This is a genomic window from Aminobacter sp. LjRoot7, assembly GCF_964252895.1.
In the GTDB taxonomy this organism is placed as follows: domain Bacteria; phylum Pseudomonadota; class Alphaproteobacteria; order Rhizobiales; family Rhizobiaceae; genus Aminobacter; species Aminobacter aminovorans_B.
In genome coordinates, this window is the sequence record NZ_CAXUPX020000010.1 from 163,258 (window position 1) to 219,643 (window position 56,386).

The window sequence follows — 56,386 nt, forward strand, 5'->3', positions numbered from 1 at the left end:
CGCCCGGGGCGACGCGCCGCCGCGCATGGAGCTTTGCTACGATTCGCTGATGGTGCGGGCGATCGACGAGCCCGACGCGATCTACGGCCTGCTCGCCAAGTCGGTAACGATTTCCGACGACCGCAACAGCTTCGACTTCGCGCTGCGGCCCGAGGCACGCTTCAACGACGGCACGCCATTTACCGCCGACGACGCCGTCTTCGCTTTCGACTTGTTCAAGAAGGACGGCCACCCCAACCTGCTTCTGCCGCTCAGCCATCTCAAGGAGGCCAAGGCGCTCGACCCGCACACGCTGCGGCTGACCTTCGACGGCAAGCAGTCAGATCTCACGATCCTCGACATCGCGACCTATGCCATTCCGGCCAAGGCCTTCTTCGAGACCCATCCGTTCGACGCTTCGGAGCTCAAGGCGCCGATAGGCTCCGGCCCCTACAAGGTCGGCCGCGTCTCGCCCGGCCAGTCCATCGAATATGAGCGCGTCGCCGACTACTGGGGCCGCGACCTGCCGGTCAGCCGAGGGCTCTACAATTTCGACCGCATCCGCGTCGAGTTCTACCAGGACCGGCAGGCTGCGTTCGAAGCCTTCAAGAAGGGCGACATCCATTTCCGCCAGGAGGCCACGGCGCGCATCTGGGCGACCGGCTACGACTTCCCCTCCTTCACCGCCGGCAAGGTGATCAAGCGCGAATTTCCCAGCGAAAAGCGCCCAACGATGCAGGCGATGGCGCTGAACCAGCGGCGCGCGCGTTTCCGCGACCCGCGCGTGCGCCAAGCGGTTGCCCTCTGCTTCGATTTCGAATGGACCAAGCGCAACCTGTTCTACGGCTCCTACGAGCGCTCGCAGTCGACATTCGAGAAGTCGGCCTACAAGGCCGAGGGCCTGCCCTCGCCCGCCGAATTGGCGCTGCTCGAACCGTTCCGCGGCCGCATCCCTGACGAGACCTTCGGCGAAGCCGTGCTGCAGCCGCCTTCGGACGGGTCGGGCCGCGACCGCAAGCTGCTCGGCCAGGCCTCGAAACTGCTCACCGATGCCGGCTGGGTCCGCAAAGACGGCAGGCTGCGCAACGACAAGGGTGAGCCACTGACGCTCGAAATCCTCGTCGACGACGACGCTTTCGTGCGGGTCTACTCGCCCTGGACAGAGAACATGAAGGCGATCGGCATCGAGGCCACGCTGCGCTTGGTCGATTCGACCCAATACCAGGCCAGGCAGACGAGCTTCGACTACGATGCCATATCGGCGGCGGCCGGGTTTTCGGCGACACCCAGCCGCGACGAGATCGACGGGCTGTTTCATTCGCGCTCGGCCACCATGGAGGGCTCGACCAACCTGCCCGGCACTGCCGATCCCGCCGTCGACGCGCTGATCGACGCCGTGGGTGCGGCCAAGGATCGCGAATCGCTGACGGTTGCGATGCGCGCACTCGACCGACTCTTGCGCGCCCGGCAAGACTGGATTCCAAATTGGTTTTCGGCGAATCACCGCGCCGCCTTCTGGGACATGTTCGGCTTCAAGGAGCCGAAGCCGGACTTCGGCTTTCCCGTCGAGGCGATGTGGTGGTTCGACAAGGACAAGGCTGCACGTATTGGCAAGACCTGAGATTTCTAGGACTGAACCCGCGCTCCGTTCGAGGGGCCTCGCCTGATGGGCGCCTATATCCTCCGCCGCGTGTTGCTGATGATCCCGACCCTGTTCGGCATCATGGCGATCTCGTTCGCCGTCATCCAGTTCGCGCCCGGCGGTCCTGTCGAGCAGGTCATCGCCAAGCTGACCGGCCAGGGCGGCGACGCCGCTGACCGCCTGTCAGGCGCCAGCAGTGACCTCGGCGGTAACACCAGTTTCGACCCGGCGGGTGGCGAAGTCTCGTCCAAATACCGCGGCGCGCAAGGCCTCGACCCCGAGTTCATCGCCAAGCTCGAAAAGCAGTTCGGCTTCGACAAGCCGCCGCTCGAGCGTTTTTTCATGATGCTGTGGAACTATATCCGCTTCGACTTCGGCGAGAGCTACTTCCGCGACGTCTCGGTGCTCGACCTGATCCTCGAGAAGATGCCGGTGTCGATCTCGCTCGGCATCTGGATCACGTTCCTCTCCTACATGATCTCGATCCCGCTCGGCATCCGCAAGGCGGTCAAGGACGGCTCCAGCTTCGACATCTGGACCAGCGGCATCATCATCATCGGCTACGCCATCCCGGCCTTCCTGTTCGCCATCCTTTTGATGGTGGTGTTTGCCGGCGGTTCGTTCTTCGACTGGTTCCCGCTGCGCGGCCTGACCTCGGAGAATTTCGACCAGCTGTCGCTCGGCGGCAAGGTGCTCGATTATCTCTGGCACCTCGCGCTGCCGCTGACGGCACTCGTGCTGTCGGCCTTCGCCACCACCACGCTGCTGACCAAGAACTCGTTCCTCGACGAGATCCGCAAGCAGTACGTCGTCACCGCCCGCGCCAAGGGCCTGTCCGAGCACCGGGTGCTCTACGGCCATGTCTTCCGCAATGCCATGCTGATCGTCATCGCCGGCTTCCCCGGCGCCTTCATCTCGGCCTTCTTCACCGGTTCGCTGCTGATCGAGAACATCTTCTCGCTCGACGGGCTCGGCCTGCTTGGCTTCCGCTCGGTGCTCGACCGCGACTACCCCGTGGTGTTCGCCAATCTCTACATCTTCTCGCTGATGGGGCTGTTCGTCAGCCTGATCTCCGACCTGCTCTACACGTGGATCGACCCTCGCATCGATTTCGAACGGAGGGACGTCTGATGTCGGCGGTCGACACCGTATCCGTGCCGGTCAAGCGGCCCTGGCTCTCGCCGATCAACAAGCGGCGCTGGCTGAGTTTCAAGGCCAACCGCCGTGGCTACTGGTCGCTGTGGATCTTCCTCGTGCTGTTCGTGCTGTCGCTGTTCTCCGAACTGATCGCCAACGACAGGCCCCTTCTGATCCGCTTCAAGGGCGAGTTCTACTCACCGATCATCAGCGACTATGGCGAAGAGACCTTCCTCGGCGACGAAGGCTTCCTGCCGGTCACCGACTACCGCATCTCGGTGGTGCAGGAGGCGATCGCGGCCAATGGCTGGGCGATCTGGCCGCCGGTGCGCTATTCTTACCGCACCACCAACAACGAGATCCCCGAGGCGGCACCCGCCAAGCCGTCCTGGATGTATGCCAAGGACGTGCGCTGCCAGCGCTATCCGCTCGGGGTCGACGACCCCAACTGCACTGTCGGCAACTGGAACTGGCTCGGCACCGACGACCAGGCCCGCGACGTGCTTGCGCGCGTCATCTACGGCTTCCGCATCTCGGTGCTGTTCGGCCTGATCCTGACCGCCGGCTCGGCGCTGATCGGCGTGACCGCCGGCGCCATGCAGGGCTATTTCGGCGGCTGGACCGACCTTCTGCTCCAGCGCTTCATCGAAATCTGGTCGGCGATCCCGGTGCTCTATTTGCTGCTGATCGTCGCCGCCATCCTGCCGCCGGGCTTCTTCATCCTGCTTGGGCTGATGCTCTTGTTCTCCTGGGTGGCGCTCGTCGGCGTGGTGCGGGCCGAGTTCCTGCGCGCCCGCAACTTCGAATACGTCAACGCCGCCCGCGCGCTCGGCGTGCCTAACCGCACCATCATCTTCCGCCACCTTTTGCCCAACGCCATGGTGGCGACGCTGACTTTCCTGCCGTTCATCCTCAACAGCTCGATCTCGACGCTGACCTCGCTCGACTTCCTCGGCTTCGGCCTGCCACCCGGCTCGGCCTCTCTCGGCGAATTGCTGAAGCAAGGCCAGCGCAACCTCAACGCACCGTGGCTCGGTCTGTCCGGCTTCGTCGTCATTTCGGTGATGCTGTCGCTGCTGATCTTCATCGGCGAGGCGACCCGCGACGCCTTCGATCCAAGGAAGACGTTCAAGTGAGCGGCGCCCCTCTCCTCTCCGTCCAGGACCTGTCGGTCGCCTTCAGCCAGGGCGGCAAGACGACAATCGCCGTCGACCACATCTCCTTCGACATCGCCAAGGGCGAGACGGTGGCGCTGGTCGGCGAATCAGGCTCAGGCAAGTCGGTATCGGCCTTGTCGGTGCTCAAGCTCCTGCCCTATCCGCCGGCAAGCCATCCCTCAGGCAAGATGATGTTCGGCGGCCAGGATCTGCTCTCCCTGAACGAGAACGCATTGCGCAAGGTGCGCGGCAACAAGATCACAATGATCTTCCAGGAGCCGATGACCTCGCTCAACCCGCTGCACACGATCGAGCAGCAGATCGTCGAGGTGCTGTCGCTGCATCAGGGCATGGGCGAGCGGCAGGCCAAGGCGCGCACGCTCGAACTGCTCGAAGAGGTCGGTATCCGCGACCCCAAGAAGCGCCTCGACGCCTATCCACACCAGCTCTCCGGCGGCCAGCGCCAGCGCGTGATGATCGCCATGGCGCTCGCCAACGAGCCCGAGCTTCTGATCGCCGACGAGCCGACGACCGCGCTCGACGTGACCGTGCAGGCGCAGATCCTCGAGTTGCTCGCCAAGTTGAAGGCCCGTAAGGGCATGTCGATGCTGTTCATCACCCACGATCTCGGCATCGTCCGGCGCATCGCCGACCGGGTCTGCGTGATGACCAAGGGCCAGATCGTCGAGACCGGCCCGACGAAGGAGATCTTCGACAATCCACAGCACAGCTACACGCGCCACCTGCTGGCCGCCGAGCCCAAGGGCAAGCCGCCGGCGGTGGATGCGTCGGCCAAGACGGTGATGCAGGGCTCCGATGTCAAGGTCTGGTTCCCGATCAAGCAAGGCTTCTTCCGCAAGACCGTCGACCATGTGAAGGCGGTCGACGGCATCGACGTTTCGGTGCGCGCCGGCCAGACCGTCGGCGTCGTCGGCGAATCCGGCTCGGGCAAGACGACGCTGGGGCTCGCCTTGACGCGCATGATCTCGTCGCAGGGCCGGATCGATTTCGAAGGCCGCGAGATAGACAAGTTCAGCTTCAGTGCCATGCGCCCGCTGCGCCGCGAGATGCAGATCGTGTTCCAGGACCCGTTCGGCTCGCTCAGCCCGCGCATGTCGGTGGCCGACATCATCGAGGAAGGGCTCAAGATCCACGAACCCCGGCTCAAGGTGGCAGAACGCGACCAGAAGGTCGTCGACGTGCTGCGCGAAGTCGGCCTCGATCCCGAGACGCGCTTCCGCTATCCGCACGAGTTCTCAGGCGGGCAGCGCCAGCGTATCGCCATTGCCCGCGCCATGGTGCTCAAGCCTCGCTTCGTCATGCTCGACGAGCCGACCTCGGCGCTCGACATGAGCGTCCAGGCTCAGGTGGTCGACCTTTTGCGCAACCTGCAGGCCAAGCACGACCTCGCCTATCTGTTCATCAGTCACGATCTCAAGGTGGTGCGGGCGCTGGCCAACGAGGTCATCGTCATGCGCAACGGCAAGGTGGTCGAGACAGGGCCCTCCGAACAGATTTTCGAGCGCCCGCAAACCGACTACACTCGGGCGCTGATCTCGGCGGCTTTCCGGATTGAGACGGCGCCGACCGGGGTGGTGAGCGAATAGCAGGCGCAAGGGAAGAGCATGTCGACCAAGGCCAAGGGCAAGATCCTTCTTTCGATCACCGGGTTCAATCCGCAGCGCTGGTACGAGCTGCTGTCGGCGGAACGTGAGGTCGTACTCGAACCCGATGGCGCGGCCGACCCTTCGATCGACTACGCGGTTGTGTGGAAGCAAAAGCCGGGCACGCTCGCCAAGCTGCCGAACCTCAAGGCGATCTTTTCGATTGGCGCCGGCGTCGACCATGTCTTTGCCGATCCCGGCCTGCCGGACGTTCCGATCGTACGTGTCGTCGCCGACAATCTCAGCCAGCATATGAGCGAATATGTGCTGTGGCGGGTGCTCGACCATCATCGCCAGGGCCAGCTCTACCGCGCCCAGCAGACCAAGAAGGCCTGGCACGAGCCGCCGCAGCGGCCGGCCGAAGACATTTCCGTCGGCATCATGGGCATGGGCAATCTCGGCCGCGCCGCGGCCGACGTGCTCAAGGCCGTCGGCTTCCGCATCAATGGCTGGAGCCGCCGGCCGCAGGAGGTTACGGGCGTCACCACCTTCAGCGGCGATTCAGGCCTGGTGCCGTTCCTTAATGCCACCGACATCCTCGTCGTGCTGCTGCCGCTGACGGACACCACCAAGGGCATCATAAATTACGGCCTGCTCAAGGAACTGCGCCGGCGCAACGGCCTCGGCGGCGCCGTGCTGATCAATGCCGGCCGCGGCAAGCTGCAGCGCGACGCCGACATCCTGCGCGCGCTCGACGACGGCACGCTGAAGGAAGCCAGCCTCGACGTCTTCGAGGTCGAGCCGCTGCCCAAGACCAGCCCGCTGTGGAACCACCCAAAGGTGTTCGTCACCCCGCATGCGGCGGCAACGTCTGATCCGGCGCATCTGGTTGCCCCGATGCTTAGCCAGATGGACGCCTTCGAACGCGGCGCACCGCTGGAGAACGTCGTCGACCGCAACGCCGGGTATTGAGGCGCGTTGCCTTCTCCCGGCAAGCGGGGAGAAGGTGGCCCGAAGCTCGCGCTGCCTCTCACCTGCCTGCGGGCATCCTCTCCCGTGAACGGGGAGAGGTAAGCAGCTACGGCCGCCTGAAGCTTGTCGGTCCGCCGTAGAGATAACCAATGCGGTCGATGGCTTGGCGCAGGCCTTCGCGGGCGACGGTCATGGTGTGGCCGTTGGCGTGGATCATGTTTTCGGTGTCGGTCATGATCGCGACATGGCCCTTCCAGAAGACAAGGTCGCCGCGCTGGAGCCCGGAAAAGTCCGCGCCCGCATCGACCGGCATGCCGAGCGAGGCTTCCTGCATGTCGGAATCGCGCAGCACGTTGCGTCCGGTCATGCGCATCGACAGCTGGACGAGGCCCGAGCAATCAATGCCGAAGGCGCTGAGGCCGCCCCAGAGATAGGGCGTGTCGATCAGCCGTTCGGCAACCGCGACGAAATCGTCTGTCGTGGTGCCGAGCGGCGCGAGGTGCTGCAGGACGATTGCTTCCCCCGACGGCAGCAGCCCGTAGCGCGTCCCGCGCGTTTCGGCGAAGCCGGTGACCGCGACCTGCGAACCGATGGACAATTGGCCGCTGCGCGGAAACTTCATGTCGGGGCCAGGATAGACGAAGGTGCGCAAGGCGGTGACGACATGGGTCGGGTCCGCGCCACGCGCGGCGAGGTCGCCTGACGAGGCGTAACCGACATAGCCATCGCGCTCTGCCTGGAGCCAGGCAAAACCTTCAGCTTCCTCGAAGACAACGACCTCGTCGCCAAAAAGCAGCTGGGTGTTGAGGCCGGCATCGGGGCGCGGCGCTTTGCGGACGTCGGCCACTGATGCGGAAATGCGCGCCGGGCGGCCGGCAACGAAGCGTTCGGCCGCGACCTCGCCTTGCAGGCGGGCATCGGCAAGATCGGGACGGAAGGCGTGAAGGCGGCTGTCGCGGGCGGTCAAATCGGAAGCTCCATGGCTTTGGCAATGATAGCATCGCCCAATCGCTCGACATAGAGCGCGCCTTCGACGGTGCGCCGGATGAGCACGTTGCGCTTGTCGCTCTCGTCGCGGTGGCGCGACACCAGCTTGAGCGCGCCCATCGTGTCGAGCGCACGGGTGATGACCGGCTTGCTGACGCCGAGGCGCGCCGCCAGCCCGCGCACCGTGTGCGGCGGCGGGTCGAGATAGATGGTGAGCAGGATCGCCATCTGGCGCAGCGTCAGGTCGGGCGCGTCGTCACGCACCTCGGACAGGGAAAACTGCTGCAGCAGTCTCAGTGATTGGCTCGGACGCAATGCGATCGGCATGACGCCAGCATCCACTGTATTTGTTTCGGTTCCGTTTCATTCAATGGGGATTTTGCGGCGGGTGTGAGGCGCGCTCGCACTATCTGCCTAGCTCACGCCGCCCCTCATCCGCCTGCCGGCACCTTCTCCCCGTAATGACGGGGAGAAGGAACACTGCCGCAACGCTGACGCCCCCTCTCCCAGTTCGTCGCGGGGAGAGGGTAGGGGTGAGGGGCATTTTTACCCGAACCGGGCCGAAATGACCTTTTCCAGCGCGCGGATGGCCTGGGCCTCGCCGCCGGTCGGGCCGTGCGGACGATCGCTCGGGTTCCAGGCGAAGATATCGAAATGCGCCCAGCCTGATGTCTTTTCGACGAAGCGCTTGAGGAACAGGGCGGCGGTGATGGAGCCGGCGAAGCCGTCCGTGGTGACATTGTTCATGTCGGCGATCTTGGACGACAGTTTCGAATCGTAAGGCTTCCACAAGGGCATGCGCCAGATCGGGTCCTCGACGGCCAGCGACGCGGCAGTGAGATCGGCGGCGAGCGCTTCGTCGTCGGTGTAGAAAGGCGGCAGGTCGGGACCGAGCGCGACGCGCGCGGCGCCCGTCAGCGTCGCCATGTCGATCAGCAGTTCCGGCTGCTCGTCGTCGGCAAGGGCGAGCGCGTCGGCCAGCACCAGCCGGCCCTCGGCATCGGTGTTGCCGATCTCGACAGTGATACCTTTGCGGCTCTGCAGCACGTCGCCGGGGCGGAAGGCGTTGGCTGAGATCGAGTTCTCGACCGCCGGGATGAGCACGCGCAGCCTGACGTTGAGTTTGGCCGCCATGATCATCGAGGCGAGGCCGAGAACGTTGGCGGCACCGCCCATGTCCTTCTTCATCAGCAGCATGCTCGATGCCGGCTTGATGTCGAGGCCGCCGGTGTCAAAGCAGACGCCCTTGCCGACCAGCGTGACCTTGGGCGCGTCCTGGGGCCCCCAGCTCAAGTCAATCAGGCGCGGCGCATCGTCGGAGGCGCGGCCGACGGCATGGATCATCGGGAAATTGTGCTTCAGAAGGTCATCGCCGAGTGTGACGCGAACCTCTGCGCCGTGGACGCCGGCGAGTTTGCGCACCGCAGCCTCCAGCGCCGACGGGCCCATGTCGTTGGTCGGTGTGTTGACTAGGTCGCGGACGAGGAACACCGAATCGACGATGCGGCTGAGCCTGGCGGCGTCGACGCCCGTGGGCACTTCGAGGCCGATCGCCCTGCCCGGCTTCTTGCCGTAGCGGGTGAAGACATAGCCACCAAGGGCAGCACCCAGGGTTGCAAGTTCGGGCTGCGCCGGGGTGCCCTGGAAATGCCAGTTGCCCTCGGGCAGGTTGCGCGCAAGGGCGCCGAAGGCAAGCCCGCTGTCGCCCTGGCCCGTGCCGAACAGCGCGCCAGCAAGCCTGCCGTCAGCGCCTGGGATTGCCAGCACCTTGCCGGCCTCGCCGGCAAAGCCGTTGGCATTGGCCCAGGCGAGCACATCGGCAGTGAGCCCGGCATTTTCGAGACCGCCCTTGGCGACGAGGTGGATCGGCAGTGCGTCGGAGGGCTTTTGCTCGAACAGTTCGACCGGCATTTCGGCTTCCTTCAGTCTCGGATGGCTGTGCCGTCAGGCGTTCTTAACCATCCGTTAGGGTTAACAGAATATTTCTCCAAAGCGGGGAAATGGCCTGCGAACGGCCACGCGAACGAATGGAGACCCGTCGCCGATGTTGACCAATCGCTCGATGAACGCAACGGGAAAACGCCTCGCCAGAATGGCCTTGCTGACGCTGCTGATGGCGAGCGTCGCCGGCTGTGGCACCGCCAAGATGGTCACCGGCTCGATCGGCCGTGGCAAATCGGTCGACGCCATGTCGACCGGCGCGATCGGCGGCTCTGTCGACCAGATCGGCCGCGCCTATGCTAACGATCCCAACAACAAGCCGGTGGCGCTGCAATACGCTTCGGCGCTGCAGGTCAAGGGTCAGACCGACCAGTCACTGGCGGTGATGCGCAAGCTCGCCATCGGCTATCCCAAGGATCGCGACGTGCTCGCCGCCTATGGCAAGGCGCTCGCCGCCTCGGGACAATTCCAGCCGGCACTCGACGCCGTGCGCCGCGCCCAGACGCCTGAGTATCCCGACTGGAGGCTGGTGTCTGCCGAAGCAGCGATCCTCGACCAGCTCGGCCAAACACAGGATGCGCGCGGCCTTTACCGCAAGGCGCTCGATCTCAAGCCGAACGAACCGACGATCCTATCAAATCTGGGCATGTCCTATGTGCTCGAAGGCGACCTGAAATCGGCCGAGACCTATCTCCGCTCGGCCGCCTCGCAGCCCGGCGCCGACAGCCGCGTGCGCCAGAATCTCGCGCTGGCAGTCGGCCTCCAGGGCCGCTTCGACGAGGCCGAGCAGATCGCCAGCCAGGAGCTTTCGCCCGAACAGGCGCAGGCCAATGTCAGCTATCTCAGGAGCATGCTGTCCCAGCAGAACGCCTGGAACCAGATCAAGGCCGACGGCAAGCCGAAGAAGAATTGACGGGCCGTCTGCCCGAAATGAAAAAAGCCGCGTTATCACGCGGCTTTTTTGCGTTTGATGATGGCTTGTCGTTACTCGCTGCTCGACTGCTGACTGTTGCCCATGATGCCGCGCTCGCTGATCTGCATGCCGGCCGGGCCGAGGATGACGGCGAACAGCACCGGCAGGAAGAACAGGATCATCGGCACGGTGAGCTTCGGCGGCAATGCGGCCGCCTTCTTTTCGGCAGCGTTCATGCGCATGTCGCGGCTTTCGGCCGCCAGCACGCGCAGTGCATGGGCAACGGGCGTACCATAACGCTCGGCCTGGATCAGGGCCTGGGTGACTGATTTGACCGAGTCGAGGCCGGTGCGGCCGGCCAGGTTTTCATAGGCCTGGCGGCGCTCGGTGAGATAGGAAAGCTCGGCATTGGTGAGCACGAACTCTTCGGCCAAGTCGACGGACTGGGCGCCGATTTCGTCGGCAACCTTGCGCAAGGCAGCTTCAACCGACATGCCCGATTCGACGCAGATCAGCATCAGGTCGAGCGCATCCGGCCAGGCGGCCTGGATCGACTGCTTGCGTTTGGTGGCGCGATTGGAGACGTAAAGCACCGGCGCGTAAAAGCCGGCATATGCCAGTGCGATGCAGATAAAGATCTTCATCACAAACGGCTTGTCGGCAAACACGCCGAGCACGAAGACATAGAAGATGCCTAGCACCAGGCCGACGAATGGCAGGACGAGGCGAAAAAACAGGAAGCGGGTCAGCGGATTCTGGCCCCGGAAACCGGCGACCTTCAGCTTGTTGAGCGTCGCTTCGTCGACCAGCGCGCGGCGCAGGTCGAGCCGCTCGACGATGTTGCGCATGCCGATCGACTGCTGTTCGCGCAGGCCCTTGTGGCGACGGTCGGCTTCGGCGGCAAGGCGCATGCGCTGCTTGGCGCGCAGCTCGTCGCGCTCCAGCGCCACGGCCTTCATGCGCCCCTTGAGCGGGTTTCCACTCAGGGACGGCAGGACGGTGAAAACGGTCGCGAATACGGCGATAGCAACGAGCAACGCGATGAGGAAGGAGGGATCGGTAAGCGATTTGACAACCTGGTCCGTCATCGGCCTAGACCTCGAAGTTCATCATCTTGCGCATCACGAAGATGCCGATCGCCATCCAAACACCTGAGATGCCGAGGATGAGGTGGCCTGTGCTGGTGACAAACAGCGGCATGATATAGTTCGGACTTGAGAAGTAGACGAGCACGGCGACGACAACCGGCAACGAGCCGATGATTGCGGCCGACGCCTTGGCTTCCATCGACAGAGCCTGGATCTTGGCCTTCATCTTCTTGCGGTCACGCAGCACCCGCGACAGGTTTCCCAACGCTTCGGAGAGATTGCCGCCTGCTTGGCTCTGGATCTGGATGACGATGCCGAAGAAGCCCGCTTCTGGGCACGGCATGGTCTCGGTCATGCGGAGTGCGGCATCGGGGATGGAAACACCGACCTGTTGCGCCTCAACCAGACGACGGAATTCGCTACGAACGGGTTCAGGAGATTCCGAGGCGATAAGGCGTATGCCATCGTTGAGCGGAAGGCCTGACTTCACCGCGCGCACGATGATGTCGAGCGCATTAGGGAACTCTTCCAAGAACTGCTTGACGCGGCGGCCGCGTCTGAAAGCAACGAACCATCTGGGCAAGCCGATACCGCCGGCAAGTAATGCGCCAGGCAACAGGATCAGCGGCGCGCCGGCCAGGTAGATCAGCAGCGTGACGACGAGACCGCAGACCGCCGAATAGACGTAGAAACGTTCGATTGTGACCAGCATGCCAGCCTGGCGTATCTGGACACGCAGCGGCGGCTTCTTGATGTTGCGGTCCTTGGCCTTCTGCTTTTCCTCGAGTTCCTTGAGCGTGTCCTGCACGGACTTGCGCCTTTTGGCGACTTCGGCGACCCGGTCGCGCGAAGCCTTCACCACCGTTTTGTCCGACTCGGTCTGCCTCACCAGAGCCATGCGGCGGTCTGTATTGGCCTGGGTCTCGATGCGATTGAACAGAAAGGCATAGGCGACGGCGCCAGCACTCAGGCCGGCGAGTGCGACGAAGATCAGCATCATGGCGTCGAGGCCGAACATGGCGCGTCAGATCCTCATCCTGTGCATGTCAATCCGAGGCCTTTTCCATGGCTTCGAGTGCCGTCGCGAGGCGGGCTTCCTCGCCGTAGTAGCGGGCACGATCCCAGAAATGCGGCCGGCCGATGCCGGTCGAAACGTGGCTGCCTATCAGCCTGCCGTTCTGGTCCTCACCCTTGATGTTGTAGAGCACCAGGTCCTGGGTGATGATGACGTCACCTTCCATGCCGATCACCTCGGTGATGTGGGTGATGCGGCGCGAACCGTCGCGCAGTCGGGCAGCCTGGATGATGATGTCGACGGAGCCGACGACGATCTCGCGCACGGTCTTCTGCGGCAGCGAGTAGCCACCCATCGCGATCATCGCCTCGATACGGTTGAGGCATTCACGCGGGCTGTTGGAGTGGATCGTGCCCATCGAGCCGTCATGGCCGGTGTTCATCGCCTGCAGCAGGTCGAACACCTCCGGTCCGCGCACTTCGCCGACGATGATGCGCTCTGGGCGCATGCGCAGGCAGTTCTTGACGAGGTCGCGCATCGTCACCTCGCCCTCGCCCTCCAGGTTGGGTGGGCGGGTTTCGAGACGGACGACATGCGGCTGCTGCAGCTGCAATTCCGCCGAGTCCTCGCAGGTGATGACGCGTTCGTCGCGGTCGATGTAGTTGGTCAGGCAGTTGAGCAGCGTCGTCTTGCCCGAACCGGTACCACCGGAGATGATGATGTTGCAGCGGACGCGGCCGATGATCTTCAGCACCTCGGCGCCGTGCTGCGAGATGGCGCCGAACTTGACGAGCTGATCGAGCGTCAGCTTGTCCTTCTTGAACTTGCGGATGGTGAGGGCGGCGCCGTCGATCGACAGCGGCGGTGCAATGACGTTGACGCGGGAGCCATCGGGCAGGCGCGCGTCGCAGATCGGCGAGGATTCGTCGACGCGGCGGCCGACCTGGCTGACGATGCGCTGGCAGATGTTGAGCAGCTGCTGGTTGTCGCGGAAGCGGATGGAGGTCTGTTCGACCTTGCCGTTGACCTCAATGTAGACGTTCTTGGCGCCGTTGACCATGATGTCGGCGATTTCGTCGCGCGCCAGCAGCGGCTCGAGCGGTCCGTAACCGAGCACGTCGTTGCAGATGTCTTCGAGCAGCTCTTCCTGCTCGGAAATCGACATCGCGAAGTTCTTGATCGCGATAATGTCGTTGACGATGTCGCGGATTTCCTCGCGCGCACTGTCGGAGTCGAGCTTGGCAAGCTGCGACAGGTCGATAGTGTCGATCAGCGCCGAAAACACCTGGCTCTTGGTATCGTAATAGCTTTCGCTGCGCTCGCGCTGCGCCTTGCGTGGTTCGGGCGCGAAGGAAGGCGTCGGCTCGAAGTTGCGCCGCGGTGCGGCTGCCGCTGCCGGTGCCGGCGTTGCCGGACGCGGGGCCACCAGTGTGTCACCGACCTGTGGCGCCGCGGGCGGCGGCGTCGTTGCGAGCGGACGGAACCCAGGCGTCGGGCGATTGCCGTCGTCGTTGCCTCTCCTGCCAAACATGATCGACTAGCACCTCCGCCGCACTGGCATCACTTCTTGCGGGCTTTCAGCCGACTGAGAATTCCACCGAGCCCAGACACCTTCTTGGCCTTGGCCTCGGACCTTCCGGTCAGGACATGGGCGATCTCGTTGATCGTCTGGACGACGGCGTTCTTGGCATCCATCTCGCCCAGCATGCGTCCGTTGTTGGCGGCATTGCCGAACAGCAGCGGGTCGAACGGGATGACAGCCAACGGCGTGATGCCGAGCGGCTCCGCGAAATCCTTGGCGGATATTTCCGGGCGTTTCGGCACGCCAGCCTGGTTGAGGATCAGCCTGGGCGGCGGATCATTGGGCCGCAGCCGCTTCAGCATGTCGACCATGTTCTTGGTGTTGCGCAGGTTTGCCAGCTCAGGCGTCGCCGTGATGACAACCTCGTCGGCACGGAGTAGCGTGTTCTTGCTCCAGCCGCTCCAGATATGGGGAACGTCGAGCACGAGCATCGGCGAACTGCGCTGCGCCGTGTCGATTATCGAGGTGAAGGCCTCGGCGTCGAAATCGTAGACGCGCTCAAGGGTCGACGGCGCGGCAAGCAGCGACAGATGCTCGGCGCACTGCGCCAGCAAACGGTCGAGATAGACCTCGTCGACACGTTCTGGCGCAAACACCGCTTCAGCGATGCCTTGAGCAGGGTCCTGGTCGAAGTTGATGTTGGCTGTGCCAAAGGCCAGGTCGAGGTCGGCAACGACGACCTCCGACTTGAACAGGCTCGACATCGCCCAAGCGACATTGTGGGCGATGGTCGACGAACCAACGCCGCCCTTGGCGCCGACGAAGGCTATCGCGCGGCCGATCGGCTCCGCGTCGGGGTCGACGAAGATCGACGAGATGACGCTGACGACGTCAGCCGTGGAAACGGGCGCCACGACATATTCAGAAATGCCCGAGCGGATCAGTTCGCGATAGAGTGCTACGTCGTTGTAGTGGCCAATGACCACCACCTTGGAACTCGGATCGCAATACTCCGACAGCCGATGCAGCGCCTCGAGCAGGCTCTTGGGTTCGCTGCGCGACTCCAGGATGATCAGGTTTGGTGTCGGCGCACCGCTGTAAACTTCGATTGCGGTTTCAATGCCGCCCATATGGACCTGAAGATGGGCCTTGGCCATGCGGCGGTCCTCGCCGGCGCGACCGATCGGCCCGGCGACGCTGTCGGTCTCGCAGAAGGCCTGGATCGAGATCCGCGGCACGGGCCTCAATGTCTGCATGACATCAAGGTCATGCTGCGACAGCTCGGCACCCTCGGGCGGGGAATCGTAGGCGAGATTGCTCATATCGGACTGCCCCTACCCATCAATAGAACGTTTCCGGATCCCAAGGGGCCGGCGGCTTTCGATACTGATCGATCACAACGTTACGATTCTCGGCATCAATCTCGCTCTGCTTGCGCGGCCCGAGCAGGTCGGCCGGGTTGGCAATCTGCGCGGCAAGATTGTTCTGATAAGAACAGCCGAAATTGGCGTAATGCTTGTTGTCGGTGGTTTCGGCGACGTCTGCCGGCCAGCGGCCGCAGCGGCCCGTTTGCGCTCGCATCGCCGAGTAGACGGCGCGGATGGGCGACGAGGCCTCCGGATATTCAGCCTGATAGCTGGTGATGGCGATACGGTTCTTCGGCACGCCCGCCTTCATTGCGATGTTCATCAGACCTCGAGCGGCCCTTGAAGCAGCAGCGTCATTGGCGCCGCCCGCGGGGGTCATGATCGTCAGCGTGGGCGCAGCATGGCGATCATAGTTCTGCAGGAACCCCTCGAAGGTGACCTTTTGCCCCCTGGTGATGCCGCGATCGCCGACGCCGATCGGAATGTCGATGGTCTGGTTCTTCTCGGCAATAACGATCGGATGATTGGTGCGATAGTCGTCCGGGATCGAGCCGACGACGACGCTGTCGCGATTGGCGCAGCCTGCCAGCAGCGCCACAGTGACAGCTGCCAGCAGCGAACCAAAGAGACGCCCGTTGGTTGACATGTGGCGACCTGCGGTGCGTGAGAAGATTGCCTGAGCCATGCCCCTATCCCCGCTCATTTGTAGATGAAGCCGACGACGCCGTGGTAACGGCCGGCGGGCTTATCGGTTTTCATGGTGCCGTAGACACGGTTAACGCGGCCGAGGAACATTCCGGCGCCATCGCTAGCGGCGTTGAAATTGTCATCGGGCTTGGCGAGTTCGTTCCGCGCGGTCGGGCGAGCAAGATAGGGGGTCACGATGATGACCAACTCGGTTTCGTTGCGGATGAAGTCGCGGCTGCGAAACAGCGTGCCAAGGATCGGCACCTTCGACAGGCCGGGTACGCCGCCCATGACCTGCTTGACGTCGTCGCGAACAAGGCCGGCAATCATCATCGAGCCACCAGACGGAAGTTCGACAGTCGTGTCGGCGAGACGCTTGCGTAGGGACGGCAGCGTCGGACCGCCGCCAGCAAGGCCTGACGACTCGTTTGTCGGTTCGGAAACCGCCGTGCGGATCTTCAAGCTGATGCGCCCCGCCGAAAGAACAACCGGCTTGAAATCAAGACTGATGCCGTATTCGACGCGCTCATAACGGAGGCCGCCGGGATCGGTTACGCCGTCCTTGTCGCGCTTCTCGGCTTCAACTTCTTGCAGCATGTTGAATTCGCCGCCAACGCGGAAAGACGCCTGCTCGCCCGAGACGGCTGTCAAGGTTGGCTCGGCCAGTGTCTTCATCACACCGGCTTGCTCCATTGCGCTGACCGACGCGCCAAGACTACTGTTACCCAGCAGAAAGTTGCCGGCGTTGCCCACCAAGGGAGCGCCAAGGCCACCCGGAATGGCGTTCTGTATGCCCCAGTTGATGCCGTCTGAGTTGCCCTGCGCCAGCATGTTCACGCCAAGCTGCTTCATCACGTTGCGGCTGACTTCGGCGACCGTCACCTTCAGCATGACCTGGTCATCACCAACAATCTGGAGCAGATTGACGATCTTGCTCTTCTGGCGCGTCTGGTCGGGGTTATTGATGTCGACTCCGCCATTGTCGGATCCACCCGTGGCGGTTTGCGAATACTGACCCGTTGTCGCTTCGCCACCGGTAACGAAGATCGTCGCCAGATCGACCGCACGCTTGGCATCGAGAGGCGTGTCGACAGTACCGGTCAGCACGACGTTGTCATTCAGCAGCTCGACCTTGATGTCGGCGCCTGGAATGAAGCGCTTGATGTAGTCCTCAAGGCCGGCGACATCACGCTCGACAGCAAGATCGAGGCTGACGATCTGCTCGCCATTGGGCCCGAAGACGAAGATGTTGGTTTCGCCCACTGCCTTACCGAACAAGTAAATGCGCCGCGCCGTACGGGTGACGGCATCGGCGACGGTCGGGTTGGCGACAAGGATGTCGTAGGCGTCGCTCGGCAGGTCGATGACAACCGACTTGTTAAGCCCCAGCTTGACGCGCTGGATGTTGGTGGTGCTTGAGCCGACCTTGGCCTGTGCCGCAAAAGCCGGAGTAAGATCGGCAATGACAGCGCCTGTGGCAACAATGCCGAAGGCTGCGGTGGCAGTGGCCAAAAATCTGATGCAGGATCTCATTTCCTTGCTCCCGATTCAGAAATCTCGCCAGATTTGATCAGCCTCACGGTATCGCGCTTGCCTGAGCCAGAAACAAGGTAGTCGGCCTCGGCGAGGTTTTTCTGCTGCGTATCGGCGACAGAGCGTAGTGCCAGCGTCAGCCGGTCGGCCATCTGCTGCGCCACGGTAATGATCTCGGCCTGCTGCGGCGTGAGTTCGAGCGTCGCCGTCTCGCCGACCTTGACCTTCTTGCCCTCTTCGTCCTCCTGGATGGCCTGGTCGATTGCCAACACGCGGATGTTGCTGAGGATGGTTTCGGTGGTGAAGCCGCTACCCGACTTTGCCGCATCGGAGCGACGCGTCATGATGACATCGACATAGTCGTTGGGCAGGATGAAACCGCCAGCTGACGTGTCGGCGGAGATGGTGGTGGCAACCGCGCGCATGCCAGACGGCAGGACGGCCGACATGAAGCTCTGGCCTTCACCGATCAGCTTGGACTTGCGCAGCGGCTCGCCGCTGTACATGGCCAGACGCGCCACGGAGGTCTTGAACTTGTCGAGGGCTTCGGGCTCGGCGTCGCGTGTGATAAAGTTGGGATTGACGCCATCGCTCGGCCAGGGCTGCCAGGCGAGGTTGTTTTCAACGGTGCCACCCATCGGCACGTCGCCGGTCAGCACCAGAACGTCAGTGAGGGCAATCTGTGGCTGCTGCGGGCCGGATTCGACAATGACCGCGGCCGGTGGTGGTGCCGACATGTTTTTGGCGACAAAACCGGCACCGCCTGCGGCAGCGACCGCTACGCCAAGTATCATCAGTCGCGATGCAGCCATTTGTCCGAAACCTCGCCCTGGCACCCCATCAAGCCAAGCCGGACTTTGCATAGGCAATCGTCAACTTATGGTTAATGCAGTCCTTACAAGCGTGATTAATTGTTTCTTACGCAGGGGACAGTTGCAGCTATTGTGCCGCGAGGCGTTCGACGGCCCAAACCACCAGAGGTGACGCGGGATATGTCATGAGTCCGCCGAGACCAAGCGCGATGCCATAGGGTACTCCGCCCGCATCCTTGGAGAAATTCCTCAGGAACATATTCTGCCCGGTAATGTGAGACAGGGCGGAACTGCGAAAAGTCAGGATCGCAAGCGTTAGCAGGCCACCCAGGATCGTCGCGGTCAGGAGATATTGCATCAACGGCATGCCGAGCCCCATCCAGATGCCGGTCGCGGCGATCAACTTGGCGTCGCCGCCGCCCATGCCGCCAAGCGCGAACAGGCCAAAGGTAATGGTCAAAAGCAGAGCGCCGGCAGCCAGGTGCATACCGATATCGGCCCAGGCCATGCCGGTCAGCGGAGCGACAACGAGGAATACGCCGAGCAGCAACAACGGCACACGATTGGCGATGGTCATCGACAAGGTGTCGGAGACGGCCGAAAACACCATGCAAAAGGGAAAAACCACAAAGATCAGAGCTTCAAGCATGGCCCCGCATTCACCAAGGTTAAATCTCGACCAGCCTACGACAACGGAATTAAGCTTGAATGAAGTTCTGTTCTAGGCGCCGCTCCAAATGCAGAAAGGCCACTCGTAAGTGGCCTTTCGCTTGTCCCGCCGAAGCTAAATCGACGTGAGCATCAATTCGCCAGCGCGTCCCGGACTTCGTTAAAGCGGGCCTCGAGGTTGGTGCCGACGCTGCCGGCTGCGGTGATGATTGCAAGCGCGATAAGAGTGGCGATCAGACCGTATTCGATGGCGGTCGCGCCGGATTCGTCCTTAACAAAACGTGCGATGAGGTTCGACATTGTAAGCTCCTTGCTCCGTGTTACAGCACTTCCGCCAACATTTCTTTGTCGTCGATCGGATGACTGCAACCTAGCGGGGAGCTCTTTCGATCGGCTTAAGAAATAGCCTTACCGAAACCTTTCGCCGTGACTTGGCGTCATGTGGTTAACCACGGACTAAGCAGAACCGGACAATTGTGGGCGATGCAACAGCGCCAAGCCGTGGCTTTTTGCGACCTACTGCATAAGCATTCGAACAAGCCAGCATGGCGCCGTCTTCGCCCTATGGTTGTCTCGACCCGACGCTTAACCGTTGGTTCACCAAAGTCGTTCATGTTCCATTGAACCGTTGACCGACACCGACAGCCGCCGAGGGGGCGCCTATCATGGCCAAGCCAAACCTTTATGTCCTGGGAGCCTGCGCTTGGCTGGCATCGTTTGCCGCAACACACGCATACGCGGGCGCGGGCATTGAAGTGACGATGAACCAGGCCAAGATCGTACGGCTGACGCGCCCGGCCGACACGATCGTGGTCGGCAACTCGGCCATCGCCGACGCTTCGATACAGGATGCTTCGACCATCGTGCTCACCGGCAAGGGTTTTGGTGTCACCAACCTTGTCGTGCTTGATGCCGATGGGAGCCCTATCGTCGACGAGCAGGTGACGGTCATCCGGCACGACGCCTCATCGGTCCGGATCTACCGCCGTTCGGAGGTCCAGACGCTTTCATGCACGCCCTTTTGCGAGAGTTCCTACAAGAGCGACGCCGAGCGGATGTCCGAGAGCGAGATGAACGCCAGCCAATAAGGTGGCTGCCAGCTATGGTTAGCGATCAGTAAGCCCGGCACTGGCAATTTTCCGGACCATTCAAACCAGACCTCAACAGCTTTCCCTTATACATCGACCCAACCATGAGAGGCGGTCGGGACATGACCAAAGCAGCGGCTGCAGAACGCAACAGCGTGAACGGGTCCAGGCAAGGCTTCGTTGTTCGTTTCGTGCGCGATCAGAACGCAAGTACGGCGATCGAATTCGCAGTACTCGCGATCCCGTTCTCATTGCTGGTGTTTGCCATCCTGGAAAGCTGCATCGCCTTCGCCGGTCAGCAGATACTGTCGAATGCCGCCGACGAAGTCGCCCGACAACTGCGCACCGGTCAGATAAGGGCTGCGAATGTCACCGAAGTCTCATTGAAAGACGAGATCTGCACCAAGCTGGCAGTCCTAGTCTCGAAGGACTGCCAGAAAGAGCTACTGGTCGACCTGCGCAGCTATCCGACATTTGCCGACGCGGCAAAGGTAAAGCTAAAGCTGATCGGTAGTGGCGATCAAAAAGATATAGACACCACTGGCTTCGCAGTCACTCCGGGACCGTCGATGTCCAAGAACATGCTTCGTGTTTTTTATAGATGGCCAGTCATTACCGACTTCATGCGGGCATCTATGTCGAACATCAAGGGCGGCAAGACGCTGCAGTTCGCCGCCGTCGTCTGGCAGAACGAACCGTTTAACGATTGAAGACGCCGCGAGCAGTAACCAAGGGAACAAGCCTTATGTCTTTCTGCCCGGGGACACGGTCAAATCTGAAACGACTACGGTCAGCCGCGTGCGCTCTGATCGGCGACAGCAGGGGCATCGCAGCCGTAGAGTTCGCTTTAATCGCACCGCTACTGCTGTCGCTCTATTTCGTGACCATGGAAGTCTCCCAAGGGATCGAGACCAACAAGAAGGTCAGCCGCGTTGCCTCGATGGTCGCTGACCTGATCACCCAGCAACAGACAATCACCAGTGCTGAGGTGGACGCCGTGATGAGGATCGGCGAATCGATCCTACAGCCTTACAGCCGCAGCACCGGTAAGATCATCATCACAGCGATTGAAATCACTAACGAAGCGGCGCCCAAAGTCCTAGTCGTGTGGTCGCGCAAGCTCGTCAACGGCGTCACCAGCATCGATGCGATCAAGGGTACCGCGACGAATGTGCCGCCGACACTGAAGATCAAAGGCACCTTCCTGATACGGGTAGAGAGCGACCTCGCATACAAGCCTGTCATCACCTGGGCGGCAGAATCCAAGCCGGCTCTCGGCCTTGCCGCCGCATTCGACGGAATCGCAATGTCCGAGAAATATTATTTGCGTCCGCGCATGAGCCAAACGGTTCCCTGTCCCGACTGCTGAACTGCGCCCGCCTGCACGCCCCATGTCAGCTGCCTTTGCGCCGGATAATTGCCATTGCCGGCGACTGATCTTATGTCTGGCGGATTGGCAATCGAGAGCCCCTTGTAGATGGCGCGTGCATTCCTGTTTGTCCTGGATTCCTTCGGCATTGGCGGGGCGGCGGACGCCGAACGCTTTGGCGACGTCGGCTCGGACACCTTCGGACACATTGCGAATGCCTGCGCCGAAGGCCGCGGCGACCGCCAAGGCCTGCGCAGCGGTCCGCTCGACGTACCCAACATGGCATCGCTTGGCCTCGGCCTTGCGGCGAAAAGGGCAACGGGATTCGAATTCGCCGGCGACATGCCGCTGCGCGCCGGAGCCTTTCATGGCGCTGCCCAGGAAATCTCGAGCGGCAAGGACACGCCGTCGGGCCATTGGGAAATCGCCGCCCTGCCCGTCACCTTCGACTGGGGCTACTTTCCGCAGACAGTGCCGGCTTTCCCCGCCGCGCTGACCGACGCGATATCAAGGGAAGGCAAGGTTCCGGGCATTCTGGGCGACTGCCACGCCGGCGGTGTCGAGATCATCGAGCGCTTCGGCGAGGAGCACATCAGGACGGGCAAGCCGATCTGCTACACATCGGTGGACTCGGTGCTGCAGATCGCAGCGCATGAGGCGCATTTCGGGCTGGAGCGGCTCTACGAGCTCTGCCAGGTCGTCCGCCGCCTGGTCGACCCGCTGAAGATCGGCAGGGTCATTGCCCGTCCCTTCCTGGGCGAGAGCAAGGAAACGTTCCATCGCACGCCCAACCGCCGCGACCATGCCACCCCGCCACCCGAGGACACGCTGCTCGACCGGCTTACCGCGCGTGGCAGCAAGGTCATCGGCATCGGCAAGATCGGCGATATCTTCGCCCATCGCGGCATCAGCGAGATCCGCAAGGGTGTCGGCAACATGGCGATGTTCGACAAGGCGCTGGGCGCCATGGACGACGCCCGGGACGGCGACCTGGTGTTTGCCAACTTCGTCGATTTCGACACCGAGTTCGGCCATCGCCGCGACGTGCCGGGTTATGCCGCAGCTTTGGAAGCATTTGACCGGCGCCTGCCCGAAGCCTTCGCGCGGCTGAAGCCGGGCGACCTGCTCATCCTCACCGCAGACCACGGCAACGATCCGACCTGGCTCGGCACCGACCACACGCGCGAGCGCATCCCGGTGATCGGCATAGCCCAGGGCCGCTCCGGCGGTGACATCGGGCTGAGGCCAACCTTCGCCGACATCGGCGAGACGGTGGCCGCACATCTCAACCTGGCGCCCGGCCGCCACGGCAACTCCTTCCTGGAGACGATCGCCAGCCATGCCTGAATTGCCCGAAGTCGAAACCGTGCGGCGCGGACTGCAGCCGGTGCTGGAAGGCGCGCGCATCGAGCGCGTCGAGACCCGCCGCCCCAATTTACGCTACCCCTTCCCCGACAGGTTCGGCGAACGCCTCGAAGGCCGGAAGATCACCTCGCTCGGCCGCCGTGCCAAATATCTCATCGCCGACGTCGAGGATGCGCCGCTTTTGATCTGCCATCTCGGCATGTCCGGCTCGTTCCGCGTCGAGACCGACGAGGACGCGGCTCCCGGCAATTTCCACCACGAGCGCTCGAAATCGGAGACGCACGACCACGTCGTCTTCCACGTCGCTGATCCGAAGGGCGTTCCGGCGCGCGTCGTTTTCAACGATCCCCGGCGGTTCGGCTTCATGCTGTTTGCCGAGCGTAACGGTGCAGAACACCCGATGCTGGAGGGACTTGGCGTCGAACCGACCGGCAATGCGCTTGACGGCGGCCTCCTTGCCCAGCTGTTCGAAGGCAAGAAGACCCCGCTCAAGGCGGCCCTGCTCGACCAGCGCCTGATTGCCGGCCTCGGCAACATCTATGTCGCGGAAGCGCTGTGGCGCGCCGGGCTTTCGCCGACGCGGGCCGCCGGCACGATCGCCGGCAACGGCAAGGTGGCGAAGGAACGGGCGACGCTTCTGGCGACCTCCGTCCGGGAGGTGATCTCCGATGCCATCGCCGCAGGCGGCTCGTCGCTGCGCGACTACGTCCACACCGACGGCTCGCTCGGCTACTTCCAGCACTCCTTCTCCGTCTATGACCGCGAGGGCGAACCTTGCGCGCACAGCGGCTGTGCAGGCCATATCGAGCGCATCGTGCAGAGCGGGCGCTCAACCTTCTATTGCCGCCAGTGCCAGCGCTGAGTTAGAGCAAAACCTCATCGTTGACGCAGCGAGAGAGGGAGAGCCGCAAGATGGCCTATGAAACGATCATCGTGGAAACACGCGGCAAGGTGGGGCTGATCACGCTCAACCGCCCGAAGGCGCTCAACGCGCTCAACTCTCTTGTCCTGGCAGAGCTGCTTGCGGCCACCGGCACCTTCGAGGCCGACCAGGGCATCGGCGCCATCGTCATCACCGGCTCGGAAAAGGCCTTCGCGGCCGGCGCCGACATCAAGGAGATGCAGGGCAAGAGCTATGTCGACGCCTATATGGAAGACTTCTTCTCCGGCTGGGAGGCTTTCGCGGCCAACCGCAAGCCGATGATCGCCGCTGTCGCCGGCTACGCGCTGGGCGGCGGCTGCGAGCTCGCCATGATGTGCGACTTCATCATCGCCGCCGACTCGGCCAAGTTTGGCCAGCCCGAGATCACGCTCGGCGTCATGCCCGGCATGGGCGGCTCGCAGCGACTCACTCGTTTCGTCGGCAAGTCGAAGGCGATGGACATGTGCCTGACCGGCCGGATGATGGATGCAGCCGAAGCCGAGCGCTCCGGCCTCGTCTCGCGAGTGGTACCGGCGGCCGACCTGATGGAAGAGGCGATGAAGGCAGCGGCAAAGATCGCCGACTTCTCCCTTCCGGCCGTCATGATGTGCAAGGAAGCGGTCAATCGTTCTTATGAAGTAACGTTGTCCGAAGGCCTGCGTTTCGAGCGCCGCGTGTTCCATTCGATGTTTTCGCTCGACGACCAGAAGGAAGGCATGGCAGCCTTTGCCGAGAAAAGGACTGCGAATTTCCGCAACCGCTGACCTGAATCGCGTTGACGTTGGAAAGAAGCTGAACTATAAGCCGCACCAACTGAGGCGCCCCCAGGGACGCCCGATTTATTTTTGCGCTCTACGGATACCCGCGGGCGCCCACCTAGAGATCAAAGAGAGGCACCATGGCCAATACCTCCTCGGCCAAGAAGGCAACGCGCAAGATCGCCCGCCGCGCAGCGGTCAACAAGAACCGCCGCTCGCGCGTCCGGACTTATGTCCGCCAGGTCGAAGAGGCACTGGCCTCGGGCGACAAGGCAAAGGCAGAAGCCGCCTTCAACGCCGCCCAGCCGGAGTTGATGCGCGCCGCCACCAAGGGCGTCCTGCACAAGAACACCGCCTCGCGCAAGGTTTCGCGTCTGGCACAGCGGCTCAAGGCGCTTTCCGCCTAAGCCCTGCAAGCAATTGGATTTCTGATCAACCCGGCCTCACCAGCCGGGTTTTTCTTTTGCCGGCATGGGGCCAAAAAACCCGTCCGAAGGGCCGCCTGAGCAGGGTCTCCAGGGGGTCGAAATTTTGCCGGCATATGCGGCTATTCTGATAACTACAACTGTTAGAAGTAGCCCTACAACCAGACTCGGCCTGGCAGAAATTACCCTTTAATTTCAAAGACTTGCGAATGGTCATCCACAGCTTGTTCAAGCTGCCCGCAGGGCTCGGGGGACAAGTTGGTGTCAAGCGGATTCTTTTATAATTATTTCGGACGGCCTGCGGTTTTTTTCGATCCCCGGAAAAGGGTTTGAATCACAACGGCTTTGTCCCTTTGAGGGCGACCGGCAAGCTTTGAATCCGACGCCGAGGTAAGCAGATTCATTAAAAACGGGTTAGACTCGGCCTTGCCCTGTCCACAGCGATTTTTGTAAGGTCTTTTTATCGAAGGGACGGGCAGCAAGCCCTCTGCAAAGCCAAAAAATCGGCGGCGTTCTCGGCGTGGATGGAATCCGCGTCCGGGGGAGGTATGCCCACTTCGAAGTATACTTGGGGCGTGTGGGGATACACGGCATGGTGACTTTGCATCGCACCGGCGATTCCGCCGGATGGCTACGCATTTGCCTGGTGCTGCCGCCCCCGCGGCACTGGCCTTCCGAAAGTGCCGCTTGGCGCTAGGGGAAGGTGACTGGGGCTCCGCCGGCAACGGCAAGCATCCCGAATGAACATATACCGGTGGAGACGCGAGCGGCGCGTCCCCATTCGGCAACGAGGACCGAAGGTTAGGGATTGCAAACAATGCAAAGCGGCATCGAAAGGGAAGCAAATGCGGGCTTTCTTTTTACCGGCGAACTGATCGAGGGCAACGAAGTGGCAGCAACCAGCGCCGCAGAGAAGAATTTTGACCGGGTCAAGACGCAGCTCCAGGTTCGCCTGGGCAGCGAGGTCTTCTCAAGCTGGTTCGGCCGCATGAAGCTTGCGGAAACCTCGAAGGGCGTCGTGCGCCTTTCGGTGCCGACGGCTTTCCTGCGCTCCTGGATCAACAGCCATTATCTCGATCTCATTTCCGAACTCTGGCGCCAGGAAGAGCCTGGGCTGCTGAAGCTCGAGATCATCATCCGTACGGCGACCCGTACCGCACGCCCCGGCGTCGAAACCGAGGCCGCATCGCTGCGCAAGCCGGTGCGCCAGGCGCAGACCGCCCTTGCCACCAGCACGGCAGCTGCCGGACGCACTGCCGAGCGCCCTGCCCCGGTCCGCAACGGCACTGCCGACCAGGAGTTCAAGCAGAGCGTGCTCGGCTCGCCGCTCGACCCGCGCTACACCTTCCAGTCCTTCGTCGAAGGCCCTTCCAACCGGGTAGCCTTGGCTGCGGCCCGCGCGGTGGCTGAATCGAACTCGCGCTTCAACCCGCTGTTCCTCCATGCCACCGTCGGCCTCGGCAAGACTCACCTTCTGCAGGCGATCGCCGCCGAGTCGCTGCGCCAGAACCCGAAGTCGCGTGTCGTCTACCTGACGGCCGAATACTTCATGTGGCGCTTTGCGACCGCGATCCGCGACAACAACGCGCTGACGCTCAAAGAGCAGCTGCGCGACATCGATCTTCTGATCATCGACGACATGCAGTTCCTCCAGGGCAAGTCCATCCAGCACGAGTTCTGCCACCTCATCAACATGTTGCTCGATTCGGCCAAGCAGGTCGTGGTTGCAGCCGACCGCCCGCCGGCGGAACTGGAATCGCTCGAGCCGCGCGTGCGTTCGCGCCTCAATGGCGGCGTGGCGCTGGAAATGTCGGCTCCTGACTTCGGCATGCGCCTTGGCATGCTCAAGCTGCGCTTCGCCGGCGCCAAGCATGAAGACCCCAACCTGGCCATGGACGAGGAAATCCTCACCCATGTCGCCCGCACCGTGACCGGCTCGGGCCGCGAACTGGAAGGCGCTTTCAACCAGCTGATCTTCCGCCAGTCGTTCGAGCCGCAGCTGTCGATCGAGCGCATCGACGAGATCCTCGGCCACATCTACCGCTCGGGCGAGCCCAAGCGCGTACGCATCGAAGACATCCAGCGTATCGTGGCGCGCCACTACAACGTGTCGAAGACGGAGCTTCTGTCGAACCGCCGCACCCGCACCATCGTCAAGCCGCGCCAGATCGCGATGTACCTGTCGAAGGTGATGACGCCGCGCTCGCTGCCCGAGATCGGCCGGCGTTTCGGCGGCCGCGACCACACCACGGTGCTGCATGCCGTGCGCAAGATCGAGGACCTTTCGGGCGGCGACAACACGCTCGCCCAGGAGCTCGAACTGCTGAGGCGGCTGATCAATGACCAGGCCTGACGGACTGCAAGCGCAGGCGACAGTTTGACGCCTGCGACTTATCCCCAGAACGCCCGCGCCACGGCCGCCGAGTCGTCGCGCGGGCTTGCCTTTCCGCCGTTTTTACTGTCAGACTCAGCACAATTCCGATCGTGTTGCGGGCTTTCCCGGGCGCATTCGAGCCCGCGAGCCCGCACCTTCAAAAGAAGCGAGCCTGTTTCGTCATGCGTGTTATCCTGGAACGCTCCAACCTGTTGAAGTCCTTGAACCACGTGCACCGCGTGGTCGAGCGCCGGAACACCATTCCGATCCTGTCCAACGTGCTGCTGCAGGCCAATGGCGCGAGCCTCGAACTGAAGGCGACCGACCTCGATCTCGAGATTTCGGAAGCCACACCTGCCTCCGTCGAACAGGGCGGCGCCACCACGGTTCCCGCGCACCTGCTCTACGACATCGTGCGCAAGCTGCCCGACGGTGCGGAAGTGATGCTGAAGACCGACGAGGACGGCAACGCCATGTCGGTCGTGTCGGGCCGCTCCAGCTTCCGCCTGCAGTGCCTGCCGCAGTCGGACTTCCCCGAGCTGTCAGCCGGCACGTTCTCCCATATCTTCCGGCTCGACGCCAACGCGCTCAAGGGCCTGATCGACAAGACCCAGTTCGCCATCTCGACCGAAGAGACGCGCTATTATCTCAACGGCATCTACCTGCACACGCATGAGAGCGGCGGCAAGCTGATGCTGCGCGCGGTTGCCACCGACGGCCACCGCCTGGCGCGTGCCGAAGTCGAGGCGCCGGCTGGCTCCGAGGGCATGCCGGGCATCATCATTCCGCGCAAGACCGTTTCCGAGCTTCAGAAGTTGATCGACGACCCGGATGTAGCAGTCACCACTGAGATCTCCGACACCAAGATGCGCCTGACCATCGGCGGCGTGATCCTGACGTCGAAGCTGATCGACGGCACCTTCCCCGACTACCAGCGCGTCATTCCGAGCGGCAACGACAAGAAGCTGATCATCGACCGCCAGAGCTTTGCCGCAGCCGTCGACCGTGTGTCGACGATCTCGTCCGAGCGTGGCCGCGCGGTGAAGCTGTCGATCGCAGACGGACTGGTGACGCTCGCCGTCAACAACCCCGATTCGGGCAGCGCCGTCGAAGAGCTCGCCGCCGACTATTCGTCGGACCCGATCGAGATCGGCTTCAACGCCAAGTACCTGCTCGACGTCGCCGCCCAGCTCAAGGGCAGCGAAGCCCGCTTCATGCTGGCCGACGCCGGCTCGCCCACGCTCATCCACGACACAGCCGACGAGAACGCTCTCTACGTGCTGATGCCGATGCGCGTGTAGCGCCCACACGCCGGTGCAAGAGCCAGATACGGGGGAGACGCGGAAACGCATCCCCTCGACGCATATTGGTAAGCTTAAGCTTACAGACTTCCGCAACTACACCTCGCTTTCGCTCGACCTCAGGCCGGGCGCGGTGGTGTTCACCGGCGAGAACGGCGCCGGCAAGACCAACCTTCTGGAAGCCATCTCATTCCTGACGCCGGGACGCGGCCTGCGCCGCGCGCCCTACCCCGATGTCGCCCGCGAAGGCAGCACCGGTGCCTTTGCCGTGCATGCGGCGATCGAAGGGCCGTTCGGCGATGCCGAACTGGGCACCGGCACGAACCTTGACGCCATAGGCGAGGCCGGGCGCCGCGTGCGCATCAACGGTGCCACCGCCAAGGCTGACGACATGCTGGAATGGCTGCGCGTGGTGTGGCTGACGCCGTCCATGGACGCGCTGTTCACCGGCCCAGCCGGCGATCGCAGGCGATTCCTCGACCGATTGGTGCTGGCCATCGACCCGGCGCACGGTCAGCGTGCGCTCGACTACGAAAAGGCTATGCGCGGCCGCAACCGGCTGCTGTCCGAAGACCGCCGCGACAACGCCTGGTTCGATGCGATCGAGATCCAGATGGCGGAGACGGGTGCCGCGATCGCCGCCGCCCGCGTCGAGATGGTGCGGCTTCTGACGGCGATGATCGGGCGGATGCCGGAGACCGGCCCCTTCCCGCAAGCCGAGCTCAGCCTGGCCGGCAGCCTCGAGCAGAGCATCGGCGACATGCCGGCAGTGGAGCTGGAGGAGCGCTTCCGCGCAGCACTGGCCAGCGGGCGCGAGCGCGACCGTGCGGCGGGACGCACGCTCGAAGGCCCGCACCGTTCCGACCTCGTCGTGCGCCACAAGCCGAAATCCATGCCAGCGGAGCTGTGCTCGACCGGCGAGCAGAAGGCCCTGCTGGTCGGCATCGTTATTTCGCATGCCCGTCTCACCGGCGAGATGGCTGGTGCTGCCCCCATCCTGCTGCTCGACGAGATCGCCGCCCATCTCGATGCCGGACGGCGCGCGGCGCTGTTTGAAATCCTCGAGGACCTCAATTGCCAGGCCTTCATGACCGGCACCGAGGCCAGCTTGTTTTCGAGCCTCATCGGCCGGGCGCAGTTCCTGACCGTCGACCACGGCAGCGTTAGCGAAACGCCGTTGTCCGACAGCCTGGACCGATAGTTCCGGACGCAACCCGACTGACAAGCTGAACTCGCGGCGATATGGTTGCGCCATGAACCAGCCAGCCCCGCTCTCCCCGGAAGAACTCGAACGTTACGCTAGGCATATCGTGCTGCCGGAGATCGGCGGGCCTGGCCAGCAGAAGCTGAAGCGGGCGCGCGTGCTGGTGATCGGCGCCGGCGGGCTCGGCGCACCGGTACTTGAGTATCTGGCGGCAGCCGGCGTCGGCACGCTCGGCATCGTCGACGACGATCATGTCTCGCTGTCCAATCTGCAGCGCCAAGTGATCCACGCCACTGATTCCGTGGGCGCCTCCAAGGCGGACAGTGCCGCCGCAACGATCGCCCGCATCAATCCGCATGTGACTGTCGAGCTGCACAAGCTCAGGCTGACGCCGGCGAACGCCGCGGAGCTGATCGTCGGTTACGACATGGTCATCGACGGCTCCGACAATTTCGAGACACGTTATGCGGTCGCCGATGCCGCGGCCGAGGTGAAACGGCCGCTGGTGCATGCTGCCGTCGGGCGTTTCGATGGCTCGATCACCGTGCTGAAGCCGTTCGAGAGCAATGCCGAAGGCCGCAGGAACCCTTCCTATCGCGACCTGTTTCCCGAGCCGCCGCCGGCGGGACTGGTGCCGTCCTGCGCCGAGGCCGGCGTGCTTGGCGCTTTGACTGGCGTGATCGGCACGCTGCAGGCGATGGAGGCGATCAAGCTGATCACCGGCATCGGCGAGCCGCTTGTCGGCCGGCTTTTGCTCTACGATGCGCTCGGCGCGCGTTTCGACACCGTGCGCTACAAAGCCTCCTGAACGATGACCACTGAGCCGACCATTACCCGCCTGCCCCAGGATTTCGATCGCTGGGATGAGCTGCTCGGCCTTATCATGCACGCCTTCGCCTATATGGACGGCGTCATCGACCCGCCGTCCTCGGCGCACCGGCTGACGCCTTCCAACCTCCGCGACAAAGCGAGGGAAGAAGTCGGCTTCATCGCCACCCTGCACGGACGCCTCGTCGGCTGCATCTTCGCCGCCGAGCGTGATGGGCTGTTCTATGTCGGCAAGCTGGCCGTCGACGACAGTGCGCGTGGCCTGGGTATTGGCCGGGCGCTGATGCTGGCGGCCGAGCGCCATGCCATCGAACGGGGCAAACCTGTCCTCGAACTGCAGACCCGAATCGAACTCGCCGCCAACCACGCCACCTTTGCCAGGATGGGTTTCGTCGAGTTCGAGCGCACGGCGCATGACGGCTTTGATCGCCCGACCTCGATAACCTTTCGGAAGACGCTGAGGTGAACCTCGCTCTCACCAGCGACGAGCGGCGAATCGCCGGCGGCACTGATGGTGCCGCGATGGCGATGCGCATCGTCGCCGACAGTGCCGCCCTGCTCGGCGCGCCCAGGCTGATCCCGATCGCCTCGGCACACATAGACGGCGCACTCTATCACGGCGATTCGGGCACTTTGTTCGCCGAACGGCTGGTCGAGGGCGATGCGCGCGTGGCCGTGCGCTCGACGCTCAATGTTGGCGCGCTCGATCTGATGGGCTGCGCGCGCGTTCGCCTTGAAGAGCCACAACGTTCGATGGCGCGACGGATGATGGAAGCCTACCGCAAGCTCGGCTGCGAGCAGAGCTGGACCTGCGCGCCCTACCAGGCCGGCCACCGTCCCGCATTCGGCACGGATGTCGCCTGGGGTGAATCGAACGCCGTCGTCTTCTGCAACTCGGTGCTCGGCGCCCGCACCAACCGCTATGGCGACTTCCTCGATATCGCCTGCGCGATTTCGGGCCGCGCGCCCGACTACGGCCTGCATATCAAGGCGAATCGGCGCGCAACACTGGTGTTCGACGTCTCCGCCCTGCCCCCTGAGTTCCTCGCCTCCGAGATCGCATGGCCGGTGCTCGGCAGCCTCTATGGCAGCGAGGTCGGCAACGCCGTCGGCGTGGTGACAGGCGTGAGCCAAAAACCCGGCGAGGACGCACTCAAGGCCTTTGGTGCTGCCGCCGCATCGTCGGGCGCCGTCGGGCTGTTCCACATCGCTGGCGTCACGCCTGAGGCCCCCGATGCGGTGACCGCGCTGGGCGGCATCGCCGCTGAAACCACGATCCGGGTGACGCCTGACATGGTGGCCGCCGCCCAGGCCAGGCTTTCGACCTCAGATGTCACCGAGCGCATCGACGCTGTCGCCATCGGCAGCCCGCATCTGTCGCTTGCCGAGTTCGACGCGCTGGAACGGCTGATGGCGGGACGGCGGCTTGCGGTGCCGATCCATGCCTGCACCGGCCGGCATGTCCTGACCGAGCTCGACCGCGATGGCCGGCGCAAGGCGCTGGAAGCTCTGGGCGTGGTCATTGTCACTGATACCTGCGTGGTGGTGACGCCGATCCTGCCGGACCGGATTGGCGGCGTGCTGATGACCAATTCGGGCAAGTTCGCCCATTATGCGCCGGGGAATACCGGCTACGCGGTGCTTTACGGCTCGCTCGCCGACTGCGTCGAAAGTGCTGTCACCGGGCGGCCGGTGTTCGCGAGGCTCGGCTCGTGAGCACGCACGGCGAAATCCTCGTTCCGGGCAAACCGGGCGAAGGCCCGGCACTGGTGCTGTCGGCGCCGATCAGCTTCTGGGGCGGCGTCGACCCGAAATCCGGCCGCCTCGCAGACGTGCGCCACCCCGAATGCGGCCAGAGCATCTCAGGCAAGGTGCTGTTTTTGCCCGGCACCATAGGTTCGTCGTCGGCCTCAGCCGTGCTGATGGAACTCGTCCATGCCGGCCACGCTCCGGCGGCACTCGTACTGCACGAGCCCGACGCCATCCTGCTGCTCGGCCTGATCGTGGCGCGCGAGATGGGTTGGGAGACACCGGTGGCGGTGAGGCTACAGCGGGAGGCGTTCAGCGCCTTCGAGGGTAAGCAGGTGCGGGTTGGCGCCGATGGGGCAATAGCTATTTCTGGCTGACGTGGCGCCGCCCCTCACCCTTACCCTCTCCCCGCAAACGGGGCGAGGGGGGCGTCAGCGCAGCCGCTGTCCCTTCGCCCCGTTTACGGGGAAAAGGTGCCCGCAGGCGGATGAGGGGCAGCGCAAACCTGGGACAGAAAGAGCTCAGGTCCTCAGCGGCAGGACCCGGTCCGGCGGACGGTGGCCGTCGACGTGGGCGCGAATGTTGATGATGACCTTCTCGCCCATGTCGATGCGGCCTTCGATGGTCGCCGAGCCCATATGCGGCATCAGCACCACCTTGCCGCGGGCGGCGAGCTTGAGCAGCTTGTGGTTGACCGCCGGCTCGTGCTCGAAGACGTCGAGGGCAGCGCCCGCAAGCTTGCCGTCCTGCAGCATCTTGACCAGCGCGTCCTCGTCGATGATGTCGCCGCGGGCGATGTTGACGAGATAGGCGTGCGGCTGCATCAGCGCCAACCTGCGCCCCGACAGCAGATGGAAGGTCGCCGGCGTCGACGGGCAGTTGATCGAGATGATGTCCATGCGGGCGAGCATCTGGTCGAGGCTCTCCCAGTAGGTCGCCTCCAGCTCGTCTTCGACCGATTGCAGCACGCGGTGGCGGTTGTGATAGTGGATGGACAGGCCGAAGGCCTTGGCGCGGCGGGCAACGGCGGTGCCGATGCGGCCCATGCCGACGATGCCGAGGCGCTTGCCGCCGATGCGGCGGCCGAGCATCCAGGTCGGCGACCAGCCGGCCCATTTCTTGTCACTGGTGAGAACGCTGGCACCCTCGGTCAGGCGGCGCGGCACGGCGAGCATCAGCGCCATGGCCATGTCGGCGGTATCTTCGGTCAGGACGTTCGGGGTGTTGGTCACGGTGATGCCGCGCTTGGCGGCGGCGGTGACGTCGATCTTGTCGACGCCGTTGCCGAAATTGGCGATCAGCTTGAGGTTGGGGCCGGCCTGCTCGATCAGGGCCGCATCGATGGTGTCGGTCACCGTCGGCACCAGCACGTCGGCTTCCTTGACCGCCGCCACAAGCTCCGGCTGGCTCATCGGCTTGTCGTCGACATTCAGCCGCGCGTCGAAGAGTTCGCGCATCCGCGTCTCGACCTGGTCGGGCAGCTTGCGCGTGATGACGACGAGAGGCTTTTTTCGACCGGCCATTCTATCCTCGACGAAGATCTCGTTGAGACCTCTTTAACCAAGACCGGCGAAACTGCAATCCGATCCATGAGCGGTAATCTGTGTAACAAGCAGTGCCGCCGAAGACAAAGAAAAAGGGTGTCCACCTAAAGGGCGCCAAGTTCAAACAGAGGTTACGGAAGTGTCTGGTTTCGCGTCGCTCCGTCTGGCCGTCAGCGCAGCCCTGATCGGCCTTGCTTTCGTTTCGCCCGATACCGGTTTCGTCGGCCCGGCCACGGCCGCCCCGAATGGGACGATCGGCCCGAGCGGACTGCCGCTGCCGCGATTCGTCAGCCTCAAGTCGGGCAAGGTCAATTCGCGCATCGGGCCCGGCGTCAATTATCCGGTCGACTGGCTCTACATGAAGCCGGGCCTGCCGATGGAAATCATCCAGGAATATGACAACTGGCGCCGTGTGCGCGATTCCGAAGGTGCCGAGGGCTGGATCAACCAGTCGCTGCTGTCGGGTCACCGCACCGCGATGACGGCCCCTTGGCAGCGCGGCAAGCCGGCGCAGCTCAACCTGCTGGCCAAGCCCGAAAACGGCGCGCGCACCGTCGCCATCATCGACCCAGGCGTCGTTGGCTCGATCAAGCAGTGCAATGGCACATGGTGCGAGATGTCGTTTGCCGGCACCAGCGGCTGGCTCAACCAGTCGCAGGTCTGGGGTGCCTATCCCGGCGAAAGCATCGAGAACTGATCGTCTGCGCCGCGTGTCCACGGACGCGCGGCAAACGCAGTGATGCAATCAATGGATAAGAGCGGATAAGTGCCCGATTACGCCGGGCGCTTGGGCCTCAGCCTCACCACGATATCAACATTGGCGATTTCCATGCCTTCCGGAGGTTCCGGCAGGTTGGTCACGCAAACCGAATTCGACTCGATGTCGAAGATACGGTTCTCGCCCTCGATATAGAAATGGTGGTGATCCGACGTGTTGGTATCGAAATAGGTTTTCGACCCCTCGACGGCGAGGATGCGCAGCAGGCCTGATTCCGTGAACTGATGCAGGGCGTTGTAGACGGTTGCCAGCGACACCGGCACACCGGCCGACAAGGCTTCCTCGTGCAGTTCCTCGGCCGAAAGGTGCCGGTCGCCCTTGGCGAACAGCAGTTCAGCCAATGCGATACGCTGACGCGTGGGCCTCAGCCCCGCATCGCGGACACGCATTTCCACAGCAATGCTTGCCTTGTGGGAATCCACTCGTCGCCTCGTCGAAGTTTTGCCTTCGCCCCATTTAGAGCCTGCAAGCATGCCAAAAACGGATCGGCAGCCGGCAAGCTATGGTTGACATATATTCTGTCGCTCAAATGCGATCAATAGCGCGCATTGACCCAGGCGGACGGGCGCGTTAATCGCAAACGCCGGTTTCCGGCTGCAGACAGTCTGTGCTAGTGAGAGCACACAAGAAGGGCGTGGCACCGCCCGAAACGATTACGGGAAGGTGTTCATGGCCGAACAGAAATCCAGCTACGGCTACGAGGAATTGCTGGCATGTGCCCGCGGCGAGCTGTTTGGAGACGGCAACGCCCAGCTGCCCGCCCCGCCGATGCTGATGTTCGATCGCATCACCGAAATCAGCGAGACCGGCGGCGAATTCGACAAGGGCTTTGCCCGCGCCGAGTTCGACATCAAGCCGGACCTTTGGTTCTTCCCTTGCCACTTCATCGGCAACCCGATCATGCCCGGCTGCCTCGGCCTCGACGCCATGTGGCAGCTGACCGGCTTCTACCTCGGCTGGCTCGGCGAGCAGGGCAAGGGCATGGCACTGTCCACCGGTGAGGTGAAGTTCAAGGGCATGGTCACGCCTTCGGTCAAGAAGGTGGAATACGGCATCGACTTCAAGCGCGTGATGCGTGGCCGCCTTGTACTGGGCATCGCCGACGGCTGGTTGAAAGCCGACGGCGAGACCATATACAAGGCCACCGACCTCAAGGTCGGGCTCTCGAAGCAGGAAGCTGCGGCCGTCTGATCGGCCCCTTTACACTGGACCGGAGATTTTCATGAGACGTGTCGTCGTAACTGGCCTTGGCATCGTATCGTCCATCGGCAACAACGCCGACGAGGTTCAAGCTTCGCTGCGTGACGCGAAGTCCGGCATCAGCTTCTCCGAATCCTTCGCCGAGCACGGCTTCAAGTGCCAGGTCTGGGGCTCGCCCAACCTCGACACGACGGAGCTCGTCGACCGCCGCGCCGCCCGTTTCCTGTCGCAGGGCGGCATGTGGAACCACGTCGCGATGAAGCAGGCGATCGCCGACAGCGGCCTCGAAGAGAGCGACGTGTCGGGCAACGAGCGCACCGGCATCATCATGGGCTCGGGCGGTCCGTCGACGCGCACGATCGTCGAAGCCTCCGAGATCACGCTCAAGAACAACTCGCCCAAGCGCATCGGACCGTTCGCTGTGCCGAAGGCGATGTCGTCGACGGCTTCGGCGACGCTCGCCACCTGGTTCAAGATCCACGGCGTCAACTACTCGATCTCGTCGGCCTGCTCGACCTCGGCGCACTGCATCGGCAATGCGGCTGAGATGATCCAGTGGGGCAAGCAGGACATCATGTTCGCCGGCGGCCACGAGGACCTCGATTGGACCATGTCGAACCTGTTCGATGCCATGGGCGCCATGTCGTCCAAGTACAACGACCGCGCATCGGTCGCCTCGCGTGCCTATGACCTCAACCGGGACGGCTTCGTCATCGCCGGTGGTGCTGGCGTGCTGGTGCTGGAAGAGCTCGAACACGCCAAGGCGCGAGGCGCCAAGATCTATTGCGAACTGGTCGGCTACGGCGCGACGTCAGATGGCTACGACATGGTCGCCCCGTCGGGCGAAGGCGCAATGCGCTGCATGCGCCAGGCGCTGTCGACGGTGAAGGGCCCTGTCGACTACATCAACACCCACGGCACCTCGACGCCGGTGGGCGATTCGAAGGAAATGGGCGCCATCCGCGAAGTGTTCGCCGGCAACCTGCCGAACATCACCTCGACCAAGTCGCTGACCGGCCACTCGCTGGGTGCCGCGGGCGTTCAGGAATCGATCTACTCGATCCTGATGATGCAGGGCGGCTTCATCGGCGAAAGCGCCCATATCGAAGAGCTGGACCCGGAATTCGAAGGCATGCCGATTGTGCGCAAGCGTATCGACAACGCCAAGATCGATACCGTGCTGTCCAATTCCTTTGGCTTCGGCGGTACCAACGCCACGCTCGTTTTCCAGCGCCTCTCGGCATAGGGACCCCGACATGGACGGATTGATGAAGGGCAAGCGCGGGCTCATTATGGGCGTCGCGAACGACCATTCGATTGCCTGGGGCATCGCGCAGAAGCTCGCCGAGCATGGCGCGGAACTGGCCTTCACCTATCAGGGCGAGGCATTCGGCCGCCGGGTCAAGCCGCTGGCCGAAAAGGTCGGCGCCGAAATCCTGGTGCCGTGCGATGTCGAGGACAGCGCTTCGGTGGCGGCTGCCTTTGCAACATTGAAGGAAAAGTGGGGCGGCATCGACTTCCTGGTCCATGCCATAGGCTTCTCCGACAAGAACGAGCTGAAGGGCCTCTACGCCGACACCACGCGCGAAAACTTCGTGCGCACCATGGTGATCTCGTGCTTCTCCTTCACCGAGGTGGCCAAGCACGCCGCAGCGTTGATGAACGACGGCGGCTCGATGATCACGCTGACCTATGCCGGCTCGGTGCGTGTCATGCCGAACTACAACGTCATGGGCGTTGCCAAGGCCGGCCTCGAAGCCAGCGTGCGCTACCTCGCCAACGACTACGGCCCGCGCGGCATCCGCATCAACGGCATCTCGGCCGGCCCGGTGCGCACGCTTGCGGGCGCGGGCATTGCCGACGCACGCCACATGTTCACCTACCAGCAGCGCAACTCGCCGCTGCGCCGCACCGTCACCCTCGACGAGGTCGGCGGTTCGGCGTTGTACCTTCTGTCCGACCTGTCGTCGGGCGTCACCGGCGAGATCCACTACGTCGATTCGGGCTATCACATCGTCTCTATGCCGACGCTGGACGAACTCAAGCAGATGGATGGCGGGCGCGACTAGCGCCTCCGCCCGAAATCGGCACCGATTTTCGGGACGGGTTTGCGCCCTCGATACGGCGCACGGCACCACAATAAAAAGCGCCTGCTGGTAAAATTGTAGACAATCGTCAAAATCGATCTTAACGAGCGAACCGGTAGAAATGCCACGCAAGTTAGGAAAATCAGCATGTCTGCCGCCAGGAACCCCCGTCGAAGCCCCACGTTTCGACTTATCACCATCGCCGCTTCCGGCATGGGCAGCTTCGTGCTGGGTCTGTGGTGGCTGAGGTTTGCTCTTGGCGACAACATCGGCGGCATGTCGGGCGAAGCGGTCAGCGCGGTCATTGCTGGACTTTGTGCCCTCGCCGCCTCGATCGCCGCGATGTCATTCTTCGCCGGTGTCGACGAATCGGCTGATTTCGTCTTCAACGAAACGCATTACGACAAGCTGACCGGCCTTCTGGCGCGGCCGGCGATGGTCGGAAAGATCGCCGAGGCAGCGTCGGCCACGGCCCGCACCGGCAAGCCGATGTTCCTCATCGACATCGACATCGACCGCTTCAAGCAGATCAACGACGCCATCGGCTACAGCAATGGCGACGCCCTGATCCGCGCCTTCACCGCCAGGCTCAAGGCAGCCCTGCCGCGCGACATGGTCATCGGCCGCATCGGTGCAGGCGAGTTCGCCATTCTTTATCCCGACCAGATGCTGCGCTGCTCGCTCGACACGCTCATCGAACGCCTGATCCACGATCTGATGCGCCCCTACCAGTTGGCGTCGCACCAACAGTCGGTCAACGTCTCCGTCGGCGTCGTCGCCATGCCCAAGGAAGGCTACGACCCGGTCGTTCTGCTGCGCCGCTCGAACCTCGCGCTGCAGAATGCGCGCGCCAGCGGCATTGGCGACTGGGCCGTCTTCCAGTCCGAAATGGGTCGGGTTGCCGACCACCGCCAGTGGGTGGAATCGGAACTGCACATCGCCTTTGAATGCGGCGACTTCGACCTGCACTACCAGCCGCAGCTCGACCTGACGTCGGGCCGCGTCGTCGGCTACGAGGCGCTGATCCGCTGGCGTCACCCCGAGCGCGGCATGATCCCGCCGGTCGAATTCATCTCTGTCGCCGAAGAGACTGGCATGATCGCGCCGATCGGCGAGTGGGTGCTGCGCAAGGCCTGCACCGACGCCCGCCTGCTGCCGGAAGACTGCTTCGTTGCCGTCAACATTTCGCCGGTGCAGTTCATGACCCGCGATTTCGTCGGCATCGTCGAGCGGATCATCAAGGACACCGGCATCGAGCCGAAGCGGCTGGAACTCGAACTGACCGAATCGGCGATGATGCAGGACCGCGACCGCGCGGCCTCGATCCTCAAGCAACTAACAGCGATGGGCATTTCGGTGGCGGTCGACGATTTCGGCACCGGCTACTCGAACCTCGCCTATCTGATCGACTTCTCGTTCCACAAGCTCAAGATCGACCGCTCCTTCGTCAGCCGCATGGAGACCGACAGCAATTCGGGCGCCGTGGTGTCGACGATCGTCGGCCTGTCGCGAGCGCTTGGCGTGCGCACCATTGCCGAAGGCGTGGAGACGGAGAACCAGGCGACCCTGCTCAGGGCCGCGGGTTGCCAGGAAGTCCAGGGCTATTTCTACGGGCGCCCAGCACCCCTCAGCCTCGGCGACCCGGCTTTGACCCAGGGCACCGAAGGCATCGCCAATCTGCACTGACGCCCGTCAGCGCCGTTGCATGATGGCCGGCTCGGCACCTGGCGCCGACCTCAGCGCTTAGCCGAATAGACCCTGAAGGCGTTGTCGACAGCGATTTCCTCGACCGATGAGAAGGCCTGCGCCAACACAGCCGGATAAGGCAGATGGCGGTTGGCCACCATGAACAGACGCCCGCCCGGCTTGAGCGCCGCCGCTGCCGCCTTGATCATGCGATGGCCGATCTCGGGATCCGCGTCGCGATCCTGGTGGAAGGGCGGGTTCATCACCACCACATCGTAGCGCCGCTCGACCGGCTCCTTGGCGAGATCCTGCCAATGGAAGCCAGGCTGGACGAGCGCCGCAGGCACGTTGGCCCTGGCCGCCTCCAGCGCATCGAAGTCCGCCTCGAACAGGTCGAGCGCCTTGAGTTCCTTGGCGCGCGTGACCACCTCGGTGGCGACATAACCCCAACCGGCGCAGAAATCGGCGACCTTGCCCTTGATGTCTGAAGGCAGGTTGTCGACCAGAAGGCGCGAGCCGGCGTCGATGCGTTCAAACGAGAACATGCCGGGCGCTGTACGGAAGCGGTCCTCGACCAGCATCTCCGGGTTGTCGGCGCGCAAGGTCGCGGCGGCCGCCTCGGCTTGAGCGGTGCGGCGGAACCAGAGTGCGGTGCCGTGATATTTGGGCAGGTGGTCCTCGATCTCGAGCAGGCCGCCCAAACGCTTGCGCAGGCTGGCGATACCATCCTCCTTGCCACCCGCGACGACCACCAGCCCGCCCGGCTGGACGCGCTCGATCGCTTCTGCGACACGCAGTTCGTTCAGCCCACGATGACGCCCGGCCAGCGCCAGGGTGATGTCGAAGCCATGTCCCTCGGCACGCGCCGTAACATCGTGTCCAGCCGCCGCCAGAGCCAGCACGTAAGGCCTGAAGCCTTGGACGAGTGAAAGCTTGGCATCGAAGCCCTGCGGCTTCCTGAATCCCGGCTCGGCGCCAATGAACAGGACACGCGTGCCCTGCCCCGGCATCGCCAGCAGCTCGGCCTCGAAGGGATAGAACAGGGTTTTCAGGGCGTCACGCATTGTGGATCCTAACAGTGAGTCCTTCGAAGCTCGCTCTCCGGGCGAGCACCTCAGGATGAGGACGGTCGGCGCTATCGCCAACCAGAGATGTAGTCGCGCACCACCTACCTCATCCTGAGGTGCGAGCGAAGCGAGCCTCGAAAGACGCACGACAAACAAAAGCGGGCGCGACCTTACGGCCACGCCCGCTTCATATCAGGATGTCAGCCTATCAGGCGGCGGTTTCTTCGCCTTCGGGCTTCTTGGCGATCTCCTTGCCAGTGGCCTGGTCGACGACCTTCATCGACAGGCGGACCTTGCCGCGCTCGTCGAAGCCCATCAGCTTGACCCAGACCTTGTCGCCTTCCTTGACCACGTCCGAAGTCTTGGCAACGCGGTCGTTGGCAAGCTGCGAGATGTGGACGAGGCCGTCGCGCGGGCCGAAGAAGTTGACGAAGGCGCCGAAGTCAGCGGTCTTGACGACCGTGCCTTCGTAGATCTCGCCGACTTCCGGCTCAGCCACGATGGTGTGGATCCACTTCTTGGCCGCCTCGATTTCCTTGGCGTTCGACGAAGCGATCTTGACCGTGCCGTCGTCCTCGATGTTGATCTTGGCGCCGGTCTTTTCGACGATCTCGCGGATGACCTTGCCGCCAGAACCGATGACTTCACGGATCTTGTCGGTCGGGATGTGCATGACCTCGATGCGCGGAGCGAACTCGCCGAGTTCCTTGCGGCCTTCCGACAGAGCCTTCGACATTTCGCCGAGGATGTGCAGACGGCCGTCCTTGGCCTGGCCGAGCGCGATGTTCATGATCTCTTCGGTGATACCGTCGATCTTGATGTCCATCTGCAGCGCGGTGATGCCGTTGGTCGTGCCGGCAACCTTGAAGTCCATGTCGCCGAGGTGATCCTCGTCGCCCAGGATGTCGGACAGGACGGCGAAGCGCTCGCCTTCCTTGATCAGGCCCATGGCGATACCGGCAACCGGCTTCTGCAGCGGAACACCAGCATCCATCAGCGCCAGCGAGGTGCCGCAGACGGTGGCCATCGACGACGAGCCGTTCGACTCGGTGATCTCGGAGACGACGCGCAGCGTGTAGGGGAACTGCTCGGCAGCCGGCAGCATCGGGCGCACTGCGCGCCAGGCGAGCTTGCCGTGGCCGATTTCGCGGCGGCCGGGCGAACCCATGCGGCCGGTCTCACCAACCGAGTAGGGAGGGAAGTTGTAGTGAAGGAGGAACTTCTCCTTGTACATGCCGGTCAGCGAGTCGACATACTGCTCGTCTTCGCCGGTGCCGAGCGTGGCAACGACCAGCGCCTGGGTCTCGCCGCGGGTGAACAGCGACGAACCGTGGGTGCGCGGCAGGACGCCGACTTCGGAAACGATCTGGCGAACCGTCGAGAGGTCACGGCCGTCGATGCGCGAACCGGTGTCGAGGATGTTCCAGCGCACGATCTTGGCCTGGAGTTCCTTGAACACGGTGGCGACCTTGTCGGCCGACCACTTCGGAGCTTCGTCGCCTTCGGCGGCAAACGCTGCCTTGACCTTGGCCTTGACGGCGTCGACGGCGGCGTAGCGGGCCTGCTTGTCGATGTTCTTGTAAGCGTCGCGCAGCTCGCCTTCGACGATCTTCAGCATCTCTGCTTCAAGCTCGGAATAGTCCGGCGCGGTGAAGTCGCGCGGATCCTTGGCCGCCACTTCGGCCAGCTTGATGATGGCGTCGATGACCGGCTGGAAGCCGCGGTGACCGAACATGACGGCGCCGAGCATGACGTCTTCAGCCAGTTCCTTGGCTTCCGACTCGACCATCAGCACGGCAGCATCGGTGCCGGCGACAACGAGGTCGAGCTTCGATTCCTGCATCTCGTCGATATGCGGGTTGAGCACGTATTCGCCGTTGATGTAGCCGACGCGCGCGCCGCCGATCGGGCCCATGAAAGGCACGCCCGAGAGCGTCAGCGCAGCCGAGGTGGCAACGATCGACAGGATGTCAGGATCGTTTTCGAGGTCGTGCTGGACGACGGTGATGACGACCTGGGTGTCGTTCTTGTAGCCGGCAGCGAAGAGCGGACGGATCGGACGGTCGATCAGGCGCGAAACCAGCGTTTCCTTCTCGCTCGGACGGCCTTCACGCTTGAAGTAGCCGCCGGGGATCTTGCCGGCTGCGTAGGTCTTTTCCTGGTAGTTGACGGTCAGCGGGAAGAAGTCGAAGCCCGGCTTCGGCTCCTTGGCCGAAACGACGGTGGCGAGCACGACGGTTTCGCCGTAGGTGGCGAGCACGGCTGCATCGGCCTGACGCGCGATCTTGCCGGTCTCGAGGATGAGCGGACGGCCGCCCCATTCGATTTCAACTTTGTGGTGATTGAACATATTCTGTCCTTCGTGGCGGGAACGGCCGACGCCGCATTCCGGCGCGCCAATTCCCTGGCTTGTTCGGCGCGCCATAGGGAAAACCGGCTGGTCTTCCGCACGCGCCTTGGCTTCGGTTTGGCCAGCCACGGGCAAGACAACAAGAAGCTCGGTGGAAATGTGAGCCGCAACGCGGCCGACCGAACGTCCTGCAATCCTGCCCCATGACCGTCCATGGGCGGTTCGGGCGCGTCGCTGCGGCGCTCCGGAACCTTTTTCAGCGCGACCCCGCCCCTGTGGCGTGATCGGACCAATGGACCATCAAAAAAAGATGGCCCGAATGCGCGAACGGCGGGCTCTCGCTCGGAGAACCCGCCGATCAATTCATCAGCGGCGCAGACCGAGCTTCTCGATCAGCGTCTGATAGCGTGCGTCGTCCTTGCGCTTGAGGTAATCAAGCAGCGAGCGACGCAGGGAGACGAGCGCCAGAAGACCACGACGGGAGTGGTTGTCCTTCTTGTGGTCCTTGAAGTGCTCGGTCAGGTTCTTGATGCGCTCGGAGAGGATCGCAACCTGGACTTCCGGCGAACCGGTGTCGCCCTTGGCGGTTGCAAATTCAGCCATCAATTCCGACTTGCGCTCGGCAGTAATCGACATCGTGTTTTCCTTTCAATCTGGAGGAAACGGGACGCCCTCGGCCGGGATGTCGTCCAGCTGGGGCCAATGGAACAAGGCGCTTAAAAGCGCGATGTTGCGGCGCATATAGTAGAATTTGGCAACAAAAGCCAGTCCCATTCGCAAGCCGGCTCCGAGCCGCCCTTCAGAGCCATTTGCGCCAGCGGAAAAACAGCACCAGCGAGATCGCGACCAGGGCCATGAAGCCGAGCGCTGCCGGATAACCATAGGGCCACAGCAACTCGGGCATGTTCCAGGGCGAACTGGCGGGGTCGAAATTCATGCCCCAGATGCCGGCGAGGAAGGTTAGTGGGATGAAGATCGCCGAGACGATCGTCAAGACGCCGATGATTTCGTTGGTCCGCGATTGCGACAGCGACAGCTGCATCTCGATCAGGCCGATCATTGTCTCGCGCTGGGACTCGACCGTTTCGGCCAGCCGGATGGAATGGTCGAGCGTGTCGTTGAAATAGACCTTGGTCTCGGCCGAGATGAAGGCCGCATCGGAGCGGATCAGCGTGGTCAGCGCATCGCGCAACGGCATGATGGTGCGCTTGAGCTGGCTGGTCGCCCGGCGCAGGCCGTGCAGCTGGCTGATGTGCTGCTTCCTGGGGGCGGCCAGCAGCTCGTCCTCGATGGCTTCGACCTTGTCGCCGGTGGCATCGACGATCGGGAAGTAGCTGTCGACCACAGCATCGATCAGCGCATAGGCGAGATAGTCGGCCTTGCGGTGGCGCAGCCGGCTCGGATTGGAGGTTCGGATGCGCTGGCGCACCGGCTCGAACGGATCGCCCTCGCGCTCCTGGAAGGTGACGACGAACTTGTCGCCGAAAAAGAACGAGATCTGCTCGTAGCGGCTGGTCTTCACGTCATCGATCATCGAGAGCACGAAGAAGGCATGATCGTCGAAGAAGTCGGCCTTGGAGCGCTGGCCGGTGTTGACCACATCCTCGAGCGCCAACGTGTGCAGATGGAAGATCCTGCCGATCTCCTCGATCAGGCCGATATTGGCAAGGCCGACGCAATCGAGCCAGATCAATGGCCAGTTGTTGCAGGCCGCCTCGACGTCGTCGAGGCTCGCATCGTCGACGAACTCGCAGGTATCAGGCGAAATCAGCGTCAGGTTCAGCGCCGACTGGCGCGCCGACGGGTCGGCGATCAGCGTGCCGGGCGACGCGCCAACCGGTGGCCGAGTGTGCTGGCGATGACCGTGTTTGCCGGTGGGTTCAGCCAGTGCCATTTCGCCTCGCTCGCGGAATCATGTCAGCGATCCAAGCGGAAACGGCACCGGCAGACAAGTGTCAGGCAGTGAACACCCGCTTGGGCTTGAACATGCCCTGCTCGATGGCGCCGATGGCGACGAGCTTGCCACGCGCGGTGGCGCAGGCTTCCTCGGCCTCGACAGGGGCATCACGTCCGCGCACGATAACCGGGTTGCCGAGCCTGATCTTGGAGGCGGCCTCGTCCGTCACGGCGACCTGTGGCAGGCAGTCGAGTGCCGCCGAAGTGTCGACAACGAATTCATCGATCGCTGTGAAGTCCCACTTGCCCTCTTCACCTTCCGGCTGGCCGGCGGTGCGAGCCGCTTCGAGCTCGGCGATAGTGACGAAGTCTTCCGCGGTGAACGGATCGACCTCGGTGCGGCGAAGCTCCGAGATGTGGCCGAAGCAGCCGAGATCGCGGCCCATGTCACGGGCCAGCGAACGGACATAGGTACCCTTGCCGCAATCGATCTCGAAAACGGTGCGATCGGCACTGTTTTCGATGATCTCGAGGCGGCCGATCTCGACTTCACGGGCCGGAATGTCGACGGTCTCGCCTTCGCGGGCGAGGTCATAGGCACGCTCGCCGGCGATCTTGATCGCCGAGAACTGCGGCGGCGTCTGCATGATGACGCCGGTGTATTTCGGCATGACGGCGCGGATCTCTTCCTCGGACGGACGCTTGTCCGAGGTCTTGGTCACCGGGCCCTCGAGGTCGTCGGTCGAGCGCTCTTCGCCCCAGGAGACGGTGAAGCGGTAAACCTTGGCGCCGTCCATGACGTAAGGCACGGTCTTGGTGGCTTCGCCGAGCGCGATCGGCAACATGCCGGAGGCGAGCGGGTCGAGCGTTCCGGCGTGTCCGGCCTTTTCGGCGTTGAACAGCCACTTGATCTTGGAGACGGCCTCGGTCGAGCCCATACCCACAGGTTTGTCCAGCACCAGCCAGCCGGAGACGGGCCGGCCTTTCTTCTTGCCGCGACGCGACATGTCAGTCTTCCTTGTCTTCTTCGCCGTCGAGGTCGCGCGCCACTTCGGGCGAGCGCAGCAGATCGTTGATCTTGGCGAAATTGTCGTAACTGGTGTCCAGCCGGAAACGGAATTCCGGCATGTATTTCATCTGCTTGAGGGCAAATGAAACGCGGCCACGGATGAACTTGGCATATTTGTTGAGCGCGACGATGACCGCGTCCGCGTCCTTGGCGCCGATCGGCGACACGAAGGCGGTGGCGATCTTGAGGTCAGGCGACATGCGCACCTCGGTGATCGAAATAACCGTCGTTTCAATCACCGGATCGATGATCTCTCCGCGCGGGAGCATTTCGGAAAGCGCATGGCGCACCTGTTCGCCGACGCGAAGCTGGCGCTGGGATGGGCCTGAACTCTGAAAACGCGACATGGTCCTGAAAATCCATATGTCGCAGGAGGCGGAATGGGACCGCGCTTCCTGCTGCACGAAAACGGACGGCGGCCGAACGGCCACCGTCCAAATGACTAGACTGATGCCAGAGTCTTAGAGCCTCCGGGTCACCATCTCCACGCGGAAGCACTCGATGACATCGCCAGCGCGCATGTCTTCGTAGTTCTGGAAGGCCATACCGCATTCCTGGCCGACCGGCACTTCGGAGACTTCGTCCTTGAAGCGCTTGAGCGTCTTGAGCGTGCCTTCGTGGATGACAACGTTGTCGCGGATGAGGCGGACGCCCGCACCACGTTCGACCTTGCCTTCGGTGACACGGCAACCAGCGACCTTGCCCGTCTTCGTGATGTTGAAGACTTCGAGGATCTCGGCGTTGCCGATGAAGGTTTCGCGGCGTTCCGGCGACAGCAGACCCGACATCGCATCCTTAACGTCATCCACGAGGTTGTAGATGATGTTGTAGTAGCGGATCTCGATGCCCTGCTGCTCAGCGGCGTGACGCGCCTGCGCATTGGCGCGGACGTTGAAGCCGATGATTGCCGCACCCGAGGTTTCGGCGAGCGTGACGTCGCTTTCGGTGATGGCGCCGGCGCCCGAATGGACGATGCGCGCACGCACCTCGTCGGTGCCGAGCTTGTCGAGTGCTGCGATGATCGCTTCGACCGAGCCCTGCACGTCACCCTTGATGATGAGCGGGAACTCCTTGAGGCCGGACGACTGCAGCTGCGACATCATCTGCTCGAGCGAGCCGCGCTGGGTTGCGTGCTTGGCGACAGCCTTGTCACGCGCCAGACGCTGGCGGTACTCGGTGATCTCACGGGCACGGGCTTCGTTGTTGACCACCGCGAAGCGGTCGCCAGCCTGAGGCGTGCCCTGGAGGCCGAGAATCTCGACCGGCATCGCCGGCGGAGCTTCCTCGAGACGGTTGCCACGATCGTCGACCAGGGCACGGACGCGGCCCCACTGGTCGCCGGCGACGAGAATGTCGCCTGGCAGCAGCGTACCGGTCTGGACGAGCACGGTCGCAACCGGGCCACGGCCCTTGTCGAGCTTGGCTTCGATGACGACACCCTCGGCCGTACGGTCGGGGTTTGCCTTGAGGTCGAGAACTTCGGCCTGCAGCAGGATCGCTTCGAGCAGCTTGTCGAGATTGGTGCGGTTCTTCGCCGAAACCTCGACGTCGAGCACTTCACCGCCCATCGATTCCACGAAGACTTCGTGGCGCAGCAGCTCGGTACGGACCTTCTGGGCGTCAGCCGACGGCTTGTCGATCTTGTTGATGGCAACGATGATCGGCACGCCGGCAGCCTTGGCATGGCTGATCGACTCGATGGTCTGCGGCATGACGCTGTCGTCGGCCGCAACCACCAGGATGGCAATGTCGGTCGCCTGGGCACCACGAGCACGCATCGCCGTGAAGGCGGCGTGGCCGGGGGTGTCGATGAAGGTGATCTTCTGACCGTTCTTCTCGACCTGGTAGGCGCCGATGTGCTGGGTGATGCCACCGGCTTCGCCTGACACGACGTTGGCCTGGCGGATGGCGTCGAGCAGCGAGGTCTTGCCGTGGTCGACGTGACCCATGATGGTGACGACAGGCGGACGCGTAACCAGCGTTTCGCTGTGATCGGCGATGTCGAACAGGCCTTCTTCGATGTCGGACTCGGCAACGCGGCGAACCGTGTGGCCGAACTCGGAAGCGACCAGCTCGGCCGTATCGGCGTCGATGACGTCGCCCGGCTTCAGCATCTGGCCTTGCTTCATGAAGAACTTGACGACCTCGACGGCGCGTTCGGACATGCGCTGGGCCAGTTCTTGGATGGTAATGGTCTCAGGAAGAATGACCTCACGCACGATCTTCTCGCGCGTCTCCTGGTGCATCGCACGCTTGAACTTCTCCTGGCGGCGACGCATCGCCGACAGCGAACGCGAACGGGCGTCGCCATCCGCGGAAGTCAACGCCGTGTTGAGCGTCAGCTTGCCACGACGACGGTCGTCCTCGGTCTTGGTCTTGGCCGGACGGGCAATCTCAGGGGTCGCAACGCGGCGGATCGGCGATGCGGTTGCGGCACCGGGGCCAACGCGGCCCTTCGGCTTGGCTTCCACCTCGTCGGGCACATTGGCCTCGAGGGCTGCGGCCGGCGCACGGCGGCGTGCCTCGTCCTCGGCGCGGCGGCGGGATTCAGCCTCGGTCTTGAGACGGGCTTCTTCTTCTGCCTGGCGACGAGCCGAATCCTCGCGCTCCTTGCGGCGGCGCTCGTCTTCCTCGGCACGGCGGCGCGCGTCTTCGGCAGCGCGTAGGCGATCTTCCTGTTCACGCGCGACCGAGCCTTCGAGCGCGCGACGACGCGCATCCATCTCGCTGCGCGACAGTGAATTCAGCACCATGCCTGAACGCTCGGGCTGGCGCGGCGCGGGCCGCGGCGCCTCTTTCGCGACAGGCGCGGGTGCAGGCGTTGGTGCAGGTGTCGGCCGGGGTGCAGGAGCTGCCGCGACCGGCGTCGAAACAACAGGCGTCGCTGCCACAGGCGCTACCGGCGCTGCCGGTGCGGGCGCTGCTGGCTGCGGCTTGGGCGCGAACACCGTCGCTGCCGTCGGTGTGGGCTCGTGCTTGTCGCCGGGCATGGAGAACTTACGCTTCTTCGTCTCCACGACGACCTGCTTTGTGCGGCCGTGCGAGAAGTTCTGGCGTACGGTTCCCTGCTCCGATCCCGGGCGCTTCAGCGTCAAGGTCTTCTTCGGAGTGACGCTCAACGTGTTGTCATCGCCCGATTTGCTATCGCTCATTCCATATCCTCTGCGGCATCATCGTCGTAGGCAATCGCCGCAATCATTGCCAGATCATCCGGGGATCCGCCCCGATATCGGTCAAGCGCAACCATGCGCTTCGCGACCGCCTTGCCCGCTTCTCCCGCGAGGACGGCAGCATGTATCACATTTGTTGCCCCCAATGCCAAACCCAATTCCGCTTCCGAAAAAAGTTTGTAGGCGGGCGTTGCAGGCCCGCCGATATGCACTGTGGCCTTGCGGGCCTGGGTGATCTTGCGGACGCCATCCTCGGCGCCCTCGTAAGCATGGAGTACTAGAAGCGCCTTGCCGGCACGGACCGTGGAGTCGACCTTGGCGGCACCTAGTGCCACCAGACCGGCCTTGCGGGCAAGCCCAAGCGAGCCAAGTGCTGACCGGGCGAGCAGATTATCCACCATTGCGCCCAGATCGGGCGGCACGACGACCTGCGCCTTGAAGGCACGGGCGAACATGCCCTTGGCCGCCGCCTTGTCGATATGTAGGCGGTCGGCCGTCACCCAGCAACCGCGGCCGGGCAGATTTCTCTTCAGATCAGGATAGACGGCCGAATCCGGGCCGACGACGAAACGGATCAGATCATCCGGTTCGGCGCTTTTGCGCGTGACGATGCAGGTGCGATCGTTCATCTCGTCCAACAGTTTCTCCGGCCGGCCTCACGTCACTCACCGGCGACGTCGGCAGGCTCTTCCTCGGACGCAATCTCGTCCTCGGCGATCCAGCCAACCATGCGTCGGGCAGCAACAACCATCTGTTCCGCATCGGTACGCGAGACGCCGTAGTCGGCGAGCACGCCTGGGAAGAATTTGGTCTCTCCGTCCTTGCGTTCCTTCCAGCCGACGAGATCGTCGGCGGCGTAGCCGGCGAAGTCCTCGACAGTCTTCACGCCGTCATTGCCGAGAGCGACCAGCATCGCGGTGGTGACACCGGGGATCTCGCGCAGTTCGTCCTGCACGCCAAGCGCCTTGCGCTTCTCGTCGTGCTCGGCCTCGATCTTGCCGAGGTATTCGCGGGCGCGGGTCTGAATCTCGCTGGCCGTGTCCTCGTCGAAGCCGTCGATCGATGCGATTTCGTCGGCATCGACGTAAGCCACTTCTTCAACCGAGGTGAAGCCTTCGGATGCAAGCACCTGGCCGACCATCTCGTCGACGTCGAGCGATTCCATGAACAGGGTCGAACGCTCGACGAATTCCTTCTGGCGGCGCTCCGACTCTTCCTGTTCGGTCAGGATGTCGATGTCCCAGCCGGTCAGCTGCGAAGCCAGGCGCACGTTCTGGCCGCGGCGGCCGATGGCCAGCGACAGCTGGTCGTCGGGAACCACGACTTCGATGCGCTCTGCGTCCTCGTCGAGAACGACCTTGGCGACTTCAGCCGGCTGCAGGGCGTTGACGATGAACGAGGCTGCGGAAGGCGACCACGGAATGATGTCGATCTTTTCGCCCTGGAGCTCGCCGACGACGGCCTGGACGCGCGAACCGCGCATACCGACGCAGGCGCCGACCGGGTCGATCGAGCTGTCACGCGAGATGACGGCGATCTTGGCGCGCGAACCGGGGTCGCGGGCAACCGACTTGATCTCGATGATGCCGTCGTAGATCTCCGGCACTTCCATGGTGAACAGCTTCGCCATGAACTGCGGATGGGTACGCGACAGGAAGATCTGCGGGCCACGCTGTTCGCGGCGCACGTCGTAGACGTAAGCGCGGACGCGGTCGCCGTACTTGTAGTTTTCGCGGGGGATCAGCTCGTCGCGGCGGATGATCGCCTCGCCACGGCCGAGATCGACGATGACGTTGCCGTATTCGACGCGCTTGACCGTGCCGTTGACGATCTCGCCGATACGATCCTTGTACTCGTCGTACTGGCGGTCTCGCTCGGCTTCACGCACCTTCTGGACGATGACCTGCTTGGCCGACTGGGCGGCGATGCGGCCGAAATCCATCGGCGGCAGCTGTTCGGCGATGAAGTCGCCGAGCTGCGCATCGGGATTGCGTTCGCGCGCCGAGCTCAGCGCGATCTGGATGGCGTAGTCATCGACCTTTTCGACGACTTCCATCAGGCGCTGCAGCTTCATCTCACCCGTGTTGGGGTTGATGTCGGCGCGGATGTTGGTCTCCTGACCATAGCGCGAGCGCGCTGCCTTCTGGATCGCGTCGGCCATGGCGGCGATGACGATCGACTTGTCGATCGACTTCTCGCGGGCGACCGCATCGGCGATCTGCAGCAGTTCGAGCCTGTTGGCGCTTACAACCATTGTCTTTCTCCCGGAGCGTCCGGCCGGATCAGGTCCAGCCGTTGGGCTCTATCAATCTTCCGTTTCGGTTTCTTCGTCTTCCGGCGCATCTTCGGGTTCGCCGCGACGCTTCCGTGCTTCCTTGCGCGCCTGATTGTCCTTGCTCAGGGCATCGCGAATGAGATCGTCGGTGAGGATCAGCCGCGCCTCGGAAATCGCCTCGAAAGGCACGCGCACGGTCGGCTCCTCGCCGTAGGCGGCCTGGTCACGCTGGATCAGGACGCTTTCTTCGTCGACTTCGGCGATCTTACCGCGGAAGCGCTTGCGGTCGGCAACCATGACCGAGGTCTCCATCTTGACGATGTGACCGATCCAGTTGCCGAAATCCGACTTGCGAACCAGCGGCCGGTCGATGCCCGGCGACGAAACTTCGAGATGATACGCCTTTTCGATCGGATCATCGACATCGAGAGCAGGCGAAACCGCACGGCTCACTTCTTCGCAATCCTGGACGGTCATGGTGCCGTCTTCGCGCTCGGCCATGATCTGCAGCGTCAGCCCGTTCGTGCCCGACAGGCGGATGCGAACGAGGCGGAAGCCGATCGCGCGAAGGACGGGCTGAACGATCAGGGCGATGCGGGCGTCGATGCCGGTCTCGCGAATGATGCGGTCGTCGCCTGTCTGTTCGACTGCGTTTTCGGTCATTGGTTCTCCAGACGGTCGGCAGGTAACAAAAAAGAGCGGGACCGGGTGGACCCACTCTTCGTCATACCGACCAAGAATTTGAGGCTGATATAGCCGAAGGCGGCGCGCCTTTCAAGTCCTGTGGCCGGTAGCGTCCACTGCCACCTGTTTAGCCGACCATTGCAGCAGATGCATGGCAAACATGCGCAGACATCCCTACCGCTTCTCTCAACGTCACCTATATTTGTTGCGTTGCACAAAATGATGATGCAGCGCAAAAGAGGATAAAGAGATGAACACCCGCAAGCCCCTTGGCCGCATTGGCGTACTGGTCCGCACCTTTGGTAGCGCCGTCGCTGCCGCAGCTGCCGTCGAGCGCGGTCATCGCCCAACCAACCAGGACCTGGTGATGCTCGGCATCGACCCGCTCCACTTCGACCGCATTCGCAAGTACTGATCAAACGCATTCAGGGTAGAGAGCGCACCGCTGGTTGCGTCATTGGCGATAGCCGAGACGTGGCCAGCCGGGCAGTGCTCCGGAGCGGCCGGTTATTTTCACCGTCGCTCTGTCCCTGGGTATCCAGCCTCGCTGTCGAGGCAAAGAAAAAGCCGAGGCCGGAATTCCGGGCCTCGGCTTTTTTGTTTCAGCAGACGGGGCTAACTCAGTCCTCGTTGGCGCCCAGCTGGGCCAGCACTTTGCCGCGGCCACGGGCACGCAGATACAGCGGCAGCAGGACAGCTGTGGCCGCAAGCAGCAACAAGACGATCGCAATCGGCGAATGCACCAGGATTGTCGGGTCGCCCTGGCTGATGGCCAGCGCGCGGCGAAGCTGCTGCTCCGCCATCGGTCCAAGTATCAGGCCGACGACGACAGGCGCAATCGGATAACCGAAGCGGCGCAGGCCATAGCCGAGCAGGCCGAATGCCAGCAGCATGCCGAGCTCGAAGGTCGAGGGATTGGCGCCGATGGTGCCGAGCGTCGCAAACAGCAGGATGCCCGAATAGAGCCAGGGTAGCGGTATGGTCAGCAGCCTGACCCAGACGCCGATCAGCGGCAGGTTGAGCACCAAGAGCATCAGGTTGGCGACCAGCAGCGAAGCGATCAGGCCCCAGACGAGCTGCGGGTTGGTCGCAAACAAGAGCGGACCCGGCTGCAGGCCGAACTGCTGGAAACCGGCGAGCATGATGGCGGCAGTCGCCGTGGTCGGCAGGCCGAGCGTCAACAGCGGCACCAACGTGCCAGCGGCGGAAGCATTGTTGGCCGCTTCCGGACCAGCAACACCTTCGATCGCGCCATGGCCGAACTCTTCCGGCTTCTTGGCCAGGTTCTTTTCCACCGAATAAGACAGGAAGGTGCCGATTTCAGCGCCGCCAGCCGGCATCGCGCCGATCGGGAAACCGATTGCGGTGCCGCGCAGCCATGGCTTCCATGACCGGCTCCAATCCTCGCGGGTCATCCACACCGAACCCTTGATCGCCTGGATCGTCGAATCGCCGCCCTTGCTGGCAGCGACACTGAGTGCTTCGCCGACGGCGAACAGGGCGACCGCAAGCGTCGTCACCTCGATGCCGTCGAGCAGGTCGGGGATGCCGAAGGCAAGACGCGCCTGGCCGGTCTGCAGGTCGATGCCGATGAGGCCGAGGCCGAGGCCGATGAACAGCGCGGTCAGGCCGCGCAGCGTCGAGTCGCCGAAGGCGGCGGAAACGGTCATGAAGGCCAGGATCATCAGCGCGAAATATTCGGCCGGGCCGAAAGACAGCGCCATCTTGACGACGGTCGGGGCGACAAAAGCGAGACCGACGGTGGCAATCAGGCCGGCGACGAAGGAGCCAATGGCGGCGGTCGCCAGTGCCGGGCCGCCTCGCCCGGCGCGCGCCATCTTGTTGCCTTCGAGCGCGGTGACGATCGAGGCACTTTCGCCAGGCGTGTTGAGCAGGATCGACGTCGTCGAGCCGCCATACATGCCGCCGTAGTAGATGCCGGCGAACATGATCAGCGAACCCGCGGGATCAAGCTTGTAGGTGACGGGCAAAAGCAGGGCGACGGTCAGTGCCGGGCCGATGCCGGGAAGAACGCCGACAGCCGTGCCGAGCGTCACGCCGATCAGCGCATAGAGCATGTTCATCGGCTCGAGTGCCGTGAGCAGTCCCTGCGCGAGCAGACCAAAGGTATCCATTTAGAGCCGAGCTCCCTTGATAATCGCTCAGAACAGCAGGTGTTCGAGCGGGCCGGCGGGCAGCGAGAGCTGCAGTCCCTTGGCGAAGATGATCCAGATGACGAACGAAAGCACGATGCCGATCGGGATCGTCCTCCACAGCGGTCCGCGGCCAAAGGCGCGTGCCGTCGCGGCGAAGAGCAAGCCGGTGGCGATCGAGAAGCCGGCTGCCTTGAGCAGCAGCATCTGGGCGGCAAGACCGCCGACGATCCACAGGATCGGGCTGATCTCTTGTTTTTCGCGTTCGGGGAAATCGCCACGCCAGGCTTCGAAGAACGTCCAGATCGACAGGCCGAAGAAGGCCACCGCGATCACATAGGGAAACGTTGTCGGGCCGACACGGGCATAGTTCGCGCCGGTGCCATGGCTGGCGGTGCTCCAGGCGATGACCACCGACACCACCATCAGCAGGGCGGCGATGACAAGCGCCGCCCGATCGGGGCGGCGCCTTTCTTGTTGCTGGTTGTCCAGGCTCATTTCACCAGGCCGATGTCTTTCAGGATCGCGGACGTCGCCTCGGTGTCCTTCTTCAGCTGTGCTGCGAAGTCGTCGCCGGCGAGGTAGGTGTTGGCCCAGCCCTTGTCTGCGAGGATCTTCGTCCACGAGGCCGAGGTCACCATCTTCTCGACGTCGGCGAGGACGGCCGCCTTCTGCTCTGCCGAGATGCCGGGAGCTGCAGCGACCATGCGCCAGTTCTGGATCGAGACGTCAACGCCGCCTTCCTTAAAGGTCGGGGCGTCGATGCCTTCAACCTTGGCATCCGACGAGATGCCGATGATGCGCAGCGTGCCGGCCTTGATCTGCTCGGCGAATTCGCCGTAGCCGGAAATGCCGACAGTCACCTGGTTGCCGAGGATGGCAGCAAGGGCTTCGCCACCGCCGGAATAGGCGATGTAGTTGACCTTGGTCGGGTCGACGCCGGCAGCCTTGGCGATGAGGCCGGCCGTGATGTGGTCGGTACCACCGGCCGAGCCGCCGCCCCACGACACGGAGCCGGGATCAGCCTTCAGCTTGGCAACGAGGCCAGCCATGTCCTTGATCTCGGAAGCGGCCGGAACGACCAGCGCTTCGTATTCGCCGGTCAGGCGCGCGATCGGTGTGACCTGGTCGAGCGTGACGGGCGAGGCGTTGGTCAGGATCGCGCCGACCATGACGTAGCCGCCGACGATCAGCTGTGCCGGGTCGCCATTGGCCTGGTTGACGAACTGGGCGAGACCGATTGTGCCGCCGGCGCCAGGAACGTTGTTGACCTGGACCGAGCTGGAGATCTTCTCGTCCTGGAGCGCGGTCTGCATCGAACGCGCGGTCTGGTCCCAGCCGCCGCCAGGCGCTGCCGGAGCCATGATCTTGTAGTCGGCCGCGGCGGCCGGCAGGGCAAGCGCGCCCGCGATGATGGATGCCAATACGAACTGCTTCATTGCTGTTCCTCCCTTGCCCGCATGCGCGGGGCAAAATGCTTTTTCAGTTTCGAAGCCCGCGCCTGAAGCAGCGTCTCGGAACGTGAAGGGAAGGAACGGGCTGGCTGAACGCCGGCCTCTTTATGCAGCGTTTCCTGGCTCCTCTGCGCGGCGGTGAGTACCGCCGTCGGGTAGCCTTGCGGAAACGTGTTCGAAATCCTCCCGAACTTTCCGAGCCTTCACCGCCTCCAACGGGTGGGCCAAAACTTCCCTATCGCAGCAACCTGACATCAGACTGACACCGATGCAACAGCTTGGGGAACATCCTGACATCAGGGACTGCGCAGCGCCTCGTTCCAGCGCCCGATGACGCGCGAGCGCTTGACCTGGTCGAGATAGACCATCAGGCCCGGACTGACCGGCACCGGGCGCAATTGCCCGCCCAGTACCTCCTGCATGCGGTTGGCGGTGTTCTCGCCCGACACGTCAGGATTGACGGCTGCGATATGCAGTTGCCGCGCCATGACAGTCTGGCCCTCGGCCGACATGAAATATTCGAGATAGCGTCGGCCGAGGTCGGGCGACTTGGCTGCCGCCGGCA

At 63.3% G+C, this 56,386-nt stretch carries 54 protein-coding genes (2 of these 54 running past the window's edge); 26 read left to right on the forward strand and 28 right to left on the reverse strand.

The genetic code is table 11. The features are described 5' to 3' along the window. The 5 genes in view from ACSQ3E_RS24555 to ACSQ3E_RS24575 are tightly spaced (at most 45 nt apart) and all read left to right on the forward strand, a layout consistent with a single transcriptional unit that may run on beyond the window. On the forward strand, positions 1 to 1,600 hold the 3' portion of the coding sequence (locus ACSQ3E_RS24555; protein WP_436124654.1) for an extracellular solute-binding protein. 272 nt of this gene lie to the left of the window's left edge; the window shows 1,600 of its 1,872 coding nt (coding positions 273-1,872); its start codon lies beyond the left edge, outside the window; its stop codon occupies positions 1,598 to 1,600. A 45-nt stretch (positions 1,601 to 1,645) separates the two neighbouring features. Then, a complete protein-coding gene (locus ACSQ3E_RS24560; RefSeq protein ID WP_310319473.1) occupies positions 1,646 to 2,752 on the forward strand; it encodes a microcin C ABC transporter permease YejB in 1,107 nt (368 codons plus the stop codon). Beyond that, the gene (locus tag ACSQ3E_RS24565; RefSeq protein WP_436124655.1) at positions 2,752 to 3,894 is read left to right on the forward strand and encodes an ABC transporter permease; all 1,143 of its coding nucleotides are present in this window, start codon (positions 2,752 to 2,754) and stop codon (positions 3,892 to 3,894) included. Before ACSQ3E_RS24560 ends, ACSQ3E_RS24565 begins: the two co-directional genes overlap by 1 nt. Continuing rightward, positions 3,891 to 5,522, forward strand: coding sequence for an ABC transporter ATP-binding protein (locus ACSQ3E_RS24570; protein WP_436124656.1), 1,632 nt, complete (start codon positions 3,891 to 3,893; stop codon positions 5,520 to 5,522). The genes ACSQ3E_RS24565 and ACSQ3E_RS24570 overlap by 4 nt, the downstream gene beginning before the upstream one ends. A gap of 18 nt (positions 5,523 to 5,540) precedes the next feature. Next, positions 5,541 to 6,491, forward strand: coding sequence for a 2-hydroxyacid dehydrogenase (locus ACSQ3E_RS24575; RefSeq protein WP_436124657.1), 951 nt, complete (start codon positions 5,541 to 5,543; stop codon positions 6,489 to 6,491). A 106-nt stretch (positions 6,492 to 6,597) separates the two neighbouring features. Here ACSQ3E_RS24575 and ACSQ3E_RS24580 read toward each other — a convergent pair whose 3' ends face one another. The 3 genes from ACSQ3E_RS24580 to ACSQ3E_RS24590 all read right to left on the reverse strand — a co-directional run bounded on the left by ACSQ3E_RS24580 (position 6,598) and on the right by ACSQ3E_RS24590 (position 9,389). Next, complete coding sequence (locus tag ACSQ3E_RS24580) at positions 6,598 to 7,458, reverse strand: NlpC/P60 family protein (protein WP_436124658.1); 861 nt, start codon at positions 7,456 to 7,458, stop codon at positions 6,598 to 6,600. Then, positions 7,455 to 7,805 carry a MarR family winged helix-turn-helix transcriptional regulator gene (locus ACSQ3E_RS24585; RefSeq protein WP_067967155.1) on the reverse strand — a complete coding sequence of 117 codons (351 nt, stop codon included), beginning with the start codon at positions 7,803 to 7,805 and terminating at the stop codon, positions 7,455 to 7,457. Before ACSQ3E_RS24585 ends, ACSQ3E_RS24580 begins: the two co-directional genes overlap by 4 nt. 219 nt (positions 7,806 to 8,024) lie before the next feature. Beyond that, positions 8,025 to 9,389: a leucyl aminopeptidase family protein gene (locus ACSQ3E_RS24590; RefSeq protein WP_436124659.1), complete on the reverse strand. Its 1,365-nt coding sequence runs from the start codon at positions 9,387 to 9,389 to the stop codon at positions 8,025 to 8,027. 133 nt (positions 9,390 to 9,522) lie between these two features. On the opposite strand from ACSQ3E_RS24590, the gene ACSQ3E_RS24595 reads away from it, so the two are divergent. Beyond that, positions 9,523 to 10,332, forward strand: coding sequence for a tetratricopeptide repeat protein (locus ACSQ3E_RS24595; RefSeq protein WP_436124660.1), 810 nt, complete (start codon positions 9,523 to 9,525; stop codon positions 10,330 to 10,332). 71 nt (positions 10,333 to 10,403) lie between these two features. Here ACSQ3E_RS24595 and ACSQ3E_RS24600 read toward each other — a convergent pair whose 3' ends face one another. The 9 genes from ACSQ3E_RS24600 to ACSQ3E_RS24640 all read right to left on the reverse strand — a co-directional run bounded on the left by ACSQ3E_RS24600 (position 10,404) and on the right by ACSQ3E_RS24640 (position 19,325). Then, on the reverse strand, positions 10,404 to 11,420 hold the full coding sequence (locus ACSQ3E_RS24600) for a type II secretion system F family protein (RefSeq protein WP_436124661.1): 1,017 nt from the start codon (positions 11,418 to 11,420) through the stop codon (positions 10,404 to 10,406). 4 nt (positions 11,421 to 11,424) lie between these two features. After that, positions 11,425 to 12,438 (reverse strand): type II secretion system F family protein, encoded by a 1,014-nt coding sequence (locus ACSQ3E_RS24605; protein WP_436124662.1) that lies wholly within the window; start codon positions 12,436 to 12,438, stop codon positions 11,425 to 11,427. 28 nt (positions 12,439 to 12,466) lie between these two features. Next, positions 12,467 to 13,966: a CpaF family protein gene (locus ACSQ3E_RS24610; RefSeq protein ID WP_436124663.1), complete on the reverse strand. Its 1,500-nt coding sequence runs from the start codon at positions 13,964 to 13,966 to the stop codon at positions 12,467 to 12,469. A gap of 29 nt (positions 13,967 to 13,995) precedes the next feature. Beyond that, a complete protein-coding gene (locus ACSQ3E_RS24615) occupies positions 13,996 to 15,279 on the reverse strand; it encodes an AAA family ATPase (protein ID WP_436124664.1) in 1,284 nt (427 codons plus the stop codon). A 19-nt stretch (positions 15,280 to 15,298) separates the two neighbouring features. After that, entirely contained in the window at positions 15,299 to 16,027 is a 729-nt protein-coding gene (locus ACSQ3E_RS24620; protein WP_436124665.1) for a CpaD family pilus assembly protein, read from the reverse strand. Continuing rightward, on the reverse strand, positions 16,024 to 17,544 hold the full coding sequence (locus ACSQ3E_RS24625; protein ID WP_436124666.1) for a type II and III secretion system protein family protein: 1,521 nt from the start codon (positions 17,542 to 17,544) through the stop codon (positions 16,024 to 16,026). Before ACSQ3E_RS24625 ends, ACSQ3E_RS24620 begins: the two co-directional genes overlap by 4 nt. Further along, positions 17,541 to 18,356, reverse strand: coding sequence for a Flp pilus assembly protein CpaB (cpaB, locus tag ACSQ3E_RS24630; protein WP_436124667.1), 816 nt, complete (start codon positions 18,354 to 18,356; stop codon positions 17,541 to 17,543). Before cpaB ends, ACSQ3E_RS24625 begins: the two co-directional genes overlap by 4 nt. A 127-nt stretch (positions 18,357 to 18,483) precedes the next feature. Then, complete coding sequence (locus tag ACSQ3E_RS24635; protein WP_436124668.1) at positions 18,484 to 19,005, reverse strand: A24 family peptidase; 522 nt, start codon at positions 19,003 to 19,005, stop codon at positions 18,484 to 18,486. A gap of 152 nt (positions 19,006 to 19,157) precedes the next feature. Continuing rightward, positions 19,158 to 19,325 (reverse strand): Flp family type IVb pilin, encoded by a 168-nt coding sequence (locus ACSQ3E_RS24640; protein ID WP_436124669.1) that lies wholly within the window; start codon positions 19,323 to 19,325, stop codon positions 19,158 to 19,160. A 365-nt stretch (positions 19,326 to 19,690) separates the two neighbouring features. On the opposite strand from ACSQ3E_RS24640, the gene ACSQ3E_RS24645 reads away from it, so the two are divergent. The 14 genes from ACSQ3E_RS24645 to ACSQ3E_RS24710 all read left to right on the forward strand — a co-directional run bounded on the left by ACSQ3E_RS24645 (position 19,691) and on the right by ACSQ3E_RS24710 (position 32,785). Further along, entirely contained in the window at positions 19,691 to 20,113 is a 423-nt protein-coding gene (locus ACSQ3E_RS24645; RefSeq protein ID WP_436124670.1) for a pilus assembly protein N-terminal domain-containing protein, read from the forward strand. Between the two features lie 122 nt (positions 20,114 to 20,235). Continuing rightward, complete coding sequence (locus ACSQ3E_RS24650) at positions 20,236 to 20,823, forward strand: TadE/TadG family type IV pilus assembly protein (RefSeq protein ID WP_436124671.1); 588 nt, start codon at positions 20,236 to 20,238, stop codon at positions 20,821 to 20,823. Positions 20,824 to 20,939: 116 nt separating this feature from the next. Continuing rightward, complete coding sequence (locus ACSQ3E_RS24655) at positions 20,940 to 21,482, forward strand: TadE/TadG family type IV pilus assembly protein (protein ID WP_436124696.1); 543 nt, start codon at positions 20,940 to 20,942, stop codon at positions 21,480 to 21,482. 108 nt (positions 21,483 to 21,590) lie between these two features. Continuing rightward, positions 21,591 to 22,829 carry a phosphopentomutase gene (locus ACSQ3E_RS24660; RefSeq protein WP_436124672.1) on the forward strand — a complete coding sequence of 413 codons (1,239 nt, stop codon included), beginning with the start codon at positions 21,591 to 21,593 and terminating at the stop codon, positions 22,827 to 22,829. Continuing rightward, the gene (mutM, locus tag ACSQ3E_RS24665) at positions 22,822 to 23,709 is read left to right on the forward strand and encodes a bifunctional DNA-formamidopyrimidine glycosylase/DNA-(apurinic or apyrimidinic site) lyase (protein WP_436124673.1); all 888 of its coding nucleotides are present in this window, start codon (positions 22,822 to 22,824) and stop codon (positions 23,707 to 23,709) included. Before ACSQ3E_RS24660 ends, mutM begins: the two co-directional genes overlap by 8 nt. Positions 23,710 to 23,759: 50 nt before the next feature. After that, positions 23,760 to 24,533, forward strand: a complete 774-nt coding sequence (locus tag ACSQ3E_RS24670; protein ID WP_310319535.1) for an enoyl-CoA hydratase — start codon at positions 23,760 to 23,762, stop codon at positions 24,531 to 24,533. Positions 24,534 to 24,667: 134 nt separating this feature from the next. Further along, positions 24,668 to 24,934, forward strand: coding sequence for a 30S ribosomal protein S20 (gene rpsT / locus ACSQ3E_RS24675; protein ID WP_067965745.1), 267 nt, complete (start codon positions 24,668 to 24,670; stop codon positions 24,932 to 24,934). Between the two features lie 835 nt (positions 24,935 to 25,769). Further along, positions 25,770 to 27,305 carry a chromosomal replication initiator protein DnaA gene (gene dnaA / locus ACSQ3E_RS24680; protein WP_310319541.1) on the forward strand — a complete coding sequence of 512 codons (1,536 nt, stop codon included), beginning with the start codon at positions 25,770 to 25,772 and terminating at the stop codon, positions 27,303 to 27,305. A 203-nt stretch (positions 27,306 to 27,508) separates the two neighbouring features. Continuing rightward, positions 27,509 to 28,627 carry a DNA polymerase III subunit beta gene (gene dnaN / locus ACSQ3E_RS24685; RefSeq protein WP_067954407.1) on the forward strand — a complete coding sequence of 373 codons (1,119 nt, stop codon included), beginning with the start codon at positions 27,509 to 27,511 and terminating at the stop codon, positions 28,625 to 28,627. A 49-nt stretch (positions 28,628 to 28,676) separates the two neighbouring features. Next, positions 28,677 to 29,828, forward strand: coding sequence for a DNA replication/repair protein RecF (recF, locus tag ACSQ3E_RS24690; RefSeq protein ID WP_436124697.1), 1,152 nt, complete (start codon positions 28,677 to 28,679; stop codon positions 29,826 to 29,828). A 52-nt stretch (positions 29,829 to 29,880) separates the two neighbouring features. Continuing rightward, on the forward strand, positions 29,881 to 30,639 hold the full coding sequence (locus ACSQ3E_RS24695) for a molybdopterin-synthase adenylyltransferase MoeB (RefSeq protein ID WP_436124674.1): 759 nt from the start codon (positions 29,881 to 29,883) through the stop codon (positions 30,637 to 30,639). 3 nt (positions 30,640 to 30,642) lie between these two features. Next, the gene (locus tag ACSQ3E_RS24700; RefSeq protein WP_310319550.1) at positions 30,643 to 31,125 is read left to right on the forward strand and encodes a GNAT family N-acetyltransferase; all 483 of its coding nucleotides are present in this window, start codon (positions 30,643 to 30,645) and stop codon (positions 31,123 to 31,125) included. Continuing rightward, positions 31,122 to 32,375: an aconitase X gene (locus ACSQ3E_RS24705; protein ID WP_436124675.1), complete on the forward strand. Its 1,254-nt coding sequence runs from the start codon at positions 31,122 to 31,124 to the stop codon at positions 32,373 to 32,375. The genes ACSQ3E_RS24700 and ACSQ3E_RS24705 overlap by 4 nt, the downstream gene beginning before the upstream one ends. Further along, a complete protein-coding gene (locus tag ACSQ3E_RS24710) occupies positions 32,372 to 32,785 on the forward strand; it encodes an aconitase X swivel domain-containing protein (RefSeq protein WP_436124676.1) in 414 nt (137 codons plus the stop codon). The genes ACSQ3E_RS24705 and ACSQ3E_RS24710 overlap by 4 nt, the downstream gene beginning before the upstream one ends. 144 nt (positions 32,786 to 32,929) lie before the next feature. On the opposite strand, the gene ACSQ3E_RS24715 is transcribed toward ACSQ3E_RS24710, so the two are convergent. Then, positions 32,930 to 33,931: a 2-hydroxyacid dehydrogenase gene (locus tag ACSQ3E_RS24715; RefSeq protein ID WP_310319558.1), complete on the reverse strand. Its 1,002-nt coding sequence runs from the start codon at positions 33,929 to 33,931 to the stop codon at positions 32,930 to 32,932. Between the two features lie 160 nt (positions 33,932 to 34,091). Here ACSQ3E_RS24715 and ACSQ3E_RS24720 point away from each other — a divergent pair, with 160 nt between their 5' ends. Further along, entirely contained in the window at positions 34,092 to 34,649 is a 558-nt protein-coding gene (locus ACSQ3E_RS24720; RefSeq protein ID WP_310319561.1) for an SH3 domain-containing protein, read from the forward strand. 77 nt (positions 34,650 to 34,726) lie between these two features. Here ACSQ3E_RS24720 and irrA read toward each other — a convergent pair whose 3' ends face one another. Beyond that, positions 34,727 to 35,152, reverse strand: coding sequence for an iron response transcriptional regulator IrrA (irrA, locus tag ACSQ3E_RS24725; protein WP_409014566.1), 426 nt, complete (start codon positions 35,150 to 35,152; stop codon positions 34,727 to 34,729). Between the two features lie 247 nt (positions 35,153 to 35,399). Here irrA and fabA point away from each other — a divergent pair, with 247 nt between their 5' ends. From fabA to ACSQ3E_RS24745, 4 genes are all read left to right on the forward strand, one after another. Further along, positions 35,400 to 35,921 (forward strand): 3-hydroxyacyl-[acyl-carrier-protein] dehydratase FabA, encoded by a 522-nt coding sequence (fabA, locus tag ACSQ3E_RS24730; RefSeq protein ID WP_115729301.1) that lies wholly within the window; start codon positions 35,400 to 35,402, stop codon positions 35,919 to 35,921. Positions 35,922 to 35,952: 31 nt separating this feature from the next. Then, positions 35,953 to 37,176: a beta-ketoacyl-ACP synthase I gene (gene fabB, locus ACSQ3E_RS24735; RefSeq protein WP_436124677.1), complete on the forward strand. Its 1,224-nt coding sequence runs from the start codon at positions 35,953 to 35,955 to the stop codon at positions 37,174 to 37,176. Positions 37,177 to 37,186: 10 nt separating this feature from the next. Continuing rightward, a complete protein-coding gene (gene fabI / locus ACSQ3E_RS24740; protein WP_436124678.1) occupies positions 37,187 to 37,999 on the forward strand; it encodes an enoyl-ACP reductase FabI in 813 nt (270 codons plus the stop codon). 165 nt (positions 38,000 to 38,164) lie between these two features. Then, on the forward strand, positions 38,165 to 39,703 hold the full coding sequence (locus ACSQ3E_RS24745) for a putative bifunctional diguanylate cyclase/phosphodiesterase (RefSeq protein ID WP_436124679.1): 1,539 nt from the start codon (positions 38,165 to 38,167) through the stop codon (positions 39,701 to 39,703). A gap of 50 nt (positions 39,704 to 39,753) precedes the next feature. On the opposite strand, the gene ACSQ3E_RS24750 is transcribed toward ACSQ3E_RS24745, so the two are convergent. The 10 genes from ACSQ3E_RS24750 to rimP form a co-directional block, all read right to left on the reverse strand. Next, on the reverse strand, positions 39,754 to 40,767 hold the full coding sequence (locus tag ACSQ3E_RS24750) for a class I SAM-dependent methyltransferase (RefSeq protein ID WP_436124680.1): 1,014 nt from the start codon (positions 40,765 to 40,767) through the stop codon (positions 39,754 to 39,756). 211 nt (positions 40,768 to 40,978) lie between these two features. Further along, entirely contained in the window at positions 40,979 to 43,120 is a 2,142-nt protein-coding gene (gene pnp, locus ACSQ3E_RS24755) for a polyribonucleotide nucleotidyltransferase (RefSeq protein ID WP_436124681.1), read from the reverse strand. A gap of 366 nt (positions 43,121 to 43,486) precedes the next feature. Next, positions 43,487 to 43,756 carry a 30S ribosomal protein S15 gene (gene rpsO / locus ACSQ3E_RS24760; RefSeq protein ID WP_067954434.1) on the reverse strand — a complete coding sequence of 90 codons (270 nt, stop codon included), beginning with the start codon at positions 43,754 to 43,756 and terminating at the stop codon, positions 43,487 to 43,489. 163 nt (positions 43,757 to 43,919) lie between these two features. Then, complete coding sequence (gene corA, locus ACSQ3E_RS24765) at positions 43,920 to 45,014, reverse strand: magnesium/cobalt transporter CorA (protein WP_436124682.1); 1,095 nt, start codon at positions 45,012 to 45,014, stop codon at positions 43,920 to 43,922. A 61-nt stretch (positions 45,015 to 45,075) separates the two neighbouring features. Further along, positions 45,076 to 46,023, reverse strand: coding sequence for a tRNA pseudouridine(55) synthase TruB (gene truB, locus ACSQ3E_RS24770; RefSeq protein WP_067954437.1), 948 nt, complete (start codon positions 46,021 to 46,023; stop codon positions 45,076 to 45,078). 1 nt (position 46,024) lies between these two features. Continuing rightward, on the reverse strand, positions 46,025 to 46,432 hold the full coding sequence (gene rbfA, locus ACSQ3E_RS24775; protein WP_310319585.1) for a 30S ribosome-binding factor RbfA: 408 nt from the start codon (positions 46,430 to 46,432) through the stop codon (positions 46,025 to 46,027). A gap of 114 nt (positions 46,433 to 46,546) precedes the next feature. Beyond that, positions 46,547 to 49,237, reverse strand: coding sequence for a translation initiation factor IF-2 (gene infB / locus ACSQ3E_RS24780; protein WP_310319588.1), 2,691 nt, complete (start codon positions 49,235 to 49,237; stop codon positions 46,547 to 46,549). Further along, positions 49,234 to 49,884 (reverse strand): RNA-binding protein, encoded by a 651-nt coding sequence (locus tag ACSQ3E_RS24785; protein ID WP_067965752.1) that lies wholly within the window; start codon positions 49,882 to 49,884, stop codon positions 49,234 to 49,236. Before ACSQ3E_RS24785 ends, infB begins: the two co-directional genes overlap by 4 nt. A 32-nt stretch (positions 49,885 to 49,916) precedes the next feature. Further along, positions 49,917 to 51,509, reverse strand: a complete 1,593-nt coding sequence (nusA, locus tag ACSQ3E_RS24790) for a transcription termination factor NusA (protein WP_310319593.1) — start codon at positions 51,507 to 51,509, stop codon at positions 49,917 to 49,919. 51 nt (positions 51,510 to 51,560) lie between these two features. Continuing rightward, positions 51,561 to 52,193, reverse strand: coding sequence for a ribosome maturation factor RimP (gene rimP / locus ACSQ3E_RS24795; RefSeq protein WP_310319596.1), 633 nt, complete (start codon positions 52,191 to 52,193; stop codon positions 51,561 to 51,563). Positions 52,194 to 52,464: 271 nt separating this feature from the next. On the opposite strand from rimP, the gene ACSQ3E_RS24800 reads away from it, so the two are divergent. Continuing rightward, the gene (locus ACSQ3E_RS24800; protein ID WP_310319600.1) at positions 52,465 to 52,629 is read left to right on the forward strand and encodes a hypothetical protein; all 165 of its coding nucleotides are present in this window, start codon (positions 52,465 to 52,467) and stop codon (positions 52,627 to 52,629) included. Between the two features lie 205 nt (positions 52,630 to 52,834). Here the strand turns inward: ACSQ3E_RS24800 and ACSQ3E_RS24805 are convergent, their stop codons facing one another. From ACSQ3E_RS24805 to ACSQ3E_RS24820, 4 genes are all read right to left on the reverse strand, one after another. Continuing rightward, positions 52,835 to 54,349, reverse strand: a complete 1,515-nt coding sequence (locus ACSQ3E_RS24805) for a tripartite tricarboxylate transporter permease (RefSeq protein ID WP_310319602.1) — start codon at positions 54,347 to 54,349, stop codon at positions 52,835 to 52,837. Positions 54,350 to 54,376: 27 nt separating this feature from the next. Continuing rightward, a complete protein-coding gene (locus tag ACSQ3E_RS24810) occupies positions 54,377 to 54,865 on the reverse strand; it encodes a tripartite tricarboxylate transporter TctB family protein (protein WP_310319605.1) in 489 nt (162 codons plus the stop codon). Further along, a complete protein-coding gene (locus ACSQ3E_RS24815; RefSeq protein ID WP_310319608.1) occupies positions 54,862 to 55,806 on the reverse strand; it encodes a Bug family tripartite tricarboxylate transporter substrate binding protein in 945 nt (314 codons plus the stop codon). The genes ACSQ3E_RS24810 and ACSQ3E_RS24815 overlap by 4 nt, the downstream gene beginning before the upstream one ends. A gap of 311 nt (positions 55,807 to 56,117) precedes the next feature. Further along, positions 56,118 to 56,386, reverse strand: the 3' portion of a protein-coding gene (locus ACSQ3E_RS24820) for an ABC transporter substrate-binding protein (protein WP_436124698.1). 796 nt of this gene lie beyond the right edge of the window; only the last 269 of its 1,065 coding nucleotides appear in the window; its start codon lies beyond the right edge, outside the window — the gene reads right to left on this strand; the stop codon is at positions 56,118 to 56,120.

Coding starts and splice junctions, on each gene's coding strand:
- fabB (WP_436124677.1), top strand. CDS start 35,953: ATGAGACGTGTCGTCGTAACTGGCCTTGGCATCGTATCGTCCATCGGC.
- ACSQ3E_RS24750 (WP_436124680.1), bottom strand. CDS start 40,767: ATGCGTGACGCCCTGAAAACCCTGTTCTATCCCTTCGAGGCCGAGCTG.
- ACSQ3E_RS24660 (WP_436124672.1), top strand. CDS start 21,591: ATGGCGCGTGCATTCCTGTTTGTCCTGGATTCCTTCGGCATTGGCGGG.
- cpaB (WP_436124667.1), bottom strand. CDS start 18,356: ATGGCTGCATCGCGACTGATGATACTTGGCGTAGCGGTCGCTGCCGCA.
- ACSQ3E_RS24575 (WP_436124657.1), top strand. CDS start 5,541: ATGTCGACCAAGGCCAAGGGCAAGATCCTTCTTTCGATCACCGGGTTC.
- ACSQ3E_RS24810 (WP_310319605.1), bottom strand. CDS start 54,865: ATGAGCCTGGACAACCAGCAACAAGAAAGGCGCCGCCCCGATCGGGCG.
- infB (WP_310319588.1), bottom strand. CDS start 49,237: ATGAGCGATAGCAAATCGGGCGATGACAACACGTTGAGCGTCACTCCG.
- ACSQ3E_RS24610 (WP_436124663.1), bottom strand. CDS start 13,966: ATGTTTGGCAGGAGAGGCAACGACGACGGCAATCGCCCGACGCCTGGG.
- ACSQ3E_RS24645 (WP_436124670.1), top strand. CDS start 19,691: ATGGCCAAGCCAAACCTTTATGTCCTGGGAGCCTGCGCTTGGCTGGCA.
- ACSQ3E_RS24635 (WP_436124668.1), bottom strand. CDS start 19,005: ATGCTTGAAGCTCTGATCTTTGTGGTTTTTCCCTTTTGCATGGTGTTT.
- fabI (WP_436124678.1), top strand. CDS start 37,187: ATGGACGGATTGATGAAGGGCAAGCGCGGGCTCATTATGGGCGTCGCG.
- ACSQ3E_RS24615 (WP_436124664.1), bottom strand. CDS start 15,279: ATGAGCAATCTCGCCTACGATTCCCCGCCCGAGGGTGCCGAGCTGTCG.
- ACSQ3E_RS24560 (WP_310319473.1), top strand. CDS start 1,646: ATGGGCGCCTATATCCTCCGCCGCGTGTTGCTGATGATCCCGACCCTG.
- ACSQ3E_RS24600 (WP_436124661.1), bottom strand. CDS start 11,420: ATGACGGACCAGGTTGTCAAATCGCTTACCGATCCCTCCTTCCTCATC.
- corA (WP_436124682.1), bottom strand. CDS start 45,014: ATGGCACTGGCTGAACCCACCGGCAAACACGGTCATCGCCAGCACACT.
- ACSQ3E_RS24605 (WP_436124662.1), bottom strand. CDS start 12,438: ATGTTCGGCCTCGACGCCATGATGCTGATCTTCGTCGCACTCGCCGGC.
- dnaA (WP_310319541.1), top strand. CDS start 25,770: ATGCAAAGCGGCATCGAAAGGGAAGCAAATGCGGGCTTTCTTTTTACC.
- ACSQ3E_RS24625 (WP_436124666.1), bottom strand. CDS start 17,544: ATGAGATCCTGCATCAGATTTTTGGCCACTGCCACCGCAGCCTTCGGC.
- ACSQ3E_RS24565 (WP_436124655.1), top strand. CDS start 2,752: ATGTCGGCGGTCGACACCGTATCCGTGCCGGTCAAGCGGCCCTGGCTC.
- ACSQ3E_RS24785 (WP_067965752.1), bottom strand. CDS start 49,884: ATGAACGATCGCACCTGCATCGTCACGCGCAAAAGCGCCGAACCGGAT.
- ACSQ3E_RS24595 (WP_436124660.1), top strand. CDS start 9,523: ATGTTGACCAATCGCTCGATGAACGCAACGGGAAAACGCCTCGCCAGA.
- ACSQ3E_RS24815 (WP_310319608.1), bottom strand. CDS start 55,806: ATGAAGCAGTTCGTATTGGCATCCATCATCGCGGGCGCGCTTGCCCTG.
- ACSQ3E_RS24585 (WP_067967155.1), bottom strand. CDS start 7,805: ATGCCGATCGCATTGCGTCCGAGCCAATCACTGAGACTGCTGCAGCAG.
- ACSQ3E_RS24805 (WP_310319602.1), bottom strand. CDS start 54,349: ATGGATACCTTTGGTCTGCTCGCGCAGGGACTGCTCACGGCACTCGAG.
- ACSQ3E_RS24670 (WP_310319535.1), top strand. CDS start 23,760: ATGGCCTATGAAACGATCATCGTGGAAACACGCGGCAAGGTGGGGCTG.
- ACSQ3E_RS24800 (WP_310319600.1), top strand. CDS start 52,465: ATGAACACCCGCAAGCCCCTTGGCCGCATTGGCGTACTGGTCCGCACC.
- rpsT (WP_067965745.1), top strand. CDS start 24,668: ATGGCCAATACCTCCTCGGCCAAGAAGGCAACGCGCAAGATCGCCCGC.
- ACSQ3E_RS24745 (WP_436124679.1), top strand. CDS start 38,165: ATGTCTGCCGCCAGGAACCCCCGTCGAAGCCCCACGTTTCGACTTATC.
- rimP (WP_310319596.1), bottom strand. CDS start 52,193: ATGACCGAAAACGCAGTCGAACAGACAGGCGACGACCGCATCATTCGC.
- ACSQ3E_RS24695 (WP_436124674.1), top strand. CDS start 29,881: ATGAACCAGCCAGCCCCGCTCTCCCCGGAAGAACTCGAACGTTACGCT.
- dnaN (WP_067954407.1), top strand. CDS start 27,509: ATGCGTGTTATCCTGGAACGCTCCAACCTGTTGAAGTCCTTGAACCAC.
- mutM (WP_436124673.1), top strand. CDS start 22,822: ATGCCTGAATTGCCCGAAGTCGAAACCGTGCGGCGCGGACTGCAGCCG.
- ACSQ3E_RS24700 (WP_310319550.1), top strand. CDS start 30,643: ATGACCACTGAGCCGACCATTACCCGCCTGCCCCAGGATTTCGATCGC.
- truB (WP_067954437.1), bottom strand. CDS start 46,023: ATGTCGCGTCGCGGCAAGAAGAAAGGCCGGCCCGTCTCCGGCTGGCTG.
- ACSQ3E_RS24715 (WP_310319558.1), bottom strand. CDS start 33,931: ATGGCCGGTCGAAAAAAGCCTCTCGTCGTCATCACGCGCAAGCTGCCC.
- ACSQ3E_RS24650 (WP_436124671.1), top strand. CDS start 20,236: ATGACCAAAGCAGCGGCTGCAGAACGCAACAGCGTGAACGGGTCCAGG.
- pnp (WP_436124681.1), bottom strand. CDS start 43,120: ATGTTCAATCACCACAAAGTTGAAATCGAATGGGGCGGCCGTCCGCTC.
- ACSQ3E_RS24620 (WP_436124665.1), bottom strand. CDS start 16,027: ATGAGCGGGGATAGGGGCATGGCTCAGGCAATCTTCTCACGCACCGCA.
- ACSQ3E_RS24590 (WP_436124659.1), bottom strand. CDS start 9,389: ATGCCGGTCGAACTGTTCGAGCAAAAGCCCTCCGACGCACTGCCGATC.
- ACSQ3E_RS24640 (WP_436124669.1), bottom strand. CDS start 19,325: ATGTCGAACCTCATCGCACGTTTTGTTAAGGACGAATCCGGCGCGACC.
- rpsO (WP_067954434.1), bottom strand. CDS start 43,756: ATGTCGATTACTGCCGAGCGCAAGTCGGAATTGATGGCTGAATTTGCA.
- nusA (WP_310319593.1), bottom strand. CDS start 51,509: ATGGTTGTAAGCGCCAACAGGCTCGAACTGCTGCAGATCGCCGATGCG.
- fabA (WP_115729301.1), top strand. CDS start 35,400: ATGGCCGAACAGAAATCCAGCTACGGCTACGAGGAATTGCTGGCATGT.
- rbfA (WP_310319585.1), bottom strand. CDS start 46,432: ATGTCGCGTTTTCAGAGTTCAGGCCCATCCCAGCGCCAGCTTCGCGTC.